Genomic DNA, 56,037 nt, shown 5'->3' with positions numbered 1-56,037 from the left:
AACGCGACGCTGCTCGGCTGGCTCGGCTACGCCCGCGACGAGGTCGTCGGCCGCCGCCGGTTCGCCGACCTGCTGACCGTCGGCGGCCGGATCTACCACGAGACGCACTTCGCGCCGCTGCTGCGCATGCAGGGCGAGCTGGGCGGAGTCGCCTTCGAACTCAAGGCCGCGGACGGGACGCGGCTGCCGGTGCTGGTCACCTCGACGGTCAAGACCGGCAGCGACGGCCAGGCGCAGCTGATCCGCACCACGATCTTCGACGCGAGCGACCGGCGCGCCTACGAGCAGGAGCTGCTGCGGGCGCGGGAAGAAGCCGAACGCGAGCGCGACCGGGTGCAGCGGCTGGCGCGGACGCTGCAGCGGACCCTGCTGCCGCCCGCCCTGCCCGAGGTGCCCGGCATGCGGGTCGCGGCGTACTACCACCCCGCGTCGGCCGACGAGGTCGGCGGCGACTTCTACGACCTGTTCCCGCTGACCGGTGGCACGTGGGGGTTCTTCCTCGGCGACGTGTCCGGGAAGGGCGCCGCCGCGGCCGTGGTGACGTCGCTGGCGCGCTACACGCTGCGCGCGGCCGCGGTGTACGAGGCGGACCCGGCGTCCGTGCTGGCGCACCTCAACACCGTGCTCCACCACGAGTACCGCGGCAGCGATCCGCGCTACTGCACCGTGATCCACGGGCACATCCGGCCCGAGGGCGACAGCGCCCGGGTCACCCTCGCGACCGGCGGGCACCCGCCGGCGCTGCTGATCCGCGCCGACGGCACGTCCGCGTTCCTGCCCGCCCCGGGCGGCCAGCTGGTCGGCGCGCTGCCCGGCGCGCGGTTCGTCGCCGACGACGTGGTCCTGCGGCCGGGCGACGCCTTGCTGCTCTACACCGACGGGCTGACCGAAGCCCGCACCCACGGCCGCACCCGCTACAGCGAAGAGCGGCTGCGGGCGGACCTGACCGGCTTGGCACCGGCCACCGCGCAGTCGGTGATCACGGCGGTGACCGGCCTGCTCGCCGGCTTCGGCGACGGCGTCGAGGACGACACCGCGCTGCTGGCGTTGAGCATCCCGCTGCCCGGAGGCGATCGACCGTGACCACCCCCTTCTCCGCCACCACCCGCGCCACCGGGGCCGGGCCGGTCGTCACCGTCAGCGGCGAGGTCGACGTGGCGACGGCACCCCGGCTGCGCGCCGAGTTCGGCGCCCTCACCCTGGAGCGGGGACAGCTGCTGGTGGTGGACCTCGCCGGGGTGACGTTCTGCGACTCCAGCGGCATTTCGGCGCTCATCGCCGCCCGCAACTTGGCCGAGGAGGCCGAAGCCGGCGTCGCGCTGGCGGCTGTGCCCGACCGGCTGAGCCGGACGTTCGCCCTGATCGGCCTCGGGGACTTCTTCCCCACCTATCCCAGCGCCGAAGAGGCCATCGCCTCGCAGACGTGACTGCGAGGCCCGCCTTACGTCCCGAACGCTCCCAGCTCGGCCAGCACCGCGCGGATCGCCGGACTGGTGTCGGCGCTTCGCCGCCACACCGCGTGGACCTCCCGCTTCGGCGGCCGGCGCAACGGCCGGGAGACCAGGTCCCCCAGCGGCGGCCGGGCGAGGCGCGGAATCAGCGCGACCACGTCCCCGGCGGCGACCAGCGCCAGCTGCGTGGCGAAGTCGTCGACCAGGTGGCGCACGTCCGGCTCGTCGGCGAACAGCCGCCGGAACCATTGGTGGCACACGGTTCCCGGCGGGCTGGTCACCCAGGCGTGACCGGCGAGGTCACCGCCGCCGAGGGGCCCGTCGAGCCGCGCGAGCGGGTGGGTGCGGCTCATGACCAGATCCCCGATGTCGGTGTGCACCCGGCGCCGCACCAGTGACGGCGGCAGCGGCGCGGGCAGCAGCCCGTCGGCGTCGTGGACGAGGGCGAGGTCGGCCGCCCCCGCGCCGACGCTGTGCCACGCCTCGCCGGGGTCCTGCTCGGTGATCTCGACGCGCAAGTCCGGGCCTTGCTCCGCCAGCCGGGGTACCAAAGGCGCGAGCAAGCCGCGAATCGCCGTCGAGAAGGCCACCACCCGGAGCGTGCCGCGCGGCGCGCCTTCCGAGACCGACTGGGCGGCTTCGGCGCAGCGTTCCAGCGCCTGGAACACCTCGGCGGCCGAGTCGACGATCGCCTGCCCGGCCGGCGTCAGCACGACCCCGCGGCCCGCCGGGGCGAGCACCGGCACCCCGACCTGGCGTTCCAGCCGCTTGATCTGCTGCGACACCGCGGACGCCGTGAACCCGAGCTCTTCGGCCGCCCGCGCCAGCGTCCCGAGCGCGGCCACCGACCGCAACGCCCGCAGCGCACCGACCTCGATCATGAAGCCATGCTACGCAATATCGGCAAAAAAGCATCGCTGGACCGCGGCAATCGCGCCGGGCAGGGTCGGACCATGACCGAATTCGGCACCAACCTCGTCGCGATGGTGACCCCGATGCGGCCCGGCGGCGGGCTCAGCGAACCCGGCCTCGCCGGGCTCGTGGACCACCTGCTGGCCACCGGGTGCGACGGCCTCGTCGTGGGCGGGACCACCGGCGAGTCCCCCACCCTTTCCGACGCCGAGTCCGCCGGCCTCGTCCGGGCCGTGGCGGCCCGGGCCGGAAACCGCGCACGCGTGACCGCCGGCGTGGGCACCTACGACACGGCCACGAGCATCCGCCGCGCCCGCGAAGCCGAAGCGGCCGGCGCCGACGCGCTGCTGCTCGTCTGCCCCTACTACTCGCGGCCGACGCAGGCCGGGGTGATCGCGCACTGCGTGGCCGTGGCGGACGCGACCGAGCTGCCGGTGATGCTCTACGACGTCCCCGCGCGCACCGGCGTCGCGATGGCGCCGTCCACCCTGATCGAGCTGGCCGGCCACCCGCGGATCCGGGCGGTGAAGGACGCCAAGGGCGACCTGTTCGAAGCGATGACAGTCATGTCCCGGACGTCGCTGGCGTACTACTGCGGCATCGACGAACTCAACCTGCCGTACCTCGCGTGCGGCGCCGAGGGCCTGGTCAGCGTGGTGGGCAACGTCGCGGCCGACCGCACCGCGGACCTCATCCGCGCCGTCCGCGACGGTGACCTCGAGAAGGCGCGGGTGATCAACGACGACCTGATCCCGTTGACGGACTCGATCATGCGCACCGGCACGGGCGCGGCGAACGCCAAAGCCGCGCTCGCCGAGCGGGGGATCATCCCGCACGCCAGCGTCCGGCTCCCGTTGCTCGAGGCAGCGATGTAGTGTCCGACGAGGGAGAACTTGCCCGATTTCGGGCAAGAATTTGGGCTTGAGCCCCGCGCAAGGCATGATGTCCGGCGTGGAGGACACCGACATCGTCGAGCGCGTGGCCGCGTCCACCGGGCTGCCGCCCGGGGTCGCCGCCCGCGTCGTCGACGACGTCCTGGCCTTCTACCGGACTCCCACCGAGGACTACGTGCGCCGCCGGCACGCCGAGCTGCAGGCCCAGGGCCGGAAGAACCCCGAGATCTTCCCGCTGATCGCCGCCGAGCTCCGCGGGCGGCTGGTGGCCGCGCCCGTCCTCTCCGAGCGGCAGCTGCGCCGCATCGTCTACGGCTAGAGAGGTTCGCCCATGTGCGGAATCGTCGGCTACATCGGCGGCCAGAACGCCGCCCCCATCCTGCTCGAGGGCCTCACCCGGCTCGAGTACCGCGGCTACGACTCGGCGGGCATCGCCGTCCTCGGCGCCAAGAACACCGCCCAGGTCCACCGCGTCGTCGGCCGGGTGCGGAACCTCGCCGCCGCGCTGCCCAAGCGGCTCACCGGCAAGGTCGGCATCGGGCACACGCGCTGGGCCACGCACGGCCCCGCGTCGGAGGCCAACGCGCACCCGCACACGTCCGAGGACGGCCGGATCTCCGTCGTCCACAACGGCATCATCGACAACGCCGACACGCTGCGCGCCCAGCTCGCCGACGCCGGGGTGGCCCTGACGTCCGAGACCGACACCGAGGTCCTCGCCCACCTGATCGCCCGCGCGAAAGCCGAAACCCTCGAAGACGCCGTAGTCGAGGCGGTCTCGCGGATCACCGGCACGTACGCGATCGCCGTGACCGACACCGCGCACCCGGACCGCCTGGTCATCGCGCGCAACGGCTCACCGCTGATCATCGGCGTCGGCGAGCGGGAGATGTTCGTCGCCAGCGACCTGGCCGCGCTCGTCCGGCACACCTCGCAGGTCGCGCACCTCGACGACGGCGAGTTCGCGACGGTCTTCGCCACCGGCTACCGCACCTTCACCGTCGACGAGAGCGACACCACCAAGCCCGCCACCGAGATCGACATCGACGCCGAGGACCTCGACCTGGGCGGCTACCCGCACTACATGGCCAAGGAGATCCAGGAGCAGCCCGAATCGGTCGAGCGGATCATCCGCGGCCGGCTGGACGACCGGTTCGGCGTCGCCCGCCTCGACGGGCTCAACCTGACGCCCCGGGAGCTGCGCGGGTTCAGCCGCGTCAAGATCCTCGGCTGCGGTTCCGCCTACTACGTCGGCCAGATCGGCGCCACGATGATCGAAGAGCTGGCGAGGATCCCGGCCGACGCCGAAGCCGCGTCCGAGTTCCGCTACCGCAACCCGATCATCGAGGCCGACACGCTCTACATCGCGGTCAGCCAGTCCGGCGAGACGATCGACACCGCCTTCGCCGTCGAGGAGATCAAGCGCAAGGGCGGCCGGGTCGTCGGCCTGGTCAACGTCGTCGGCTCGACGATCGCCCGCGCCTGCGACGGCGGCGTCTACCTGCACGCCGGCCCGGAGATCGCGGTCGCGTCGACCAAGGCGCTCACCAACATGGCGGTCGGCTTCGCGCTGATCGCGCTGTCGCTCGGCCGGGTCCGCGATCTGTCCAATGCGGACGGTCAGCGCATCATCGACGCGATCCGCGCGCTGCCCGGCCAGATCAAGTCCATCTTGGACTTCGAACCCGAGATCGCCGAGCACGCGAAGACCGTCGCCGCCGCGAAGAGCCTGTTCTTCGTCGGCCGCGTCCGCGGCTACCCGGTGGCCAGGGAAGGCGCGCAGAAGTTCAAGGAGATCTCCTACCGGCACGCCGAGGCGTACCAGACCTCCGAGCTCAAGCACGGCCCGCTCGCGCTGATCGACGAGTCGCTCCCGACGGTCGCCGTCGTGCCGTCGGACGAGCTGACCGGGCGCAACCTGGCCGCGGTCCAGCAGATCAAGGCCCGCGGCGGCGCGGTACTGGCGGTGACCCACGCCGGTGTCGACTTCGGCGAACTGGACGTCCCGCGGATCGTGGTGCCCAAGACCGAGCCGGAGCTCGACCCGATCCTGCTCACCATCCCGCTGCAGCTGCTCGCCTACCACGCCGCGCTGACACTGGGCTACGACATCGACAAGCCGCGCAACCTGGCCAAGTCCGTCACCGTCGAGTGAGCCCTGGCCTGCTTGGGCATGTTCCAGCCGAGCACCCCGGTGACCTCGCCGCCCCGGCGGTACTGCGCGACGAACCGGCCCTCGCGAGGATCTCCTTCCACAATGGACACCTCGGCGTCCGCGGCCAACGTGCCGTGCACGTGGATGCGGGCGTCGAACTGGTGGGTCCAGAAGTACGGCACCGGCGTGTACGGGCGGTCTTCGCCGAGGATGTTCCCCGCGACGGCGACCGCTTGTTCGGTGGCGTTGGTCCGGTTTTCCAGCCGCAGCAGCGCGTCGAGCCCTTCGTGGTGCCAGCGGGCGACGTCGCCCGCGGCGAAGATCCCTTCGGCCGCCCGGCACCGGGAGTCGCACACGACGCCGTTGTCGCACAGCAGCCCGCTGCCCGCCAGCCAGTCCGTCGCCGGTGCGGCTCCGAACGCGACCACGACGACGTCGGCGGGCAGCACCTCGCCGGACGCCAGCCGCACTCCGGCGACCCGGCCGTCTCCGGCGGCCAGGCCGGTGACCGCGGCACCGAGCCGCAGCTCGACACCGCGAGCGGCGTGCAGGTCCGCGAGCAGGCCCGACGCGAGCGGACCGAACTGGTAGGCCAGCGGCGCGGGCTGCGGGCCGGCCAGGGTGACCGGAACGCCCATCGCGCACACGGTCGCCGCGATTTCGGCGCCGAGCACGCCGTCCCCGACGACCACCACCCGCCTGCCGGGCGTGAGGTCCGCGCGCAGGGCCAGCGCGTCGTCGAGAGTGCGCAGCACGTGGACACCCGCGAGGCCGTGCTGCCCGGGCAGGGTTCGCGGCCGCAGCCCGGTGGCGAGGACGACCACCTCCGCGGCCAGGGTGCGCCCGGCCGCCGTGTGGACGGTCCGCGCGCGGGCGTCCAGCCGCACCGCCGGGTCACCGAGCACGAACTCGGTGTCCAATGCGGACAGTGCGTCCGCCGTCCGCAACCGCGTCTGCTCGGGCTTCCAGCTCCCGCCGAGGACCTGCTTGGACAGCGGCGGCCGGTCGTAGGGCAGGTGCGCCTCGGCGCCGAGCACCGTCACGCGGCCCCCGTACCCCTTGCGGCGCAGGGCTTCCACGGTCGCAAGCCCGGCAGCCGAAGCGCCGACGACCAGGACGTCGTCGATCATCCCTCCTCGCTGACCGAGATCGCGACGCCCGGGCACACGCTCGCCGCCTCGCGGACTACTCCGTGCAGGGCTTCGCCAGGGCGCTCGTCGAGCAGGATGACGATGCCGTCGTCGTCGCGCTGGTCGAACACGTCCGGCGCGAGCATGACGCAGGTGCCGGCGCCGCAGCACTTGCCTTCGTCCACGGTGACCTTCATGGGGGGTTTCCTTTCGTCGACAGTTACTTCGTGACCGGCGCGAGCCACAGCCCGGCCAGTGCGTCGGTGAGGCCCGTGGCGGTGTCGCGCCAGCCGGCGGTGCCCGCGCCTTCGGCGATGGCGCGTTCCCGCTCGGCCATCGTGTGCATCAGCAGGAGGCGGGTGATGTCGTTCCGTTCGGCACGGACTTCGGCGGGCAGCCCGGGCAGGCACCGGTAGAGCCCTTCGAGGGTCCGCGCCAGCGACGGGGACGTCAGCGTCTCATCGACGATGACCGCGCGCAGGGACGGCTCGGTCATCGTCTGGGCGGCGAACCGGGCGAACCAGGTGGGTGTGCCCAGCTCGGCCAGGTGCTCGGTGGTCGGGTACACCAGGCAGCCGAGCCAGTCCCGCAGCTCCGTGGGGCCACTGTCCAGCCGCCGATGACGCAGCCGTTCGATCGATCCGCTGTGCTTGCGGACGATGGCCCGCACCAGGTCGGTCCGGGTGCCGAAGTGGTAGCCGACGGCGGTGTTGTTGCCCTGCCCGGCCGCCTCGCTGATCTGCCGGTTCGACACGGCGAGCACGCCGTGTTCGGCGTAGAGCCGTTCCGCCACCGTGAGGATCCGCTCCCGCGTCGCCTGCGCGCGGTCGCTCACCAGCGGACGGGCAGTTCCCGCAGCCCGCCGACGGCGAGCCCCTCGACGCGGCGCAGTTCGTCCGCCGGGACGGCCAGTTCGAGCGACGGCAGCTTGCGCAGCAGCACTTCCAGGACCACCTGCAGCTCGGTGCGGGCCAGCGGCTGGCCGAGGCAGGCGTGCGCGCCGGCGCCGAAGGCCAGGTGCGGGTTCGGGCTGCGGGTCAGGTCGATCTCGGCGGCGTTTTCGAACGCCCGCTCGTCCCGGTTCGCCGCCGCCATGCTGCACATCGCGGTGGTGCCGCCGGGCAGCACGGTGCCGCCGACCTCGAAGTCCTCGCTGAGGTAGCGCAGCATGCCGACGCCCGCGTTCGCGTCCGCCCGCAGCGCTTCCTCGACCGCCGTGCGCACCAGCGACGGGTCGGCGAGCAGCTGTTCCCACCGGCTCCGGTCGGCCAGCAGCATCGCCGTCATCTTGGCGATCATGTTCGCGGTGGTTTCGTGCCCGGCGATGAGCAGGCCGATGCCGGTGGCGGTCAGCGTCGCGTCGGACCAGTCGACGCCTTCGGCGATCAACGCGCTGAGGATGTCCTCGCCGGGCTCCGCGCGCTTGGCGGCGATGTGCGCGCCCATGTACCGGCCGAACTCCGCCTGCGCCGCGTCGAACTCGGCCTGGGTGTAGCGGGTCATGCTGAGCATGACGTCGGACCAGTGGGCGAACCGGTCCCGGTCGGCGTCCGGCACGCCGAGCATGTCGCAGATGACCCACACCGGCAGCGGGAAGGCGAGGCCGGCCTTGAGGTCCGCGGGCGCGCCCTTGGCGACCATCTCGTCGAGGAGCTGCTCGGCCATCGCCGCCATGCCCGGCCGCAGCGCGTTCATCCGCTTGGCGGTGAACCACTTCCCGAGCAGGCGGCGCCACTTCAGGTGCTCTTCGCCGTGCTGCGGGAGCACGGTCGCCATCTCGCTGTTGAACACCCCGCCCGACTCGGTGTCCGCGACGCGGGCCGCGTTGTCCGCCGGGGTCGGCCGGGTGAAGCGCGGGTCGGACAGCACGCTCTTGACGTCGTCGTAGCGGGTGATCAGCGTCGCTTCGTCCCCGCTGGCCAGCGCGACGCGCGCCACGGGGCACTTCTCCCGGAACTCCGCCCACTCGGCCGGCGGCTCCAGCGCGGTGGCGGCCTCGAACGGGAACCGCGGCAGCGGCTCGGTGTGACTTGGCGTCATGTCGGGCTCCTCGTCGGTGAATGTCCCCTGCCCCGAGCATGGCGACGATCGGCTATTAAGTCAAGCAGTTGACTTAATAGCCGGAGACAACTGCGCCGAATCCGCCCGAACAGGAGTTATTCGCGCTCGACCTTGCGCAGACCGCCCGAGGGCGTCCACCACTCGACGACCAGCAGCGTCGCGGCCGCGTTCAGGTGGGTGTGCACGACCTCGGCGACGTCCACCCGGAACCGCTCGCCGTCTTCGCTCAGCGCCCGGCCCGCGATCTTCGCCTCCCCCGACCACTGCGCCTCCGCGCCTTCGACCGGGTCGACCGTCGCGCTGTGCAGCGCGAACCGCGGGTCGCGCCGCAGGTCAGCGCCCTTGCGCGCGTTCGGCATCGAGCCGAAGGACAGTTCGCCGTCCTCGAAGACCGTCTCGATCCCGGAGATCCGCGGCGACCCGTCGGCCCGCAAGGTCGCGATGGTCTTGTGCTTGTGCGCGTCGAACAAGGCCCGGACCCGCCGCGCGAACTCCGGTTCCGCCGCTTCGAACTCCCGCCACGCCGTCATGCCCCCATGGTCTCGCACTTCAGCCCGGCGACCAGGATTCCGACCAGCCGGCGCGCGTCGTACTGCGGATCGCTGTCCGCGCCGACGCAGAGGTTGCCGACGCCTCGCATCAGTTCGAGCGGCCGCACCTCGGCCCGGACCTCGCCGGCCGCGGCCGCCGCGTCGAGCAGGTCGGCACACACCGGCACGAGGCGCTCGAGGAAGTACGCGTGCAGCGACTCGAAGCCGGCATTGTCGGACTGGAGCACACCCGCGAGCCCGTGCTTGGTCACCAGGAAGTCGGCGAAGAGGCCGATCCACTGGACCAGCGCCGCGTACGGGGAGTCGCTCGAGGCCAGCAGGGCCGGCCCCGCCTCCGCGCAGGCGCACACCTGGTGCCGGTAGACGGCGATGATGAGGTCGGCCCGGGTCGGGAAGTGGCGATAGATCGTGCCCATCCCCACCCCGGCCTTCGCCGCGATGTCGCGCACCGGCGCGTCCACGCCGGAGGCGACGAAAACCGCCGCCGCCGCGTCCAGCAAAGTCTTTTCGTTGCGCCGGGCATCCGCCCGCTTGAGCTTGCGCTCGCCCACGACACCTCCCGGGTTGCTAAGCGGAACAATGTTCCGTATTGTTAGCGGAGCAACGTTCCGTTTGCCTATCCTGCCACGGAGGCACCCCCCATGCAGTACCGCACCTTGGGCCGCACCGGCGTCCAGGTCAGCACCCTCGCGCTCGGCGCGATGAACTTCGGCACCATCGGGAACACGACCCAGGACGAAGCCACGGCCATCGTCGACGCCGCGCTCGAAGCCGGGATCAACCTGATCGACACCGCCGACATGTACAGCCAGGGCGGGTCGGAGGTGATGGTCGGCAAGGCGATCGCCGGCCGCCGCGACGACATCGTGCTGGCCACGAAGGCGACCCTGCCGATGGGCGAGGAGCGCAACCACCGCGGCAACTCCCGCCGCTGGCTGGTCACCGCGCTGGACGACAGCCTGCGCCGCCTCGGCGTCGACCACGTCGACCTCTACCAGATCCACCGCTGGGACCCCACGACGAGCGATGAGGAAGCGCTTTCCGCACTGACGGACCTGCAGCGCGCGGGCAAGATCCGCTACTTCGGCTCGTCGACCTTCCCCGCGTACCGCATCGTCCAGGCGCAGTGGGCCGCCCGCGAGCACCACCTCGGCCGGTACGTCACCGAACAGCCCAGCTACTCGATCCTGCAGCGCGGCATCGAAGCCCACGTCCTGCCGGTGACCGAGGAGTACGGCATGGGCGTGCTGGCGTGGAGCCCGTTGGCTTCGGGCTGGCTGTCGGGCGCGATCCGCGCGGGCCGGGAAATCGACACCAGCCGCGCGAAGGTCGTCCCGCAGCGCTTCGACCTCGACATCCCGGCCAACCGCGCCCGGCTCGACGCCGTCGAGCAACTGGCCAAGATCGCCGACCAGGCGGGGCTTTCCCTGATCCAGCTCGCTCTCGGCTTCGTCACCGCGCACCCGGCCGTGACCAGTGCGCTCATCGGCCCGCGGACGCTGGACCACCTGCGCTCGCAGCTCGAAGCCGCCGACACCGTGCTGCCCGCCGACGTGCTCGACGAGATCGACGCCGTCGTCGCCCCCGGCACCGACCTGGCCCCGGACGAGAAGTTCGACACCCCGCCGGCGCTGCTCGACCCGTCCCTGCGGCGGCGGCGATGACCCCGAGCTTCGGCATCATGACCCCGCCGCAGCAGGTCGGCTACGACGAGGTCCTGCGCGTCTGGCGGGAAGCCGACACCGTGCCGGAGATCGAGCACGCGTGGCTGTTCGACCACCTGATGCCGATCGGCGGCGACCCGGACGGCCCGATCTTCGAAGGCTGGACACTGCTTTCGGCGCTGGCGGCCCAGACCTCGCGGATGCGCGTCGGCCTGCTGGTCACCAGCAACCGCTTCCGGCCACCGGCGATGCTGGCGAAGATCGCCACGACCGTCGACATCGTCTCCGGCGGACGGCTCGACTTCGGCATCGGCGCCGGCTCGCGCCCGAGCCATCCCTTGGCGCGGCGTGAGTACGACGGTCACGGCCTGCCGTACCACGGCCAGGCGGACGCCGTCGCGGCACTGGCCGAAGCCTGCACGGTCATCCGTCGCTTGTGGACAGACGACGCGCCGTTCGGCTTCGAGGGTTCGCACGTCCGGCTGACCGGGGCGTTCGGCAACCCGAAGCCGGTGCAGCGCCCGCACCCGCCGATCATGATCGGCGGCCGGGCGAGCGCGACGCTGCGGGTGGTGGCCGAGCACGCGGACCTGTGGAACATCCCGGGTGGCGGCGACATCTCGGATCTGGCCGGCCGGAGCAGGCTGCTCGACAAGTACTGCCAGGAGATCGGCCGCGACCCGGCGCAGATCACCCGCTCGATCTTCCTGCCGGTGGACTACGAGCGGCCGGGGCTGACGCGGGGCAAGATCGCCGAGGCGGCCGACGCCGGGTTCGGGCACTTCGTGCTCGGCCTGACGAACCCCTACCCCGACGGGGTCGCGCAATGGGTGGCGGAGGAACTGATCCGCCGGTCGTGAGGTCGGGCAGGCCTCCGGCCCCCGGTTTCCAGCGTACCTGGCGGCACCGACAGTTTTGGCCGGCTGACTGGCTGACCGGCGGCGGCCGCCGCGGTCAGTCCGCGTTCGCGAGGTGGGCCAGGGCCGACCGCAGTGACCGCCGCGCTTCCGGCGTGAGGCCGGCGAGCTTGCGGTCCTCCACCTCGCGGATCTCGTCCCGGACCGCCGCGTGCCGCCGGGCGCCCTCGGGCGTCAGCCGCACGACGCGCGCGCGGCGGTCACCCGGGTCGGGCTCGCGGACCACCAGCCCCGCCGCTTCGAGGCCGTCGAGCAGGGCGATCAGGCGGGTCTTGTCGTAGTGGATCTGCTGGGCCAGCACCAGCTGGCTGGGCGCCGCCCCGCGGGCCAGCGCCGACAGCACGACGTACTGCCACATCGAGAAGCCGTGACGCTCCAGCACCGGCCGTTCGGCCTCGGCCATGCTGCGCCCCGCCCCGGCGCAGAGGGCTCCGAGATCGTCGTCCTCGTTCACCGGCGGGATATTACGCGTGGACGCATCGTACGCATGTGCGTATCGTTCTCCCTATGACATCATTCGCACCCGGGCGTGCCGAGACGCGCACCCTTTCCGTCGCCGCCCCGCCGGAGCGGGTCGTCGAATACCTGTCGGATCCCCGGCACCTGCCCGAATGGGCGCCGGGTTTCGCCACCGCCGTCGACCACGAACACGGCGACGTCTGGCGAGTCGACACCGGCGACGGCCCGCGGCGAGTCGCCGTGCGGGTCGCCGCGGCCCACGGCGTGGTCGACTTCGTCAGCGCCGACGCCCCGAACCTGGGCCTGTTCACCCGCGCGGTGCCGAACCTGGCGGGCGCCGAGCTGATCTTCAGCCTGTTCTTCCCCGAGGGCACCGAACCCGCGGCCGTCGACGCGCAGATGGCGGTCGTCGGCGAGGAGCTGCGGGCCGTGCGCGAGCGCGTCGAACGACGTGAATGACTCATTCACGTCGTCTGGCGACGTGAATGAGTCATTCACGTCACCGGCTCAGCCCGCCGCGCAGACGACGCCGTTGAGGCTGAACGCCGTCGGCAGGATGTTCGGCCCGCCGTAGTCGGCGGTGAACCCGACATCCACCCCCGAAGCCGGCGCAGCCGACGACGACACCGTCACCGTCGTCCCGTTCTGGGCCCAGGTGCCGTTCCAGCCACCGGTGAGCCGCTGCCGCGCGGTGGGCCAGCTGAACGTCAGCGTCCAGTCCCCCACGACCCCGGTGGCGGTGACGTGGATGCCGCCGACGAAGCCGCTCGCCCAGTCGGTCACGTCGGTCATCCGGACCGTACAGCTGCTCGCCGCCGGTGCGCCGGTGGTGAACGTCAGCGGTGGCGACGCCCAGGACACGTTCCCGGCCGTGTCCCGCGCCAGCACGTTGATCGTGTACCGGCTGCCCGGGACGAGGTTCCCGACGTCGAGCGACGTGCCGGTGGTCTCACCCCACTGTTCGCTGGTGGTGCCCACCTGGCGGTACACCTCGTACTTCGCGATCGGGTGCCCGCCGGGCGCGGCCGGGGCCCACGTGATCGTCGCGGTCCGGTCGGTCGCCGTCGCGCCGGGCTGCCCGGGCGTCCCGGGTCCGGCGGACGCGCTGGAAGCAGCAGTGTGCAGCACCAGGGTGGTCAGCGAATACGGCGGCAGGGTCTGGGACGTGCTCGTCCCGGTCGTGGCGCTGCTGATCGACGTCGCGCCGTTGGTGAAGGTGAACACCTGCGGCGCGGCCGCCGACGGCGTGTAGCCCGCGTAGTCCAGGGTCACCGCCCTGGCCTGGTCGGGATCCTTGTTGAGCAGCAGCACGGCGAGGTCGCCGTTCGCCCGGCGGACGGCGTGCGCGCCGACGAGCGGGTCGTCCGCGCCGGCGCGGACGAACTGGTCCCCGGGACGCGCGAACGTGCTCAGCATCTTCAAGCCGTAGTACGGCGCGAAGGGCGTGTTGAGCGCGGGCTCGCAGACTCCGCCCTCCAGGCACGTGGCGCTGGAAAGGATCCCGGAGTCGCCGTAGTCCGGATATCCGGCCACAGTGGACAGTTTGGCGCCGCCGTTGTGCGTGTCCCACCAGTCGATCGTGAACACGCCGTTCTCCAGCAGCGAGCTGTAGGTGTCGGCGGCGAACAGGGCGCCGGGCTGGGTGTCCATGCCGACCGGCGTGTTGGTCTCGGTCATCGCGATGCCGATCCGGCCGGAGTTCGCGCCCGCGTACCGGCTGATCTGCTCGCGCGCCGCGAACATCATGTCGTTCACCTGCTCCGGCTTGGCGAGCGCTTCCGCCGCCGTCGAGCCGCTGGGGTACCAGTGCAGGATGACGAAGTCGATGTGCGGGCCCGCGATCGACAGCACGGTCTGGTTCCAGGTCGCCGTGTCACCGGAGCCGACGAGGCCGTCCGGCCAGTTTCCCGGGGTCGTCAGCACGGCGCCGATCTTCACCCCCGGATCGGCCGCCTTCATCGCGTCGGCGTAGGCGACGACGCCGTTGGCGTAGGCCGCCGGGCTCTTGTCCGCGTGGTTGTCGGCTTCCCAGTTCGCCCCGTAGTGCCCGTTTCCGTAGAGCTCGTTGCCGATTTCCCAGTACTTGACGCCGTAACCCTTGGTCACGTTGGCGTACCGCACCCAGTCCGCGGCTTCCTCCGGCGTGCCGGTGCCGTAGTTGGCGATGATGATCGGCTGGGCGCCGGCTCTGCGCACACCGCCCATGAAAGTGTCGAAATCGGTGTTCGGCGCCACGTAACCACCCGGCGCGGTGTTGTCCTTCCAGTGGTAGATGTCGCCGTAGGAACCGCCGGGGTACCGCATGGTGCGGACACCGGCCGCGCCGAAGAGGTCGGCCACCTCGTCGGTCCCCAGCTGGCTGTCCCACACCGCGTGGTTGATGCCGATCCCGGTGTCCGGCATGGTGGCCAGCCCGGCTTTGGCGTTGACGGTGACCGTCGCCGCGGGGGCGGTCGCCGCCCCGGCGGTGGCCCCCATTCCCCAGACCGCCGCGGCGAGCACGGCGATCACCGGCCACGCTGCCCAGCGCAGACGTCGAGCTGTCATGAAGATCCATCCTCACTTCGTCGGGACGAACGGATGACTGGGAGCGCTCTCAGCGAGAGAACCACCGAGGCGGCCCGAAGTCAACGGAAGTCGCGCGAAGGCCCGGTCCGCAGCGAAAGATCGAGGCTTTCGATGCGGTCGGCGACGAGCGTGACGACCCCTTCGGCCGCCTGGACCTGCCCGCGGACGAGCAGCGCGGCACTGGTGCGGGCGACGAGCCGCTGCCGGCGCCAGAGCCCGGGCGAGACGAGGACGTTGGCCATGCCGGTCTCGTCTTCGAGGTTGAGGAAGGTGATCCCGCCGGCGGTCGCGGGCCGCTGCCGGTGGGTGACCGCGCCGCCGACCCACACCCGCGTCCCGTCCGGCACCCGCGCGAGTTCGGCGGTGGTGATCGCGCCGCGCTTTTCGAGGACTTCGCGCAAATACTCCACCGGATGGCTGTCCGGCGAGACGCCGGTGGCCCACAGGTCCGCCGCGGTGACCTCCAGCCGCGTCATCCCGGGCAGCGCCGGGGCGTCGAGTCCCGGCGCCAGGCCCGGCAGGTGCCCGGGCCGGGTGGCCGCCGCGGCCCCGGCGGCCCAGAGGTCCTGGCGCCGGTCGCCGCCGAACCCGCTGAACGCTCCCGCCGTGGCCAGTGCTTCGGCGGCGTTCTTCTTCAGCGGCACCCGGCGGGTCAGGTCGCCGATGCTCGCGTACGAGCCGTGGGCTTCGCGTTCGGCGACAATCGCCTTCGCGACGTCTTCGCCGAGGTGGCGGACGCCGGCGAGGCCGAGCCGGAGCGCGACGCCGCCGGTGCTGCCGGGGTCGGGTTCGAGGGTGGCGTCGGCGAGGCTGGTGTTGATGTCGGGCTCGCGGATGTGGACGCCGTGGCGGCGGGCGTCGGCGACCAGGGACTGCGGGCTGTAGAAGCCCATCGGCTGGGCACGCAGCAGCCCGGCGCAGAACGCGGCCGGGTAGTAGCGCTTGAACCACGCCGACGCGTACACCAGCAGCGCGAACGACATCGAGTGCGCTTCCGGGAAGCCGTAGCCGGAAAAGGCGTGGATCTGCTCGAAGATCCGGGTGGCGAGTTCGCGGCCGATCCCGTTGGCTTCGCAGCCGGCGAAGAACCGCGCCATCAGCGCCTTCATCTTCGCGCTGGACCGCTTGGCGCCCATCGCGCGGCGCAGCTGGTCGGCCTCGGCCGGGGTGAAGCTCGCGACGTCGACCGCCATCTGCATCACCTGCTCCTGGAACAACGGCACCCCGAGCGTCCGGTCCAAACTGGACGCCAGCAGCGGGTGCGCGTGCGCCCACTTCTCGTCGCCGCGGCGGCGCCGGATGTAGGGGTGCACCGAGCCGCCCTGGATCGGGCCGGGCCGGATCAGGGCCACTTCGACGACGAGGTCGTAGAACTCCCGCGGCCGCAGTCTCGGGAGCGTGGCCAGCTGGGCGCGGGATTCCACCTGGAACACGCCGACCGCGTCGGCTTCGCAGAGCATGTCGTAGACCGCCGGGTCGGCCAGGTCGAGCTTCCCGATGTCCACAGTGGATTCGTGGTGGTCGGCGACGAGGTCGATCATGTGGTGCAGCGCCGAAAGCATGCCGAGGCCGAGCAGGTCGAACTTGACCAGCCCGACGGTGGCGCAGTCGTCCTTGTCCCACTGCAGGACACTGCGGTCTTTCATGGTGGCCCATTCCACCGGGACCACTTCGGACACCGGCTGCTTGGAGATCACCATGCCGCCGGAATGGATGCCGAGGTGGCGCGGGAAGTCCTCGATCCGCGCCGCCAGCTCGAGGACGTCGTCCGGGATCGCCCCGGCCGCCTGTGCTTCTCGAGTGCGGCGGACTTTCGTGGCGACCACCCCGCCCCAGCGGTCCACGAGCTTGCCGTAGGCGTCCTGCTGCCCGGGGCTGTGGCCGAGCGCCTTGGCGGCGTCGCGGATCGCCGAGGGCGCCCGGTAGGTGATGACGTTGGCGACCTGGGCGGCGTGGAACCGGCCGTGTTTTTCGTAGACGTACTGGATGGCTTCCTCGCGGCGCCCGGACTCGATGTCGATGTCGATGTCCGGCGGCCCGTCGCGCTCCGGCGCGAGGAACCGTTCGAACAGCAGGTTCCACTTGACCGGGTCGGCGTGGCAGATGCCCAGGGCGTAGCAGACCGCGGAGTTCGCCGCGGATCCCCGGCCCTGGCAGAGGATGTCCGCCTCCTTGCAGAACCGGACGATGTCCCACACGACCAGGAAGTAGCCGGGGAAGTTCAGCTTCTCGATGATGTCCAGCTCGTGTTCCAGCTGCGCGTACGCCTTCGGGTTGTCTTCCCGCGTCCCGTAGCGCTTCGCCGCGCCTCGCCAGGTCAGCTCGATCAGGAACGACATCTCGTCGTGCCCGGCGGGGACGGGGAACGGCGGCAGGTCGGGGGCGACCAGCCGCAGGTCGAACGCCACTTCGACGCCGAGCACGGCGGCGCGTCCGACCGCGCCCGGGTAGCGGCGCTCGAACCGGCGCCGCTGTTCCATCCCGGACCGCAGGAACGCCTGCCCCGACGGCGGCCGCCACCCTTCGAGGTCTTCGGCCGCCCGCCGCGCCCGGACGGCGGCGACCACGTCCGCCACGACGGCGTCGTCCGGGCGGGCGTAGTGCACGTTGTTGGACACGACCGTCGGCAGCCGGAGTTCCCTGGCCATCGCGGCGAGGAGGTCGTTGGCCGTGTCGTCCGGTGGCTGCCGGTGATCGATCAGTTCCACGGCGACGTGCGACCGCCCGAACCGGTCGACGAGCCGGCCCAGCTCGGCACGCGCGGCGGCCGGGCCGTTCCGGGCGAGCGCCTGCCGGACGGCACCCTTGCGGCAGCCGGTGAGCACGACGACGTGCCCGGCCAGCTCGTCGGTGAGTTCGTCGAAGTCGTAGACCGGGCGGCCTTTCTCCCCGCCGGCGAGCTGGGCGCGCGAAATGACGCGGCACAGCCGGTGGTAACCGGTTTGCTGCCGCGCGATCACGAGCAGGTGCGACCCCCGGGGGTCCGGCTCGCCGGCCTGCGGAGCGGGCAGGCCGAGGGAAAGCTCGGCCCCGAACCCGACGCGCACGCCGAGCTCCCGTGCGGCGTCGTTGAACCGCACGGCGCCGTACATGCCGACGTGATCAGTCAGCACGAGCGCGTCCAACTCCAGCCGCGCCGCCTCCTCCACCAGCGCCTCGGGATGGCTGGCACCGTCGAGGAAGCTGAAGTTGGAGTGGACGTGCAGCTCGGCGTAGGGGGCGCGGATCCGGTCCCCGCCGTCGTCCCGCCGCCGCCGGTTCCGCAGGTCTTCGGGTGCCCCGGCATAGCCTTCGCGTTTGCGCGACCACGCGGGGGCGTCGTTGCCGTCCCCGGGCACGGGAGCGCGCCCGGAGGCGATTCGCTCCACTTCGGACCACGGCACGCTCGGATTGTTGAACGCCAACACCAGCTCCCACCGATTTCGCTGTGGGGAAGCCAGCGACTACTGTTCGAACACACGATCGACCACTGTGGTCCGATCCTGCGCCGAGCACGCTTCCGGTGTCAACCGTGACCGGCCACAAGCGACAGTCGTCACCCCAGCCGCGCGGCGCGGGTCAGGAGGTGGCGCCGCTCGGGTTCGCTGGTGGTGCGCCGGGCCGCCTCCTGGTAGCCGGTGCGTGCCGCGTCGTGGTCGCCCGCCATCTCCAGCAGGTGGGCCCGCACGGACACCAGGTGGTGGGAGGCGGAGAGGCGCTCGTCGGCCGAGAGGGCGTCGAGCAGGGCCAGCCCCGCGGCGGGTCCGTGGACCTCGGCCACCGCCACCGCCCGGTTCAGCGTCACCGCCGGGTTGGGTGCCACGCGTTCCAGAACCGTGTAGAGGGCCAGGATCTGCGGCCAGTCGGTGACTTCCGCGGTGGGTGCCTCGTCGTGGACGGCGGCGATGGCGGCCTGCAGCTGGTACGGGCCGATCGGGCCGCTCGACAGGGCACCGGTCACGAGGGCCACGCCCTCGGCGATGGCTTCGGGGTCCCAGAGCGTCCGGTCCTGCTCGCTCAGCGGCACCAGCGACCCGTCCGGGGCCGTGCGGGCCGGACGGCGGGCGTCGGTGAGCAGCAGCAGGGCCAGCAGCCCGGTCACCTCGCCGTCGCCGGGGACCAGCCGGTGCAGCTCGCGGGCCAGCCGGATGGCCTCGGCCGTCAGCTCGGCCCGCACCAGCCGCGCCCCCGACGTGGCCGTGTAGCCCTCGTTGAAGACGAGGTAGACGACCTGGAGAACGACGCCGAGCCGCTCCGCCCGCTCGGCAGGGGGTGGCAGTTCGAAGGCGGCTCCGGCCGCCTTGATGCGGTGCTTGGCCCGGCTGATGCGCTGGGCCATGGTCGCCTCGGGCACGAAGAAGGCCCGGGCGATCTCGGCGGTCGACAGGCCACCGACGGCCCGCAGCGTCAGCGCGATCTGCGACGGCGGCGTCAGCGCCGGGTGGCAGCAGAGGAACAGCAGCGTGAGGGTGTCGTCGCCGGCTTCGACGTCACCGGCGGGAGGAGGCGCGAGAAGCGCATCGGCCTCCTCCCGCCGCCGGCGTGCGGCGTCGCTGCGCACCTGGTCGGCGAGGCGGCGCGACGCCACCGTCACCAGCCACGCCCGCGGGTTCTCCGGCCACCCGTCCACCGGCCACTGGGCGGCAGCGGCCACCAGCGCTTCCTGGACGGCGTCCTCGCAGGCGTCGAACTGGCCGTAGCGGCGCACCAGCACGCCGAGCACCTCCGGAACCAGCCGCCGGACGGCCTGCCAGCCGGTCACGGCTCGACGTCGGCCTCGTGCATCAGCGGCCGGACCTCGACACCCCAGTAGCGCGCCGACGGGGCGCGAGCCGCGATCTCGAGTGCCCGGTCCATGCTGTCGCAGTCGACGATCATGAAGCTGCCCAGGAACTCCTTGGCCTCGGCGTAGGGACCGTCGGTCACCACCGGCGTCCCGTCGGTGACCCGCACCATCTTGGTGTTCACCTCGTCGGCGACGCCGTAGGCGCCGACCAGCTCACCCGACTCGAACAGCTCCTGGTTGAGCGCGTCGGTCTCGCGGATGACCTCGGCGAGGGCATCCGCGCCGATCGAGTTGAACGCTTCTTCGTTGCCGTAGATCAGCAGCATGTACTTCACGGGTCGTTCCTCTCTCACTGTCCGGTCGCGGCCGGTCCGACCAGGTCGCCGCTCGCACCGCGATCGTCCAGCACCAGCTTCGACCGCCCGGTGACGGTATAGCGGATGTGGGTGACCCCGGGCGCGTCGACGACCCGGGCGGGGACCAGCTCGATGCCGTCGTCCGCGCCGAGACCGAGGCCGGGGCCGAGCAGGCGCTGGCCGTCGCCCAGCAGCACCGGGGCGATGTGCAGCTCGAGCTGGTCGAGCAACCCGGCGGCCAGCACCTGGCGCAGGAGCTCCCCGCCGCCGGCCACCGCCACGTCCTTGTCGCCGGCGGCGGCCCGGGCCAGCTCGACGGCCCGCTCGGGTCCTTCGGTGACGAAGGTGAAGGACGTGCCGCCCTGGCGTTCGAGCACCTCACGGGGACGGTGGGTGACGACGAACACCGGGGCGCGGAACGGCGGTTCCTCGCCCCAGGGGACCTCGCCGGCGTCGAACATGCGCCGGCCCATGACGTAGGCCCCGGCCGCGGCGAACGTCTCCTCGACGATCTGCGAGTCGACCGACTGCTCGCCGCCGGCGAAGCCCTGCCGTTCGCGCCAGGCCATGGCGTCGACGGCCCAGCGGGTGACCCGGAAGAAACCGGGCGCTTCGGGCCCCCGCATCCAGCCACTCATGTCCTGGTTGCCCCGCGTGTCCCGCGGCCCGGTGTAGAAGCCGTCGAGGGACACCGACATCTGGGCGGTCACCTTGGTCATCGTTCGCGCTCCACTCCTGGTGGCGGCCCCTTCGGCCGCCGGTGTGCCCATGAGTCGGAGCCGGCCGGCCGTTCTCGACACGCACCGGCGAGCGATTTGAAAAGATCACGGGACGCGGAGGCAGGTGATCCAGTAGTCGCCGTCGGTGCCCCTCGTGACACCGTGGGTTTCGCTGGGGAAGCCCGGGAAGTGCCGGTCGAAGTCCTCCAGCGCCCGCAGGTACCGCAGCGTCGGCTCGTCGTGGCCGCCGGCGTTCTCGCCCGGCATGAGGACCGGGATGCCCGGCGGCGTGGTGACGACCTGGGTGGCGACCGTGCGGTGGGCGAGCTCGGCGAGGCGGACCGGCTCGGTGCCGCCGCGCAGCAGGCGCTGGTAGGTCTGCGCCGGGGTGAGCTCCGGGCGCGGCGGGTGGGTGAACGCCGCGTCGAGCAGCGGGATGAGGTCGCTCTTGCGCAGGTGGGCGTGCATCTGGTCGCACAGGTCCCGCAGGGTCAGGTCGCCGTAGCGGGCGGGGTGCGCCTCGACCAGGGCGGGCAGGACGTCGGCGAGGCACGCGCCGGTGTCGTAGAGCGCCTTGAAGTCGAGGAGCCCGTCGATGAGCGTCCCCCACTTGCCTTTGGTGATGCCCATCGAGAAGAGGATCAGGCAGGTGTACGCGTCGGTCTTCTCGACGACGATGCGCCGGGTCTCGAGGTAGGCGGTGAGGATCCGCGCCGGGATGCCCTGCTCGGCCACGGTGCCCGCGGCGTCGGTGCCCGGGCAGGTGACGCTGACCTTGACCGGGTCGAGCAGGCAGTAGCCCGCCTCCAGGCCGGGGAAGCCGTGCCAGGCCGCCCCCGGTTCGAGGCTCCAGCAGGCGGGCTCGGTGCGCAGCAGGTCCAGCGGGGCGTCCGCGAACGGGTAGCGCTGTCCCGTGCGCGGATCGCCGACCTCGTCCGGCTGCCACGTGCCGAAGAACCACGCGGGCCGGTCCCCGGCGGCGGCGATGCGGCGGCCGATGCGGGCGACCGCCTGCCGGAACCGGATGGCTTCGGTGACAGCCTCGTCGACCAGCCACCGGCCACCGGGCCCGTCCATCATGCCGGCGGCGACGTCGAGCCCGGCGATCATCGGGTACAGCGGTGAGGTGGTCGCGTGCATCATGAACGTCTCGTTGAACTGCCGGTGCTCGACCGGCGACCGGGGCGAGTTCTTGACGTGCAGCATCGCGCTCTGCGACATCGCGGCGAGCAGCTTGTGGGTGGACTGGGTGCTGAACACGGTGGGCCGGACGGCGTCGGGCACCGCGTCGCCGTCGACGGCCATGCCGTAGCGGCGGGCGTAGAGCGGGTGGAACCGGGCGTAGGCGAACCACGCCTCGTCCAGGTGCAGCCGCGGCACGCTGGCCCCCAGCAGCTCGGCGACGCGGACGGCGTCGTAGCACAGGCCGTCGTAGGTCGAGTTGGTGATGACGGCGTACACCGGTTCCGGCGCGGCGGCCGCGGCCGCGAGCGGGCTGCGCGGCACGAGGTCGCCAACCGCTTCCCGGCCCAGCGCGGCGGGCGGGATCGGACCCATCAGCCCGTAGCCGTTGCGCGTGGGCACGAGGTAGACCGGGCGGCCGCCGGTCAGCGTCAGGCCGTGGTAGATCGCCTTGTGGCAGTTGCGGTCGACGAGCACCAGCTCGTCGGTGGCGATGCTGGCGTGCAGGGCGATGCGGTCGCCGGTGGAATCGCCGTGCAGCACGAAGTACGTCAGGTCGGCACCGAAGATCCGGGCGGCATTGCGCTCGGCGTCCCCGATCGGCCCGGTGTGTTCGAACAGCGAGCCCAGCTCCGCCACGGAAATCGAGAGGTCGGTGCGGAAAAGCCGTTCACCGTAGTAGTCGAACAGCGCCCGCCCGACCGGCGATTTCAGGAAAGCGACCCCGCCCGCGTGGGCGGGTGTGTGCCAGGAGTATTCGTGGGTGTCGTCGAACCGCCGGAGTTCCCGGAAGAACGGCGGCAGTATTTCATCCCGGTAGCGCCGCGCGGCGACACCGATCCGGCCGGCGATGAACCCCGGCGTGTCCTCCAGCAGCCACACGTATCCGCAGATGACTTCGGAAACCCACAGCGGCAGATCGTCCACCGACGTCGAAGTGGTCACCAGGAAGACGGGAAGCCGGGTGAACCGGCCGACCAGGGCCTTCAACACGGCTTCGGCAGGTGATTCCCGGTCGCCATCGGGGGCCTGCAGGTCCCAGCTCACCAGCGCGGCGGTGAGATCGGCCCGGCTTTGCACGAGGGCGAGCGCGTCGTCATCGGTGCCGGCGCGGACGACATCGTGCCCGTCCGCGGCGAGGTGTTCGCAGATCCGCACCAGTTGCGCATCGAGCACCGAACCGGGCGCGATGCCGTCCAACGCCAGCAGAACCGTCGAACCACCCACGGCGACTTCCTTTCCGGACAGCGAATTCCCAGGTATAGATGGTGGTCGGGGGCAGCGTCGATCGGCCGGAAGTCTGATGGCCGCCTCTCGTTCGGGGAATTCACGGCACAATGGGTGTTCATGGGGCGCGGCCTTCTCACACTTTCGGGTGGCTGCGAGGGTTGGTGACCACGGTCGTCACCGCCGGGAAGATCTCGCGGGTACAGCCGAATTCCTGGTCATCGCCTTCCACGTCACCGACGGTGAGCGGTGTTGGAGTCTCTTCGCCGGTGGCAGTGCGGATCCTTGGGTGAGTCGGTCCGGCGTTGGCGCGTGTGGGTGTGGGCCCGTAGCCGTGTGGCTGCGGGCCTGTCCCATGCTGTGGTTATGCCGCGAAGGGCAAGGGTTGGTGCAGGTTGTTGCGCCTCGGTTTTCGCTGTTTGTCCAGGAAGGCTGGTGGGAGGAATTCGGGGAGGCCGTCGGTGGGGATACGGACTTGCCATCCTGAGCGGTGCAGCAGCCGGTGGTGGTGGGCGCACATCCCGACCGGGCCACCACCCCCGTGGCGGCCGCCAGGGCCGGAATCGGAGTGCCATCCAGGCTCAGGCCGGGGTTGACCGCCCGCGCCCGCTTCACCATCCGCTCAGCCGAAGACTTCGGGACATCCGCGAGATGCTCCAGCAACCGGGGCACAGACCGGTAGCCGAACAGCTCCAGCACACCCCGCTGCTCGATCTCGACCAGCAGCGCGCCCAGTTCGGCTTCGGCGGACCGGATGCACGCGAACAGCGCACCGATACGGTCGGCCAGGGCCACCGCATCAGACTGCCAGAGCGCGTGTTCGGTCATAACTCAAGATTACCGGCAATCGAACACCTGTCATCACACGAACAGGTAGCGATAAACCCAACTGTCACAGCGGCGGAACACCCCACGAGAAAGGCGGCACGGCGAAGCCGTATCTTGAAAGTCTCAATCATAACTGCCCTCAACAGTCCACTGTGGATCATCACCGACAAAAGCCTTGAGCAACAACGCGATACCCCCGTCCAAGACAACCTGGATCCGAACAAGAAGCGGCTCACGACGCGAAGGAAGAGCCGGACGCAAGACCCAAGGACCAGCCGAGCCGAGAACACGCAGCGACGGACCACCGTCAACGGCAACGAAAGCAGGCGGATAACCGAGTTCACCACGCGCGCTGCAGCGGACAACGTCGCCGACCGCGTCGAGCACGACGGCCGGCCGCGGGGACAACACCGTCGGCGACGGCGCGGGCAGCCGTCCGGGCCACGGCCGGTCCGCGGTGACGGGACGACGCGGCTCGCCCCACGGGATGAGCCGGACGCGCTCGGCGGGTCCACGGCCACCGTCCAGCAGCGGGGTGACGACCGCGTCCGGGCCCAGCAGGCCCTGGATCCGCACCAGGGCACGGCCGGCGCGCTCGGCGGCGTCGGCGTCGCGGCCCATCGACCCGAGCTGCAGCTGCAGAGCCTGCCCGCCAACGACTTCTTCGGGGTCGAGGCGCAGCCGGACGATGCCGGCGGTGGGCCGGTCGCGGGCGGTGAGCCAGCCTTCGCACTGCCAGCGGACGCGGTCGGCCGTCGAGCGGGCGGTGAGGGGCTCGGCGCAGCGCCAGACGCGTACGCGTTCTTCGCCGGCTTCGGTGACGGCGACGATGGCCAGGCGGGTGCAGGCGAGGCCGTGGTTCGCGAGCCCGGCGAAGAAGCGTTCGCCGAGGGTCTTCGCGACGAACGCGGCTTCGTCGACGCGGTGCAGCGGGTGGTCGAACTCCTCGGTGACCGTCAGGTCCGGCGGGAGGGCGCGGCGGAGCGGGGGCCGTTCCGCCAGGCCGCGCGCCTGCCGGTGGGCCACGATGGCGTCGCGGGGGAACCGGCCCGCGACGTCGCGCTCGGCCAGTGCGGCGAACGCGCCGAGGGTGCGCAGGCCCAGGCGGTGCAGGAGGCCGACGAGCTCGCCACGGTCATCGCCCGGCTGGTTCAGTTCGGTGACCGGCAGGGGCGCGAGGAACTTCGCCGCTTCGCCGGCGGGCACGAGGGCGGCGCGGCGGGCGGCGAGGGTCGCAGCGAAGAGCCCGTCGGCGATCCCGACCTGGCATTCGACTCCGGCTCGGGCGGCGACTTCGTCGATGAGCAGTTCGGCGAGGGCGGCTTCCCCGCCGAAGTACCCGGCGGCCCCGCCGACCGGCACGGCGACGACGCCGGGCCGAACGACCTCGACCCCGACGGCCTGCCGCTCGACGGCGGCGGCGACGGGTTCGAACAGCCGGGCATCGCGGTCCGGATCGTGTTGGTGCACAACGAGTTCCGGGCACCGCGCCTGCGCATCCCGCCGCCGCATCCCCCGCCCGACCCCGCCGCGGCGCGCGGAGGCGGAGCAGGCAACAACGCGGTTGCCGGAGAAAACGGCGGCCGGCGCGGCGGGCGGAGTCCCAGCGGCGGCGCCCGCGGCGACGACGGGCCAGTCCGGGCACCACAGCACGAGCAACCGTGGAGCGCCGCTCATCTCACGGCCCAGGCCGGTCGGCACCAACGACCTCGTGTTGCGCATTGAAAATCGGTCGACGTTCGGGGGGATGGGTCCCGGTCGACGAACCTCGGGCGCGCAGCACCTGCCGCACTCACCGCGGGCAGCACCCCGCTCACCCAGCCACCCCGGCCAGCCACCGCTCCGAAGGCCCGCCCGCCACCACGACAGCACCACCCGGACCCGGCAGCCGAAGCCGCACTGACAGTGGCCGCGCGGCCGCGCCGCGGCCCCGGCTCGTCGCCACCACGTCGCGTGCCTTCAAGTGCCCGTAGCCGTCCTGGGTGAGGCCGTGCCAGCGGCGGTCCGACACCGTCAGCTCCAGGTCTGCGCCCGGCCAGGGGCCGACCGTCAGCACCACCGTGCCGCGGTTGCGGGCCCGGCCGGCCAGCCTGCGGGCGAGCTGCGGCTGCGCGCCGCCCGCGAGGGACGGGCCCAGCACCACCAGGTCGAAGCCGTCCACCAGGGCCGACAGCACCGCCACCAGCTCCGCGCCCGGGTGGGGCACCAGGGCGATCCGCTCCAGGTCGACGCCGAGCTCCGCCGCCGCCGCGAGGCCCAGCTCGGGCAGTCCCGTCACCGCCGCCCAGGAGCCTTCGCGGGTCGGTGCCGCGAGGAGCGCCAGCACCAGCGACGTCGCCCCGCGCACCGCCACCGTGGTGCCGCGCCGCAGCCCGCCGTCGGGCAGGAGCCCCGCCAGCTCGGGCAGCACCGCCAGCAACCCGTCCGGGCCCGGATCAGGGCCCGAACCCCAGTCCGGGGCGCGCAGCTGCGACGCCGTGCGGACGCCGGGGATCGCCGTCAGCCCGGCCAGCGCCTCCGGCACCGCCACGACCGCTCACCTCCAGCACCACGTACTCGTACCGGAGACACCCGCGAACCACAGGCGAACCCAGGACAATCATCGAACACTTGTTCGCATAGTGCGAGACGGAAGGCCGCGCTGTCAAGCCGGGGGTCACCCCACCGGGTGGCCCGGAACCACCCGGCTCACGATCCACGCGTGCCCGCCGACCTGGCGCCCGCGGGCGAAGCCGAGCTCCTCGAACAGCTCCACCGTGGCGCTGAACAGGAACCTGGCCGGCGCGTCGCGGCCGGCCGTCACCTCGGAGACGGCCTCGACGAGCCCGCCGCCGGCCCCGGCGATCTGGTCGAGGGCCCCTTCCAGCGCCGCGCGGGCGATGCCGTGACCCCGGTGCTTCTTGTCGACGAAGACGCAGGTGATCCGCCAGTCCGGCCGGGGCGGCGGGTCCTTGTCGTACTCGCGCCGGTGCTTGATGCCGGGCAGCTCGCCGGGGTCGCCGTACTGGCACCACCCCTGCGCGGCGCCGTGCTCGTCCAGCACGAGGGCGGCGTGCGCGCCGCCCGTCCGGACCCGCTCCTCCTTGATCGCGCGGCGGACCGGGCCCCGCTGACCGCGTTCGGGGTGGAACCCGAGGCACCAGCAGCCGCCGAAGATCCCGTTGTTGCGCTCCACGAGTTCCGCGAACGCGTCCCACGTCGAGGCGTCCAAGGGCCGGACAGTGTGCGCCATCCGCGGAATTCTGCCGTGAACCCGGCCACTGCGGCCAGGCCCGGCTGTGACGCGCATCGCGGTCACACCTTCCTCCGCCGGCTCGTCCAGGGGGTGAAGCGAGAAAAGGGGACGAGATGCGCCGGATCCTGATCGTCGGTGGTGGTTACGCGGGTTTCTACACCGCCTGGAAGCTGGAGAAGAAGCTGCGTCGCGGCGAGGCCGAAGTCACCCTCGTCGACCCGCGGCCCTACCTGACCTACCAGCCGTTCCTGCCCGAAGTCGTGGCCGGTTCGGTCGAGGCGCGGCACGCCGCCGTGTCGCTGCGGCGGCACCTGCGCCGCACGCACATCGTCGCCGGGAAGGTCACCGCCATCGACCACGCCCACCGTGTCGTCACCGTGCAGCCTCCCGACGGGAAGGCTTTCGAAAGAAGCTACGACCTGATCGCCGTCACCGCCGGCGCCGTCACCCGCACGCTGCCCGTGCCCGGCATCGCCGAGCAGGCCATCGGCCTCAAGCACGTCGAAGAGGCCGTCGCGATCCGGGACCGGCTGCTCACCGCCTTCGACCGCGCCGCCGCGCTGCCCGCAGGCCCGAAACGACGGAAGCTGCTCACCGTCGCCTTCGTCGGCGGCGGCTTCTCGGGTGTCGAGGGCTTCGGCGAACTGCTGTCGCTGGCGACGGCGTTGCTCGAGCGCTACCCGGAGCTGCACCGCGACGAACTGCGGTTCCACCTCGTCGAGGCGTCGGACCGCATCCTGCCCGAGGTCACCGACCGGCCGGGCCGCTGGGTGGTGCGGGAACTGGAGCGGCGAGGCGCCCACGTCCACCTGAACACCCTGGTGACGTCGGCGAAGAACGGTCACGTGACGCTCTCGACCGGCGAAGAGTTCGACGCGGAGCTGATCGTCTGGACCGCCGGCAACGGTGCCAACCCCGTCGTCGGCCGGCACACCGACCTCCCCGTCGACGAGCGCGGCTACCTCGTCGTGCGGCCGGATCTGCGGGTCGAGGGCGTGGCCGACGCCTGGGCGGCCGGGGACGACGCCGCGGTGCCCGACCTCGCCTCGCCGGTCCCGGGCGCGCGCACCGTGCCCAACGCCCAGCACGCCTACCGGCAGGGAAAGCTGCTGGCCCGCAACATAATCGCGACGCTGCGCGGCCGGGAGCCGAAGAACTACGTCCACCACAGCCTGGGCGCCATCGCGACCCTCGGCCTGGGGCGCGGGATCTTCCAGTACCGGAAGCTCGTCGTCAAGGGACTCCCGGCGTGGCTCATGCACCGCGGTTACCACGTGCTGGCCGTGCCGACCTGGGAACGCAAGGCCCGGGTCCTCGCGGTGTGGCTGACGCAGGCGCTGTTCGGCCGCGACATCCTCAGCCTGGCTTCGGTGCAGCACCCGCGGGACGCAGTGTCATCCGAGGCTTCGCCTCGGGCCGGGGGCTCCGCCACCCGGACCCCCGAAGAGCCAGCCGTCGTGGCGGCGGGCCTCACCGTCGCCGGTGAGGCCCGCCCCGGCGATCAGCCCGCGAACGGGCTGGCGTCGATCCCGCAGGTCTGGCCCGCGGCCGGGAAAGTACCCGAGATCAGGTAGTCCCGCTTGACCTTCTCGGTGCACGTGCTCGGCACGTACATCGAGGAGTGCCCGTAGCCCTCGGTGACGAACACCCGCGCCCGGGCCAGCTCCGCGGCGCCGTCACGGGCGCCGTGCAGCGGGGTGGACGGGTCGTAGCGGTTGTTCAGCACGAGGATCTCCGCCGACGTCGGGCGGTTCCACGGGCCCGTGTAGCGGTCGGTGTCCTTCGCCTTCCAGTACGCGCAGCTCATCATGTCCAGCACCGCGATCCGCCCGAAGTACGGGACGCGCTGGTCTTCCGACTCGGCGTAGCGGCTGTAGATCGCCGGGTCGGTGGGCACGTCGCTGTCGCTGCACTGGATGGCGTTGAACGCCTCGGTGCGGTTCGAGGTGTACTGCTCACCGGCGACGGCAGCCGCGGTACGCAGGCCCGCGGCGGGAGGAGCGTCGTAGAGGCGCTGCAGCAGCGCGGCGATGTCCGGCCAGCCCCGCGAGTCGGACAGGTCGGCCGCCGCGTTGATGATGCCCGAGTACGTCCACGTCTCGCCGTCGCTGACGATCGGGGCCTGCTTGGCGCGCGCCGTGAGCGCCGCCCACTTCGCCTTCGGGTCACCGGAAGAGAACGCGCACTTCGGGCCCGCTTCCGTGCACAGCCGCAGGAACTGCTCGAAGGTCTGCGCGATGCCGGTCGCGACGTCCTGCCGGGTGTCCAGCGGGACGCTCTTGCCGTTGCCGTTCTGGCCGGTCGAGTTGCCGGCGAAGTCCATGGTGCCGTCGAACACCATCGCCCGGATCCGGTTCGGGAACAGGTTCGCGTACGTCGCCCCGAGCTGGGTTCCGTAGGAAATGCCGTGGTAGTTCAGCTTCGAGTCGCCGACCGCGCGGCGCAGCATCTCCAGGTCACGGGCCGTGTTGGCCGTCGAGACGTGCTCCAAGATGGGGCCCGCCTTCGCCGAGCAGCGGTCGGCGAGCTCCTTCGACTTGGCGTAGAAGGCCGCGTTGCCGCTCGGGTCGCCCGGCATCTCCGGGAACGAGCCGAAGAACGCCTGCTGCTCGTCCACGGTGTCGAAGCAGCGGACCGCGGCGCTGTTGGCGATCCCGCGCGGGTCCCACGAGACCAGGTCGAACCGCGCGCGCAGCTCGTCGGAGAACAGCCACGGCCACTTGCCGCGTTCCCGCAGCCGCTGCAGGCCGGACGCGCCGGGGCCGCCGAAGTTGACGAACAGCGAGCCGATCCGGTGCGCAGGATCGGTGGCGGGCAGCTTGATCAGCGCGAGGTCGATCTTCGCGCCGGACGGCCGGTCGTAGTCCAGCGGCACCGAAGCCTTGGCGCACTGGAAGCCGTCCTGACAGTCGGTCCAGCTCAGCTGCGGCGTCGGCACCTTGTCGATGGAATCGGGTGCCGCGGACGCGACCGCCGGTCCCGCCGCGACGGCCATCGAGACACCGAGCGCGACGACCACGCCGCGCACGATGCCTCCCCCAGAAAAACGAGGCACGAAAAGTCCCTTCGGAGAGGAAAACGATCACTTCGCCTCCACAGACGCCGCAGCCGCGGCGAGGTTGGCTCCGGCGGCCGAAAAAGATCACTGGCCTGAACAGTGCTGCTTAGCTATAGTGCTAGGTAACTAGATAAATGGAGTTGCCGATGATCGAGTTCCACCTGGACACGAGGTCCGGCCTGTCGCCGTACCAGCAGCTGGTCCAGCAGGTGCGGCACGCGCTGCGCCTCGGCCTGCTGTCCGAGGGAGACCAGCTCCCGAAGGTCAAGGACGTGGTCGCGAGCCTCGCGATCAACCCGAACACCGTGCTGAAGGCCTACCGCGAACTGGAGCACGACGGCCTGGTCTCGGCCCGGCCCGGCGTCGGCACGTTCGTGACGGCGACGTTGAACGGCGGAGCGTCGTTCGCCGTGCTCGGACCGCTGCGGCGCGACCTGCGCCGCTGGCTTTCCCAGGCCCGCAAGGCGGGTCTCGACGAGGAGAGCATCGAAGCCTTGTTGATGTCCACGTTTCGCGACTCCGCCAGAGAGGACATAGCGTGACTGTCCTGAAAGCCCAGGGACTGGGCAAGAAGTACGGGCGCAAGCAAGCGCTGACCGGCTGCACGCTGGAGATCGAAGCGGGCCACGTCACCGGGCTCGTCGGCCCCAACGGCGCGGGCAAGTCGACGCTGCTCAACATCGCGGCCGGCATGCTGGAGCCGACGACCGGCACGATCGAGGTGTGCGGCGGGGTGCCGGGCAGCGGCCCGGAGCAGCTGGCCAAGGTCGGCTACGTCGCCCAGAACACACCGGTCTACAGTGGACTGTCCATCGAAGAGCACCTGCGGCTCGGCGCCCACCTCAACCCGGGCTGGGACGCTTCGCTCGCCGAAAAGCGCATCGAACGGCTCGGGCTGGACCCGAAGCAGCACGCCGGCAAGCTCTCCGGCGGCCAGCGCGCCCAGCTGGCGCTCACGATCGGCATCGCCAAACGCCCCGAACTGCTGCTGCTCGACGAGCCGGTCGCGGCGCTCGACCCGTTGGCCCGCCGCGAGTTCCTGCAGGACCTGATGGAAGCTGTCGCCGAGCACGGGCTGTCCGTCGTGATGTCCTCGCACCTGGTCAACGACCTCGAGCGGGTCTGTGACCACCTCGTCGTGCTGGTGGCCTCCCAGGTCCGGGTGATCGGGGAGGTGGAGACGCTGCTCGCCACGCACCACCGGCTCTCCGGGCCGCGCCGCGACGTCGAGACGCTGCCGTCGGACCAGCACGTCGTCTCGGCGAAGCACACCGACCGCCAGACCACCGTCCTCGTCCGCACCGAGGCGCCGATCCTCGATCCCGCGTGGACGGTCGGGCAGATCGGCCTGGAAGACCTCGTCCTCGAGTACATGAGCAACCCTGCCGCCGCTCGCCCCGCTCTGGAGGTCCTCCGATGACCTGGCTCACCTGGCGCCAGTTCCGCATTCCCGCGTTGTCCGTGTTCGCCGGGCTGCTCGCGGTCGCCGTCGTGCTGGCGATCACGGGGCCGAGCCTGGTCGGGCGCACGAACTTCTCCGACCAGGACACCCTCTTCTACGGCACGATCCTGGTGCTGTACCTGCTGCCCGCGGTGATCGGCGTCTTCTGGGGCGTGCCGATGATCACCCGTGAGCTGGAAAGCGGCACGCACAGCCTGGTGTGGAACCAGACCGTCACGCGCAAGCAGTGGCTCACCACCAAGCTCGGGGTCGGCCTGCTGGCCGCGATGGTCGCGGCCGGGCTGCTCGGCTGGGCGGTGTCGTGGTGGGCGAGCCCGATCGACGCGCTCGCGGCGACGCAGACCGACCGCGGGATGCTCTCGCGCATCATGCCGGTGGTGTTCGGCGCCCGCGGCATCGTCCCGATCGGCTACGCGGCCTTCGCCCTCGCTCTCGGCGTCGCGGTCGGGATGCTGCTGAAGCGGACAGTGGCCGCCATGGCCGTCACCCTCGCCACGCTCGCCGCCGTACTGATCCTCGTCCCGGCGTTCGTGCGCCCGTACCTGCTGCCGCCGCAAACGGAAACGGTCGCGATCGTCGGCAAGGACATCACGAACATCACCGGCAACGACAACCAGGGAATCACGGAGATCGGGATGCGGCAGCCGGCCGGTGCGTGGGTGCTGGCGAACGAAACCGTGGACCCGGCCGGGAACGTGGCCGCTCCGCTCCCGGACTTCATCCAGACGTGCGCCCCGCGGCCGGGCCAGGGGCCGCCGGAACACGGCTCCATGGAACAGTGCATGGCCCAGCTGGGCGCGCACGGCTACCAGCAGCGCCTGACCTTCCAGCCCGGTTCCCGGTTCTGGCCGCTGCAGTGGCTCGAACTGGCGCTCTACCTCGCGATGACCGCCCTGCTCACCTGGTTCTGCTTCCGCCGTCTCCGCCACCTGTCCTGACGATTCCGACTGGGGGAATCATGCGCACTCTCGCGGTAGTCACCGCACTCACACTCACGTTGACCGCGTCGCCCGCTTCGGCGGCCACGACGCCCTACCTGCCCGCCCCGACCGGTCACCAGCCGGTCGGTGTCACCACACTGTCCTTCAAGGACACTTCGCGCGCCGACCCGTGGGTGCCGTCGGTGCCCTACCGGGAGCTGATGGTCTCCGTCTTCTACCCGGCGACCTCGGCGAACGGGCCGAAGAAGCAGTACATGACCCCGCTCGAGTCGGAACGCAACCTCGAGCGGCAGAACATCCCGGGCCTCCCGCTGGACGTCTTCAGCACGGTCCGGACGAACGCCGTCGTCGACGCGCACCCGGCCGGGCGGTGGCACAGCCTGCCGCTGGTCGTGCTGTCCCCGGGCTGGACCCAGCCTCGCGCGACGCTCACCGCGCTGGCCGAGGACCTCGCCAGCCGCGGGTACGCCGTCGCGGCGATCGACCACACCTACGAGAACCGGGCCACGACCTTCCCCGACGGGCACGTCACGGGCTGCGCCGCCTGCGAAGTCGACGACCAGCCCGGGTTCTGGGAGAAGTTCGCGCAGGTCCGGTCGAAGGACACGTCGTTCGTGCTCGATTCCCTCTTGTCTTCGAAGTGGGGCGCGCTGATCGACCCGCAGCGGATCGGCATGACCGGCCACTCCGCGGGCGGCGCGATCACCACCCAGGCGATGCTGGCCGACCCGCGCATCCGCGCCGGCGCCGATCTGGACGGCAGCGTCCACGTCCCGATCCCGGCTTCGAGGCTCTCGCGGCCCTTCATGTTCTTCGGCAGCAAGGACAACTACACCCCGGGCGAGCCTGGTCCGTACGACGACTGGGAAACCGACTGGACGCACCTGACCGGGTGGAAGCGCTGGCTCATGGTCTCGGGCACGGTGCACCAGTCGTTCACCGACCTCGGCGTGCTCGCCGCGCAGCTGGGCGTCGACCTCGGCGACTCGATCGACCCCTACCGCGCGCTGGCCGTCACGCGGACGTACGTAGGCGCTTTCTTCGACCTGAACCTGCGCTGCCGTCCGCAGCCACTGCTGAGCACACCCTCGCCCGCTTACCCGGAAGTGACCTTCATCGGATGAGAATCAAGAGCCTCATGGTCATCACCGCACTCACCCTGGCCTTGGCGTCGCCGCCCGCGTCGGCGGACCCGGCGCTCACGCTGGCGAAACCGACCGGCGACCGGCCCGTCGGCACGACCGCCCTGTACCTCAAGGACACTTCGCGCCCCGACCCGTGGGTGCCGTCGGTGCCCTACCGGGAGCTGATGGTTTCCCTCTTCTACCCGGCGGTTCCCTCGGCAGGGCCGAAGAAGCAGTTCATGTCAGAAGCCGAGGCGAAGGCCGTCTTCGACGAAGCGGGCATCACCGGTATCCCGCCGTCGGTGATGACCACGGTCCGCACCGACGCCGTCGTCGACGCGCCGCCCGCCGGGCGCGGCCTGCCCGCCGTCGTCCTGTCCCCCGGCTTCAAGCGGCCGCGGGCCGAGCTGACCTCGCTGTCGGAAGACCTGGCGAGCCACGGCTACCTGGTCGTCCTGGTCGACCACACCTACGAGAACGTGGCCACCACCTTCCCGGACGGCCGGGTCACCGGCTGCGCGGCCTGCGGCGACCACGACATCGAGTTCTGGCAGAAGCTGCAGCGCGGCCGGGCGAAGGACGTGTCGTTCGTCCTGGACTCGCTGGCGCACTCGAAGTGGGCTTCGCTGATCGACAGTTCCCGGATCGGCATGGCCGGGCACTCCGTCGGCGGCACGAGCACGGTGAACGCGATGGTGACCGACCCCCGGATCAAGGCCGGGATCGACATGGACGGCACGCAGAGCGATCCCCTGCTCGCCCCGGGCCTCGACCGGCCGTTCCTGTTCTTCGGCAGGCAGAGCCTGTACGCCCCTGGCACCGGGGTCGAGTCCGCCACCTGGGACGCCGACTGGAAGCAGCTGAAGGGCTGGAAGCGCTGGCTCACCGTGGCCGGGATGCAGCACCCGTCGTTCACCGACATCGGCCTGGTCGGTGAGCAGCTGGGCCTCGACTTCGGGGCGACCACCCCGGCCGCGCGTGGCCAGGCGATCACCGCGGCGTACGTCCGGGCGTTCTTCGACCAGCACTTGCGCGGCAAGCCGCAACCGCTGCTGGACCAGCCGTCCACGCGGTACCCGGAGGTCGCCTTCGCCCGGACGTCGACGCCGTACCTGCCCGCCCCGACCGGTGACCGGCCGGTGGGCAGCGCGGCGGTGTACCTGAAGGACACTTCGCGTCCCGACCCGTGGGTGCCGTCGGTCCCCTACCGGGAGCTGATGGTCTCCCTCTTCTACCCGGCTGCTTCGGCGAAGGGGCCGAAGACGCAGTACCTGACCCCCGCGGAGTCTGCGGCGTTGCTGAAGGACAGCGGCCTGAACGTGGCGCCGGACCTGCTCACCGGGATGGTGACCAATTCCGTCGCCGATGCGCGGCCGGCCGGGCACGGGCTGCCGCTGATCGTGCTTTCGCCCGGTTACACGAAACCCCGTGCCACGCTGACCGCCCTGGCCGAGGACCTGGCCGGCCACGGGTACGTCGTCGCGGTGGTCGGCCACACCTACGAGAACGCCGGGCAGAGCTTCCCGGACGGGCGGTTCGCCGGGTGCGCCTCCTGCGAAGTCCCGCACGACGACGCTTTTTGGGAGAAGCTGGAACTCGGCCGGGCCGCCGACGTGTCGTTCGTGCTGAACTCGCTGACGCACTCGAAGTGGGCTCCGCTGATCGACAGTTCCCGGATCGGCATGGCCGGGCACTCCATCGGTGGCGCGAGCACCATCCCGGCGATGGTCGCCGACAGCCGGATCAAAGCCGGGATGGACATCGACGGCACGACCCACGTCGCGCTGACCCCGCCCGGGCTGTCGCGGCCGTTCATGTTCCTCGGTCACCAGCTCGGGGAAACCGCCTGCGTGCCGGGCGACCCGACGTGGGAACGGGACTGGGCGCAGCTGACCGGCTGGCGGCGCTGGGCCGACGTGAAGGGCGCCCAGCACGCGTCGTTCACCGACGTGGGCCTGGTCGGTGACGAACTGGGCGTCGACTACGGCGCGAAGACCACCGCGCTGCGGACCCAGGAGATCACGCGGACGTACGTCAACGCGTTCTTCGACCAGCACCTGCGCGGCGAGTCACGGCCGGTGCTCGACCGGCCGGGGTATCCGGAAGTCTCGTTCTGCCACTGATACAGCGGAAGCGGCGCACTGGGGAGTGCGCCGCTTCCGCCGTTTTCTCAGTGGTCGAGGCCGAGGAACGAAATCGCGTACGCCAGCTGGCCGGTCATCGGCAGCTGGTGCCCCACGCCGGCGATGCTGACGCCCTCCACCGTGGCCTGGGTGCTGGTGTTGCCGTACCGGGTCCGCGTCCACGACGACTGCGGGTGGTCGGTGAACGCCGGTGTCTGGCTCAACCCGTTCAGGTTGGTCCACTGCTTGATCTCTTCACCGAAGTTCGGGTACGACAACGTCGTGTCGGTGGTGCCGTGCCACAGCTGCATCCGCGGGTAGCGGCCGGTGTAGCCCGGGTACATCGACCGGGCCAGGTCGCCCCACTGCTGCGCGGTCTTGATCGACTGCCCGCTGGAGCAGGTGCTGTTCCACAGCGAACCGTTCGTGGTGGCGAAGCACCCGGCGGGTACGCCGGAGTACGCCGAACCCGCCGCGAACACGTCGGGGTACTCGGCGGCCAGCACGTTGGTCATCATCGCCCCGGACGAGAAGCCGCTGACGACGACCCGCGCCGGGTCGACGTTGTAGCGGGACTTGGCGTAGGCGACCATGGACATGATCCCGGTCGAGTCCCCGCCGCCATTGCGCTTCAGCGCCTTCGGCGTCGAGACGTCGAAGCACTTCTCGCTGCGGGTCGCCTCCGGCAGCACCATGATGTAGCCGTAGCGGTCGGCCGCGGTGACGTAGTCCTTGCCGTTCCAGCCGAAGACGGAGCTCGCCGAGCCGCCGCAGTAGTGCACCAGCACCAGCAGCGCCGGCTTGGCCGCGACCCGGTCGGGGACGTAGACGTACATGTTCAGGTTCGTCGGGTTGTTCCCGAAGTTCGTCACCCTGGTCAGTGCCGCCGCGTGGGCGGGCGAGACGAGGCCGAGGGCCATGACCACCATGGCCAGGACAGCGGTGAGCAGACGTTTCATCACGGTTCTCCTTACGCTGCGCCGAACGTCGCCGCCGCGAGCGCCTCGGTGGCGACGGCGGAACGCGGGTTGCCGATGCTGCCCGGAACCGACCGCAGGGCGTTGTACCAGACGGCCGCCATCTTGTCGTAGCCGGCGGCGTTCGGGTGGACGCCGTCCGGGAGGTCGGCGGCGGACACCGCGCTGTGCATGTTCACCAGGTGCACGTGCTTGCCGGCGTTCACCTTGCTCTGCACGATCCCGGGCACCGCGTTGTTGAACGTCCGCACGGCGGCGTCCCCGCTTTCCCACCCGAGCGGGATGAGCTGCGCGACGAAGACGTCGGCGTTGGGTGCCGCCGAGGTGATGTGGTCGATCAGCGTGGACAGCCGGCCGGGCGCGCTCGCGACGTTGTAGTTCTGCAGCACGTCGTTGGTGCCGATGTGCAGCAGCACCGAGCGCGGGTTGTAGGTTCGCATCCAGCCGGTGACGTTCGCGTCGATCTGGTCGATGCGCCAGCCGGGATGCCCTTCGTGGTCGTGGTCCCACAGGCTGCTGGGCCCGTTGAACTGCGAACCGACGAAGTCGTTGGTGTAGCGGCCCGCGGCCAGGCGCTGCCACAGGCCGATGCGGTACCCGCCGGGCACGCCCGTGCCGTAAGTGATCGAGTCGCCCAGCGGCATGATCCGCACGCCGCCGTTCGACTCCGCGCGGGCGACGCCGGTCAGGCCGGCGAACGCGATCGCCAAGGCCGCCGCGGCGGCCAGGAACCTCTTCATCGTCCTCCTCCTCAGCAGGTCGAGTTGGTCTGGGTGAGCAGGCCGAGCCGCCAGGGCAGGCTGTTGTAGTCGCCGCCCGCGTTGGGGTTCTTGCCCTGGTAGAGGTACTGCAGGCGGCACGGGTTGATCGGCAGCGTCTGATCGTTGCCGGAGCGGATCATTTCGCCGTGGCTGATGTCCTTCGACCACTGCCCGCCGGGGAAGGTCACGGTGTTCGCCCGGGCGAAGGGGTTGCTCTCACTGGCCGCGAGCGGACTCCAGCTGCCGGCGAGGCTCGACGACGTCCAGGAGCGGAAGTAGCGGCGCCCGTCGGAGCCGATCGCCTCCACCAGCAGCAGGTACTGGTTCTGGCCGGCCACCTTGTAGACGTTGCCGGCTTCGAACAGGTTGTTCTTGTTGGAGTCGCGCATCGCGATCACCGTGTTGCCGAAGCCGTTGGGGAAGTTCGCCACGGTGGTCTGCGACCGGTACAGGTGCCCGTTGTCGTCGGAGGAGAACAGGGAGCAGTTGGCCGAGTCGCAGATGACCCACATGTCGACCCAGTAGCCGTTGCCGATGTTCTGCTTGATGATGTCCGGCATCGCGCCGAAGAAGTTCTTCGGCGCACTCCAGCCGTTGGGATTGGCGATGTCACTGTTGGTGGAGTAGGCGGCGTTGCCGTTCTGGTAGACGAGGTACCACTTTCCCTGCGGTGCGAAGTAGAAGACCTGCGGCGCCGCCCTGTAGCCCGAGCCGATCGCGGTCCGGTCCAGGTAGTACTGCGGGGCCGAAGCAGCTTGCGACCAATCGGAGAAATTGAGGTACACGAGGTTGTAGCCCGCCGCGTTCGCGGTGCTGGCGAACACGTGGTACTTGCCGCCCGAGTAGACGACCGTCGGGTCCTTGATGCCGGCGATGTTGTGTGTGGCGTCGGACTTCGGGCTGATCAGCACACCGCTGGAGCTCCACCGGAAACTGCCCGGGAGCGCGGCGGCGTTCGCCGCGGGGACGTTCAGCAGCGCGGTCAGCAGAACCGCGGCGATGGCCGTCAGGTACCGGATCCGGGATTTCACATGACCTCCTGGGGGCAGGGAGAAGTGCGCCGGTGGCGACCGAAACTTTCGCCATCGGATCCGAAATTCGACGAATTCTCGAAACTTTCGCTATCCTGTTAGCGATAACATTCGTTTGTTGGCCACAGCTTAAACCCGCATGCCGCTCGCTGACAACGGTCGGCTACGCAGCGCAATCCCGCCGCCGGAGAATCAGTCGTCGTCGGAGTCGTGGACCGGCTTCTCGTAGCCGCCGCGTTCCAACGCCTCCCAGTCCTTCGGCGTCGGGTCGCGGTAGGTACGCAGGTGGATGTCCTCGAGTTCTTCCTCGTACGACTGGTGATCCGGGAACCGCCCGGTGCGCGCGGCGTCGCGCGCCGCGTGGAGCTCCCGCGCGTCGTGCGTGCTCAGCGGCGGGGTGGTTTCGTTGACGCCCTTGCCCGTCGCGTACGTGACGCCCTTGCCCACCGACTTGTCGACCATGTGGTGGAACGAGTTGTCCGCGATGTCCCCCTCGAGCGTGCCCGTCTTGCCGTGGAACGTCGGCTGGTGGGCGTAGTCGAGCTGGTTGAGCTGCAGGGCCGTGTTCGGGTCGCCCGCTTCCAGGGCGTTGCGCTGCGAGTCGCGGTAGGACTGGGCGGTGAACCCGGACGGCGCCGTGCGGGAACTGGTGCCCGTGCCGATGTGCTCCCGGTGCGACCGCAGTTCCTCCTGGTACGCCGGGGCGTGGTTCTCCAGCAGTTTCTGCTGCTCCCCCGCCCCGCGCTTGGCGTCGCTGCCGCGGCCGAGCACCTCGTAGCCGATCGGGTGCTCCGACTGGTGGGTGTCGCCGCTGACCTTGCCCTTCGCCGGTCCGCCCGGCGCCTTCAGCCGGTTGTCGAACAGGTCCGTGAGCCGCTTCTGCTCGCGGCCCTTCGCGCCGTGGGTGCCGTCGTCGTAGCTGGTCTTGGCCCGCTTCGGCGGCTGTGGCCCCGACGAACCCGGCAGCAGCCCCGGATTGCTGCCCGGCGGCCGTTTGCCGCCCCCGCTTCCGCTCGCCTGGCACGGCGTGACGCCGGTGAGGCCGAGGGGGTCGATCCGGTGGGTCGGGTTGGCCACGTAGGCCAGCGAGTCCGGCGCCGGGCCGAGGCCGAGCGGGTCGTGGCTCAGGTAGCGGCCGGTTTCCGGGTCGTAGTAGCGGTGGAAGTTGTAGTGCAGCCCGGTTTCCCGGTCGTGGTACTGGCCGGGGAACCGCAGCGGCGTCCAGGCCCGCGCCGGCTCGTCGGCGACCTGGCCCCACAGCGTGGCGCGCGGGTGCCAGGCGACGTCGCCCGCCTCGTCGACGAGCTCGGACGGCGTGCCGACCAGGTCGGTGACGACCGCGTGGAACCGCTCGCCGGTGCGCCGGCGCTCGGTCTGCGCGATCGGCCGTCCGGCACCCGGTTCGGTGTCCCACCCGACGGTCAGCCCGGCGTGGTTTTCCTCGGCCAGGTCGGTGCCGTCCCAGGTGAACCCGATCCGCTCGGCGAGCCGACCGCCGCGGTCGAACCGCAGCTTCGCGATCCGGCGCCCGAGCGCGTCGTAGTGGTAGACCCACCGGTCGCCGTCCGGGGTGCCGACCGTGGTGAGCCGGTCGTCGGAGTTCCAGTGGTAGCGCCAGGTCCGGCCGTGCCGCTGCCGCTCGACCGTGCGGCCGAGGGCGTCGTGCCGGTAAACCGTGTCGCCGGCGGCGGTCAGCAGCGTGCCCTCGTACCGGCGCGGCCCGCCATTCGCGTGCGTGATGGCGCCGGACGCGCTGTAGGCGTACTCCTCCTGCCACGCGGGCCCGGTCACCGAGGACACCCGCCCGGCGGCGTCGACGGACAGGGTCCGCGGGCCGGACAGCGCGTCCGAGACCGCGGCGAGGTGCCCGTCGGGCAGGTAGGCGTACTCGCGCCGCTGGGTGGTCCGCTCGCCGGCGACGACCGCCTGCCCGATCAGCCGGTCCTGGGGATCCCACCACTGCCGCAGCTTCGCGTGCCCGAGGCGCCGGGACACTTCCCGCCCGCCCCGGTCGTAGCCGAAGCGCAGCTCCCGGGAGCCGGTGCGCAGCGCCACCGGCCGCCCCGCCGCGTCGTAGGTGAAGACGGCGTGCCCGCCCGCGGGTGTCCGCCGGACGGTCCGGCGTCCGAGGGCGTCGTACTCCGAGTGCACCACGCGGCCGTTGACGGACTCCGCCACCACCCGGCCGAGCGGGTCGTGGTCGAAGCGGACCTCGGCGACGTCGTTGCGTGCGGAGATCATCCGGTCCGCGCTGTCGTAGGCGAAGACGGCCACGTCGGGGCCCGCGCGGCGGGTGACGATCCGGCCGAGGACGTCGCGTTCGAGCAGGATGGTCCCGCCGTCGGCCCGGTCGATCCGGACGAGCTGCCCCGCGGCGTCGTAGCCGTAGCGCGTGGTGCGGCCGTTGAAGTCGGTCTCCTCGATCGCGTTCCCGGCGGCGTCGTAGGTGTAGCGCCACACGAGCCCTTGCTCGTCGGTCACCGCGACGAGCCGCAGTTCGGTGTCGTAGGCGTACTCGAGCCGGTGCCCGTCCGGTCCCGTCTCGGCGACCGGCAGGTCGAACGGGCCGAACTCGGTCCGGCTGACCAGGCCCCGCGCGTCGACGGCGTCCTCGGCGGTGCCCGAAGCGGCGTCGGACCAGCGCCAGGTGGCGCCGTCCGGGTCGATCCGCTCCCGCAGGTCCCCGCCGGGCGCCCAGCGCAGCCTGGTCACGGCGCCGAGCGGGGTGACCACCGTGGTGACGCGGCCGAAGGCGTCGTACTCGTAGCGGGTGACGGCGCCGAGCGGGTCGGTGACCGCGACCGGCAGCCCCGCCGCGTTGTTCTCGAACCGGGTGACCCCGCCGAGCGCGTCGGTGACGGTGGCGATGCCGCCCGCGTCGTCGTACCCGTACTCGGTGACCGCGCCCAGCGGGTCGATGGTGCGCACGAGCTTGCCGCGCGGGTCGTACTCCCGCCGCCAGACCTCGCCGTCGGGCCCCATCCGCAGCACCGGACGGCCGCGCTCGTCGTACTCGGCGACCGCGACACCGCCGTCCGGCCTGGTCACGCGCACGACGTTGCCCGCGTCGTCGAGTTCGTACGTCGTGGTGCGGCCGAGCGGATCGGTGCGGCCCCGGACCCGGCCGTGCTCGTCGAGGTCCACTGTGGACGTATGGCCGAGCGGACCGGTTTCGGCGATCACGCGCAGGCGTTCGTCGAGCCGGTAGGTCGTGGTCGCGCCGAGGGAGTTCGTGAGCCGGGTGACGCGGTTTTCGTATTCCAGGGCGCAGTCGAGGTGGCCGCCGTCGCTTTCGGTGCGGACGCACCGGCCTTCGGCGTCGAAGCCGTAGCGGTACCAGCGGCCGGCGCAGTCCTCCCAGCGGACGATCCGGCCGTCGGTGTCGTAGGTGAACGTCGTCGGGACGCCGCGATCGTCGACGACCTCGGTGAGCCGCCGCCGCGCGTCGTAGGCGTAGCGGGCCAGCGGGGTGTCCGCGCCGGGCAGGCGGAGGGCGGTCACCAGGCCGTCCCCGGTCTCGACGAGCAGCCGGTAGCCACCGGAGTGCCGCAGTTCGGCGGGCAGGCCGGCGTCGTCGTAGCCGATCACGACGTGGTTGCCGTCCCCGTCGCCGAGCGCGCGCAACCGGCCGTCTTCTGCGAAGAACAGCAGCCGTTCGGTGTCCGGATCGCCGACGGCGTACCCGGTGCCGTCCCGCCACAGCCGCAGCCGCGGGCCGGTATCCGGGACCACGAGGGCGTCGCCTGACGGCACCGGGAAGGTCAGCAGCGTGCCGTCGGCCAGGGCCAGGTGCAGTCCGCCGGGCCCGGCTTCCAGGCGCTGGTCGAGCGTCGAAGCCCAGGACGGCCCGAAGAGGCGGCCGTAGCGGTACGACGAGATGTGGGTGCGTGACACGACGAGCGGCAGGGCACCGGCGAAGTGGGCGTCGTCCTGGGTCAGGACGACCCAGCCGGTGGCGACGTCGATCGGGTCGGCGCAGAGGGTGCGGTCCTTCACCGGGACGTCGTGTTCGGCGGGGTTGCCGCGGTCGCTCAACGGCCGCGTTCCCGACGGCGTGGTGGCTGGAGTGTCCGGAGTGGACGGTTTCGGTGTGGTGGCGGGAGTGTCCGGCAGAGCTTCGCCGGTGTGGGACGGCGTGGTCGAGCCGCCGTCTCCGGGCAGCGTCTCGGCGGCCCGTGGCCTCGGCGGCAGGTCCCCGGCCGCGTGCGCGGGTGTGACCGATCCGGCGTCGACGTGCCGCAGGGCCGTGGAAGCGTCGCCGAAGACGTCGCCCGCCCGCTTCAGCAGCGGGATCAGCTTGCCCAGCGCGTCGACCACCCGGCCGGTGACGCTCGCGATCTTCGCGCCGGTCGAGGCGACGGCGCGGACCACCTGCGGCACCACCCAGGTCAGCCCGATGCCCAGGGTGGCGAGGGCCTGCAGCGCCCAGCTGACCAGCCGGCCGACCAGCTCGGCGATGATGTCGCGGACCAGCCCCCGGACCGCCGCCACCAGTTCGCCCGCGGCCCGCACCCCGCCCGCCGCCCCCTCGGCGGCGTTCTGCGAAGCCAGGAGCAGCTTCGCGGTGTCCGCGGTCCGTTCGTGGTAGGCGTCGGCCGCCGGCCCGGTCCAGTTCGGCGTGTCGGCGGCGGCCATCGCGGTCAGGTCGGTCCCGATCTCCGCCAGCTGGGCGCCGACGGCCTGCCACGTCTCGGCGTGCGCGGAGATCTGGCCCGGGTCGCCGGCGAGCGCGTCCAGAGCCTCCTTCAGCGGGCCGACGTGCTCCATCAGCCAGCCGACCCCTTGGGCGAGGATCGTGCCGAAGGGGTCCATCACCGCGCCGAGCGCGTCGAGGCCGGCGCTGGTGGCGGCGAGGGCGCCGGCGGCCCAGTCTCCGCTGTCGATGGCGGACTTCAGGTCGTCGGCGGATTCCAGCAGCGAGGCGCCGGTGAACGCGGGGTCGGTCACGTCCGGATCACCACGGCTCGTCGTCTTGGGCGGCGGCTTCGTCGCCGCTTTCGGGCTCCGGCGGTTCGTCGCCGGGATCGGGGAACCGGCCGCGCAGGTCGGCCAGCATCAGCTCGCGGGTTTGCGGGTCGTCGTCGCCGAGTTCGGCGGCCAGCACCTCGCCGACCCGCCCGGCGATCCCGGCCTGCGCCCGGCGCATGGTGCCGAGGATCAGCGCGGCCAGCTCGGGCATCGGGACGGTGCGCGCCTTGGGCCCGAACTCGAGGTCGGTGACGCTGCCGTCGGCCCGGACGGTCACCCGCACGAAGTCCGACACGCTGGTCGCGCTCAGGCGCAGGTCCCCGGTCCGCCGGGCCACCGATTCGTACTTCTCGGCCTTCGCGCTGAGGCCGGCCGCCCACTGGTCGAGGTGCGCCCGCGCTTCGTCGGGGCTCCCGCTCATCGCCATCACGCCGGTCATGGTGGTTCCTCTCAGGCGAGGTAGTCGTCGAAGGGCTGGGCGGAGGCGTCTTCGCGCTGCTCGTAGTTCCCGGCCGCGGTGCGCACGTTGGCCGCCGTGGTGCGCACGGCCGAGGCCGTCGCCGCCAAGGCGTCCTTTCCCTTTTCCTCCACCGGGTTCACGATCGGCGGGAGGAACGCGCAGAGCAAGCCGTAGGCGTTGCCCGGCATCGACGAAGCGGCGGCCATGGCGGTCAGCGCGGCGATCCGCGCGTCGAGCGCGTCGAGGTGTCCGGCGTGGACGGTGAGCTCGTCCGCGGCGACTCCGAATCCCGTCACGGCTTCTTCCTCCAGTTCTTGTTCTTCTTCCAGTCGCCGAGGGTGGGCGGGACGACCGGCTGTTCGGCGGCGAAGAGCTCCGGATCCGCTTCGAGGTAGTCCGCGACGCGGTGTTCTTCGTCCTCGGCCGGCTTGCCGCCCGCCCGCGGGACACCGGCCGGCGCGCCTGGCGTGCCCGGGGTGCCCTGCTGACCGGCCGGGGGCCGCGGCACGTCGGGGGCGGGGCCGCTGTTCAGGGCTGCCCCGGACCGCTCCGGTGTCCCGGCACCGGGCGGCAAGACATCGTCGCGGCGCGGACTGCTCGGCCCCGGCGCATCGTCGCGGTGCGCCGCCTCGGGCAGTTCGGGAACTCGCGGTCCCCCGGAACGCACGATGTCGTCGCGGCGCCGGCCACCGCGGACGCCACCCGGAGGCACCGGCCCGGGACCGGCGGTCCCGCTCACCGCGGCCGGATCCGGCGGCGGGAGCGGGGGAACTCCGCCCGCGCCGACCGGATCCGTCGGGAACGGCGGAACCCAGCGGGCCCCGCTCACGGCCGTCGAGTCCGGCTGCGGGAAAGGCGGAACCCCACCCACCACGGGCAAATCCGACCGTGCCGCACCCGCCACCGGCGACCCCGGCCGAGCCCCGCCCACCACGGGCGAATCCGGCTGCGGCAACGGCGGAACCCCACCGGCCACCGGCGATTCCGGCGCCACCCCAGCCGCCACCACCCGCTCCGGCGGACGGCCACGCGGAACTCCGCCCACCACCGGCGAATCCGGCTGCGGGAAAGGCGGAACCCCGCGGGCGGCCTCCGAATCCGGCGACCGGAAACCCGAAACCCCACCCACCACCGGCGAGCCCGGCACCACCCCAGCCGCCACCACCTGCTCCGGCGGGCGGGCAGGCGGCACCCCACCGGCACCACCCACCCCCACCGAATCCACCCCGCTCGCCACCGGCGAATCCACCCGCGAACCGGGCGGCACCCGGCCGGGAACCTCCGCGGCCACCACGGAATCCGACGGCACCGCACCGGGAAGACCCATCGTCTGTCCACTTGAGACCGAAACGCCGGGCAGGTCCGGCGGCGCGGCGAAGAACGGCGTCGCCACGGCCTGGGCCAGCGTCCGGTCGTACTCCGTCATGATCCGCACCGCCTCGGCGTGCGCGGCTTCCTGCGCTTGGCGGGCCCGCGTGTCCTCGCCCAGCCGGCGGGCGTACTCGACCGGGTCGGTGATGCCCTGCAGCCGCGCGTTCGCCGCTTCCGCCGAGAACTCGACCGGCGGGTTGGCCGCCATGCGCTTGCGCGCTTCCTCCAGCGCCTGCGCGTGGAGCTGCTGCTGCCGCCCGGCGAACAGCGCGCCGCGGCCGGTGGTGGCGAGCCAGTGCCCGACCGCCGTCAGGTGACGGCGGACGGCGTCGCCGCCCGCACCCCGCCAGTCACCGCGGCTGTCCTCGACCGCGCGGGCCAGCGCCCGCTCGTGCAGCAGCAGCTCGTCGCCGATGCGGAGCCACTCCTGCGCCGACTCGGCGACCGCGGCCGGGTTCGCGTCCGTCGAGATCTCGGTCATCATCTGTTCGTGGGAGACGTTCTCCCACACCGTCGCCGGCACCCCGGCGGACGGCCGCAGCTCCAGGTCCCCGCCCGCCGAAGCGGTTTCGGGAACCTGCCGGAGGGCGCGCTGGAACCCGGCGTACCAGGTGTCCGGTTCTCTCGACACGTGCGCTCCTCGACGCTCAGGCCCCGGGGTGGAGGCGGCCGATCGTGTCGCGCGTCGCGGCCTCCCGGCCGGCGTAGTTCTTCGCCGCCGTCTCGATCGCCTCGACGTACTGGGGGAACGCGGTCCGGGCCCGCTCGAGCCGGGTGAGCAGGCCGCGGTCGTCCGTCGCGGTCGCGGCCATCCGGGCGGCGACGAACCGGCCGGCCGGGGTCGCCCCGAGGCGCGGCGGCCCGCCGAGCACCGCCCACCGGCCCGCTTCCGCGTCCAGGGTCGCGGCGACGGCGTCGAGCGCCGCCACCAGCTGGGCGCCGACCTGGGGGCCGACCGCGAAACCGCCGTCAGTAGACATGGGACACCGCCCGTCCGATCGCGCCGGCCACGACGTCGCGGCCGGCGGGCTCGTAGCGTGCCGACACGGCACCGTTCGGCCCGGCGGCCGCGTGCACCAGGTACCGGCCCGCCGCCGTGTCCACCCAACCCAGCGTGGGGGCGGCCACCCGGCGCCCGGTGCGGTCCCGGCCGGTCACCACGATCTGCCCGCCGCCGAACCGGGGACCCGCCAGCACCTCGGCGAGTTCGTCGGGCGCTTCCGGTTCCGGACCGCCGGGACCGAGCCGGGGTCCCACGTCGAGGGTGTCGAAGGCGCGGGTTTCCTCGTGGTCGTGCTCGGCTTCAGCGAGGCGACGCCGCCGCATCGCCGACATCTCGGCGTCGGCGGGCCGCTCGACGGACACGGCCGGGCCGCCCGCGCCGTCCACCGCGGGCAGCACCCCGGCCAGCACCTCGACGAACTCCTCGTCCGAGAAGAGCGAAAATTCCAGCCGGTCGTCCGCCGCGAGCTGCGTGATGCCGAGGGCCTGGGCGCCGTCGGTCAGCCCGGCCACCGCGATGGTTTCGCCGAGCCCGTCGATCCCGGCGATGGCGACCAGCACCCGGTGCCCGCCGAACAGGGCGAACGCCGTGCGCAGGCCGCGGTTGAGCCGGCCACGTACGGACAGCCGCCGTCCGGCGAGCGCCGCCTCGACGTCGTCCGCCAGCGCGGACAGCCGCCGGGGATCCCCCGGCACCGGCCGGAACCGGAACGGGAAGATCCGCGCGGGCACGCCGAGGGCTTGGCCGAGGACGTCCGCTTCGACCGGGTCGAGGGTGAAGTCGAACCGCTCCGCCATCGCTGCCACCTTCCGCCGGCCCCGTCGCCGGCGAGGGCTCCACCGTTACGCCGAACGGCCGTATCGCGCTAGGCTCAGCGGCCCAGGACCGGCCACCGACGGCAAATGGTTGCACGTCCGAAACCCGGCCGAAGCCGGCTCGCGACCGGACCACCCGATCTCGCGGCAAGACCGCGCGAACAGGTGAAGCACCGATCAATTGACAAGATCAAGTGGCCGGGCGCGCCGCCCGGCCACTGTCAGAGCTTGCCGCCCGCGACCGCCGGCATGTCCGGGGCGTCCTCGACCGCCGTGGCCGACTCGCGGAACAGGTGGTTCTCGACCTCGAACAGGTTGCCGCCGGCGCGCTCGACCACGGTGAGCAGCGTGGACATCTGCGCCACCTCTTCGACCTGCTCCTTGAGGAACCAGGCCACGAACTGCTCACCGAGGTAGTCCTCCTCGGCCCGCGCGGCCTTCGCCATCGCCTCGATGTCGGCGGTGACCGCCCGCTCCTGCGCCAAGGCCAGCTCGATCGCTTCGTGCACGCTCGAAAAGTCGTTCCGGACGTCGCCGGTGCCCGGGATGGCCACCGGCTGGTCGCGGTCGAGCAGGTAGCGCACCATCGCGAGCGCGTGGTTCCGTTCCTCGATCGCCTGCCGGTAGAAGCGCTTGGCCAGCCGTGGCAGGTCACGGGCGTCGAACCAGACGGCCAGCGCGATGTACTGCTGGGCGGCGGTGAACTCGTGGCGGATCTGGGTCTGCAGCAGTCCGGCGAACTTCCGGGTTTCGGCCATGCCCCACAAGGTACGACGGACCGGGGGTGCGGATCTACGATCGGCCGGTGACCTCCGCCCCCGGCCTGCCCGACCTGTCCGGCACGATCACCTGCGTGACCGGCGCTTCCGGCGGTATCGGCCGGGGGATCGCGCTCCGGTTCGCCGAAGCGGGCAGCGCGGTGGCCGTGCACCACCGCCGCCCGGGCGCCGCCGACGACGTCGTGGCGGCGATCGAAGCCGCGGGCGGCCGGGCCCGCGCGTTCGCCGCCGAACTCACCGACGAGCGGGCCTGCCACGCCCTGCTCGACGCCGTCGCGGACTGGGGCGGCCGGCTCGACGCGCTGGTGAACAACGCCGGCGTCCAGCCGGTCGAAGCCCTCGCGGACCTGACGGCCCAGCGCTGGCAGTCGATGTTGGACGCGACGCTGACCAGCGCGTTCTCCTGCACTCAGGCCGCGGCCCGGCGCATGCGCGACGGCGGCAGCGTCACGCACATCGCGTCGATCGAGGCCCGGCAGCCCGCGCCGGGGCACGTCCACTACAGCGCGGCCAAGGCGGCGCTGGTGATGCACGCGCGCGGCGCGGCGCTGGAGTACGGGCCGCGCGGCATCCGCGTCAACACGGTGTCCCCCGGGCTGGTTTCGCGCGCGGGCCTGGAGCAGGAGTGGCCCGACGGCGTCGCGCGCTGGCACCGCGCCGCACCGCTGGGCCGGCTGGGGACGCCCGCCGACATCGGCAACGCGTGCGTCTTCCTGGCCTCCCCGCTGGCGTCCTGGATCACCGGCCACGACCTGGTCGTCGACGGCGGCGTCAGCGCCCGTCCGACCTGGTGACACTGCTAGAGTGAAACGTGTTCTAGTTCCGGCTCCAGGGAGCGCGATGCCCGAAAATCCGTTTCCCGTCGTCGACGGCGTGCCGGAAGGCCGCGCGCTGCTCGGCTCCCGGATCCGCGAGCTGATCGAGGCTTCCGTGTGCGTGCGCGACGACGAGGCCGACCTCGCCGCCGCGGCACGCCGGGTCGAGGCCGTCACCGCCGCCCTGCGCGCGGCCGGTGGCGCGAACCCCTTGCTGCTCGCAGCCCTCGAAGGCGGGGGCCACCTGAGCATCAACAACCCGCTCGAAGGGCCCGGGAACCCGCTGGCGCCACCGTTGTCGTGGGTGGACGTCGGGCCGGACTCGGTGTGCGCCGAAGTCCTCCTCGGCGCCGCGCACGAAGGACCGCCCGGCCGCGTGCACGGCGGCTGGGTGGCCGCGGTCCTCGACCACGTCCTGGGCCGCGCGACCGCGGCGGCCGGCTTTCCCGGCATGACGGCGTCCCTGACGGTCGACTACCACCAGGGGACGCCGTACGCCGTGCCGCTCACCGCGGAAGGGTGGCTCGTGCGCCGGGACGGCCGCAAGCTCCACGCCGCCGGGACGTTGAAAGCGGGCGACGTCGTCTGCGCGAGCGCGACGGCGATCCTCGTGCACTTCAGCGCCGACCGGTTCCCCGTGTCCACAAAGGACTAGGGGGCGACCGTCGTGTGCCGGGGCGCCTCCGAACTGGACGTGGCCATCAGGACCGCGCAGATCGGCACCGCCATCGCCAGTGCCGCCAGCACGAACACCGGGAACAGGAACGAGAACACCTCGGTGCCGGACGGGTCCGGCGCCGCCGGGTCCAGGTGCAGGCGCACCGCCGCCATGCCCGTGTAGTGCATGCCCGACACCGCCGCCCCCATCACCAGGCCCGCCGCCAGCCGCGGCAGGAGCTTGTCCAGCCCGACCGTGAACCACAGCGCCGCCGTCGCCGCGACGACGGCGATGACCACCGAAAGCGCCACCAGCGTCGGGTCGTACCCGATCGTGCCCTTGACCTGCACCGCCCACATCCCGGTGTAGTGCATGACGTTCACCGCGAGCCCGGTGAGCAGCCCGCCGAGCAGCAGCCGCTTCCAGGCGAACCGGTTGCGGACGCCGAACACCAGCAGCCCGCAGAACACCGCCACCACCGACAGGATCGCCGACAGCGTCGTGCGCAGGATGTCGTACCGCACCGGCATCCCGGGCGTCGAAAAGCCGAGCATCGCGATGAAGTGCATGACCCAGATGCCGACGCCGCCGATCGACACGGCCGCGAGCACCAGCCAGGTCAGCCGGGCCCGCGGGCTGTCGGTGGAGCGCGCCTGCAGCGTGCAGGCGAGCCCGAGGGCGCACCCCACCACCGAGGTGAGGTAGGCGAGCACGACGAGCCAGTTGCCCATCGCGAAGTCTTCGTGGTCCATGGGCATTTTCTCCGGCTCCTGTCAGGCTTTCCGTTGCTGGGGCGCGTGCAGCTCGGCGAGCGCGTGCTCGGCCGCGGCGATGAGGGTCTGCTTCGTCGAGTCCGGCGACCGCGCGTCGCAGGTGATGATCTGCACCGCCGCCGGGATCTTGAGGGCTTCGCGCACCTGGTCGGGTGCGTGCTGGTGGGTGTCCTGGAACTGGTTGATGGCCACGAGGAACGGCAGGCCGCGCGACTCGAAGAAGTCGATCGGCGCGAAGCAGTCCGCCAGGCGGCGCGTGTCGACCAGGACGATCGCCGCCACCGCGCCGCAGACCAGGTCGTCCCACATGAACCAGAACCGGTGCTGGCCGGGCGTGCCGAACACGTAGAGCACCAGGTCGTCGGCGAGGGTGAGCCTGCCGAAGTCCATCGCGACCGTGGTGGAGAACTTCCCCGGCACCGCCTCGGTCCGGTCCACGCCGACGGCCGCCGTCGTCATCAGGGCTTCGGTCCGCAGCGGGTTGATCTCCGAGACGGCACCGACGAAGGTCGTCTTGCCTGCCCCGAATCCGCCGGCCACGACGATCTTCGCCGAGGTGATCCTTTTGTCAGAGCGCACGTAGTCCACTGAGGACCCTTTCGAGCAGGTCGTTCCGTTCGTCCCAGGAGGCGTCCGCGGTGAGCGTGTCGCGGATCGACACCTGGCCGGCGAAGAGCAGGTCGCCGATGAGCACCCTGGCCACGCCCAGCGGCACGCCCAGGTGGGCCGCGACCTCGGCCACCGACCGCTGGTGCAGGCACAGCTGGGTGACCACGGCCAGGGGGTTGGTCGGGCTGTAGGGCGCGGTGCGGCCCTCCGCCGTCGTCTCCACGAGGGCTTCCACCGCCAGGTCGACCGTCGGCCGGGTGCGACCGGCGGTCCACGCGTACGGGCGGGCCAGCGACGCCGCGTGCCGCCCGCCCTCGCGTCGCCGGCCTTCCGTCACCGGGCCGCCCCCGGCGTGGCCGCGGGCCTGGCCGGGGTCTCGACCATCTTCCCGACCCGGTCGACGAGCAACGTCATCTCGTACCCCACCAGCCCGATGTCGCAGCCCGGGTTGGCCAGCACCACCAGGTTCGAGCCGTCGCCGACGTTCATCAGCATGAGGAAGCCCTGCTCCATCTCGATCACCGACTGCACGACCCGGCCCGCGGTGAACAGGTCCGCCGTGCCGAGCGCGAGGCTCGCGAGGCCGGACGCGATCGCCGAGAGCTGGTCGGCCCGGTCGCGCGGCAGGGTTTCGTTCGCCGCCACGAGCAGCCCGTCCGCCGAGACGAGCGCCGCGTGCGCGACGCCGGGTACCTCCTGCGTGAACGCCGACACCAGCCAGTTCCGGGACTGGTCGACCACTTCCGTTCCTTCCTGCCGGGTGCTCATCACTGCTCCGCCTTCGGATCGGCCGCGACCCGGTGCCGGGCCGCGCGCATGCCGCTGTAGTGCCGGGAAAGGTTGTTCCGCACGGCGGCGGGATCGCGGAAGGACGGGTCGGCCGGCTTCGGCTGCCGCGGGGTCACCGAGCCCGGCGCGAGCTGCGCGCCCGGCTGCCGGGTCGGCAGCCCCGAGTCGGTGAACTCGACGTCGTCCAGGGTGCCGATCGCGGCTTCCGCGGCCTGCCGGACCGGGTCGGCGGGAGTCGCCCAGGCCCCGGGCTGCGCCACCTGGGCGGGGGTGTCGGCGAACCAGTGCGACAGCATCTGGTCGAAGATCGGCGTCGGCATCGGCGTGTGCTCCGTGACAGCGGACGGCGCGGGACCGGGTTCTTCGGCGGGCCACCGCGGTTCGAGCTCGTGGCGGGCGGTGCCGTTGACCGCCGGGGTCATCGGGGGCAGCCCGGGCCGCGGCGGCAGGTCGACCAGGATCAGCACGCCGGGGACGTGCACGCTGGCGGTGATGCCGGCGCTGGCGGTCCGCGTGGTCGTGGGCCGCAGCCGGACGGTGATCCCGTGGGAGGCGGCCAGCCTGCTCACCACGAACAGGCCCATCCGGCGGGTGGTTTCCGGGCTCACCGCCGCCCCGGCGGCCAGCCGGGCGTTCGCCGCTTCGAGGTCTTCGCGGCTCATGCCGAGCCCGACGTCGACGACTTCGATCAGCAGGCCGCCGTCGAAGCCGCGGTCGGCGGTGAGCACGACCTGCTCGTCCGGCGGGGACGAGCGGATGGCGTTCTCCAGCAGCTCGGCGAGGATGTGCACGACGTCGGCCGCGGCCTCGGACTGCACCGACCCCCGCGGCGCGTTGCCGAGGGTGACGCGCTGGTAGTCCTTGACCTCCGACGTCGCGGCCCGCAGCAGCTCGACCGTCGCGACCGGCCCGACGTCGCGGCGCACCGGCCGCCCGCCCGCCAGGACCTGCAGGTTCTCGCCGTTGCGCCGCAGCCGGGTGGCGATGTGGTCGATCTGGAACAGCTCGGCCAGCCGCTGCGGGTCCTGCTCGTCGGCTTCGAGGTCCTCGATCACCGACAGCTGCAGCTCAACCAGCGACTGGCTGCGCCGCGACAGCGTCATGAACATCTCGCTGACCTGGATCCGCATCTCGGCCTGCTCGCCGACGGCCAGGCGCACCGCCTGCCGGTGCATGTCGTCGAAGGCGCGCGCGAGCTGCCCGATCTCCTCCTCGGAGTCGACCGGGAGCGCCGCGGTCGCCCGCCAGTCGACGTCGTCGCCTTCCCGGATGCGTTCGATCGTGGCGGGCAGCCGCCGTCGCGCGGTGTCGAGCGCGGCCGCGTGCAGCCGCCGGATCGGGGCGACCACCGACCGGGCCACGGCGAGGGCGATGGCAAGGGCGCCGAGCAGGGAAGCGAGTACCAGCGCGGCGTCGCGCAGCGCGTCGGAACGGGCGAGGTTGGTCTGCACGCCGACCGCGTCCGAAAGCGTCTTCACCTGCTCGGCGAGGATGGTGCCGAGCACGGCGCGCTTCGCCGCGGGTCCGCCGGCGCCGGGGCTGGTCGCCGCGGCGAACCGGGCCGCCGCCGCGCCGGCGGGCAGCGCCCGCCGGATCTGGCCGGTCAGCACGGTTTCTTCGGCGACCGCGGTCGCCAGTTCGTCCGCCGGATTCCCGGCGAGCGCTTCCTGCCCGGCAAGGCCGGTGCGCAGCTGTACCAATGCTTCGGCGACGGCGGCCGCGGCGTCGAGATCGGTATTCCCGGCCTGCCGGACGACACCGGCGATCAGTTCGCTGAGCGCCACGGTGAAGTCGTGGTAAGCGGCGCTTTTCGCCGCTTGCGAACCGGTCTGCTGGCGCAGGCCGGCCAATTTACCGAGCTGATCTTCCAATGTCCGCGACAGCGGGAGGTTGAGCTGGGAAAATGCGGCGTCGTGGCGGACCGAAGCGGCTTTCGCGTCGACCGCGGCGGTCTGGGCGGCTCCGCCGTCGTGGATCATCTCGTCGTCGACGAGACCGGCGAGTTCGGAAATCCCTTGCACGACCGGCATTTGGTCGCGCACGGCGCTCAAGCCGCCCGCCTGGGCGAGCTCGGCCTGCACGCGTCCGCCTGCCAGCAGCAGTGCGACCAGTACGGGCAGCAACAGCACCACGGAGATCTTGGTGCGCAACCGCCAGCTACCCGGATTCCAGGACACGGCGGAACGACGGGATGGAGGTTCGTCTTCTTTCATCGGTGGCGTGGCTCGATTCGTACCGGTGGCCCGAGAACGATTTCTGGTTCGTTTTCCGCGGAATTCAGCCGGAGACGTAACTCCGGCGACCGCGGTGTTGTCAAGGAACACCGGCCGTTTCCCCCGTACGCACCAGCTACGCAGGGTGAACTGCCACGGCACGGCTTTTTACCCTTGCGGAGGGTGAAGAAGGCGCGCAAATCGAACTGAATTCCCGGCCGGGTCCGTGAATTTCCGGCACCGGCGCGTCGGGGCGCCCGGACGGCCGGGCTACGCTCAAGGGTGATGTTGAACGTGCACTTCACGGAAGCCGACCTGGCGAAGGTGACCATCGCCGAGGACGCCGACCCGATGTGGGAACTGCTGATGAGCAGCTACCGGATCCGGCGGCCGGAGGGCGAGCCGCTCTTCGGCCGGTGGCGCCGGGGATCACGCTCCGCGGTCCCGGAGTCGGGCCGGCTGCTCATGTCGGCCGTCCCGCCGTACGGCTACTGCCCCGACTTCCTCACCCCGGCCGGGGCCCGCACGATCGGCGAAGGGGTTTCGGCGGTGCTCGAAACCCCGGAGCCGACGCTGGCCGCCGACGTCGCCGAGCTCACGGCGCAGGGCACCCGCGTCCAGCCGTGGCTGCGCCGCCTCGCCGACGGCGAGCCCCGCGAACTGCGGCGGCTCGGCACGGCCCTGCAGGACTACTACCGCCAGTGCGTCGCCCCCGACTGGGCGGCGGTCCGCCACGCGGTCGCCCGCGACCGCCGCCGGCTGCGGACGAACCTCGACCGCGGCGGCCCCCAGCTGCTGCTTTCGACGCTGCACCCGGACATCACGTGGACGCCGCCGGTGCTGCGGGTGCGCTTCCCGATCGAGCAGGAACTGCACCTGAACGGCCGCGGCCTCCAGCTGATCCCGGCGTTCTTCGCGCACGGCATGCCGACGACGTACAAGGACCCGGCCCTGCCCCCGGCGCTGGTCTATTCGATCAGCCACGCCCGCTTCGACAGCGACGCGGAGCCGGGCCCGTCACTGGCGGCCCTGCTCGGCCACACGCGCGCCAGGGTGCTCATGACGACGGCGATCACGCGCTGCAACACGAGCGAGCTGGCCGAGCTGACGGGCATCTCCCCGGCGACGGCGAGCCAGCACGCGTCGGTCCTGCGGGCGAGCGGGCTGATCACCAGCTCCCGCTCGGGCAAGTCGCAGATCCACGAGATCACCCCGCTCGGCCTGGCGATCATCCGGGCAAGCTGACCGGCCGGCGGCGTGTTAGCCTGTCGCCGTGCAGCGCCTGATGTCCTCGCGACTCGTAACCCGGCGCGCCGGCTGAACCAGGTCGCCGGCGCGCAGCGTCGGCGACCGCGGATTTCGCGGTGTTTCTCGGCGGGACCTGGCCCCGATCCCCTCCCGCACCGAAACCGTGGAGATCACGCCATGTCTACTTCGTTCGCCGTTCCCGCTCCCCGTTCCACGCTGCTGCTGCGACGCCGGATCGCCACCTACTTCGTCGGCGGTGTCGAGGAGGTCCCCGGTCTCGTCGGCGCGCTGGCCCAGGGCGGCCGTCTCGTGCACGAGCTTTCCGTCGACATCCGGGACGGCGTCCGCGAAAGCAGCATGGTCTGCGCCGTCCTGCTGGCCGGCGACGAGATCGAGCCGCTGCTCGGCCGGCTGCGCGCGCTGCCGTCGGTCGTCTCCTCCGAGCTCGCCTGATACCGGTTGGCGGCGCCAACGATGTAGGCTGCCTCCGTGGACGAAGCCCCCGCCCGCCTGACCGCGAAACCGAGCTGGCTGATCACCCAGCTGGCCGTGCACGCCCACCGGCTGGCCTCGGAGGGCTTCGCCGCCGCGGACGCGCGCGGGTACCACTTCCGCATCCTCGCCGCGCTGGCCGAGTTCGGGCCGGCCAGCCAGGCCGCGCTCGGCCGCCGGTGCAACATGGACCGCAGCGACGTCGTCGCGGCGATCAACGAACTGGCCGAGCGGGGGTTCGTCGAGCGGACACCGGATCCGGACGACCGCAGGCGCAACATCGTCAGCCTCACCAAGGCGGGCGACCGGCAGCTGCGCCGGCTGGACGAGGCCCTCGACCAGGCCCAGGACGACCTCCTCGGACCGCTCACGGCCGAGGACCGGCAGACCCTGACCACCCTGCTCACCCGCCTGCTGCACCACCACCAGCGAGCCTGACGGGGGCTGCCGAGGTCATGAACGACCCTTTCCTGTCGTCCGAGGTCATGAACGAG

The 56,037-nt window shown here is 71.9% G+C and carries 53 protein-coding genes (1 of these 53 only partly in view); 19 read left to right on the top strand and 34 right to left on the bottom strand.

Annotation, left to right across the window (positions count from 1 at the left end):
• A protein-coding gene (locus CF165_RS45605; protein WP_240522113.1) for a PP2C family protein-serine/threonine phosphatase crosses the window boundary here: on the top strand, nt 1-1,083 show its 3' portion. The gene continues 156 nt to the left of window position 1, outside the view; the window shows 1,083 of its 1,239 coding nt (coding positions 157-1,239); the start codon falls outside the window, past its left edge; it ends in the stop codon at nt 1,081-1,083.
• Nucleotides 1,080-1,427: an STAS domain-containing protein gene (locus tag CF165_RS45600; RefSeq protein WP_093953859.1), complete on the top strand. Its 348-nt coding sequence runs from the start codon at nt 1,080-1,082 to the stop codon at nt 1,425-1,427. Before CF165_RS45605 ends, CF165_RS45600 begins: the two co-directional genes overlap by 4 nt.
• 14 nt (nt 1,428-1,441) lie before the next feature.
• Here the strand turns inward: CF165_RS45600 and CF165_RS45595 are convergent, their stop codons facing one another.
• Entirely contained in the window at nt 1,442-2,332 is an 891-nt protein-coding gene (locus CF165_RS45595; RefSeq protein WP_093953858.1) for a LysR family transcriptional regulator, read from the bottom strand.
• A gap of 72 nt (nt 2,333-2,404) precedes the next feature.
• Here CF165_RS45595 and dapA point away from each other — a divergent pair, with 72 nt between their 5' ends.
• From dapA to glmS, 3 genes are all read left to right on the top strand, one after another.
• Nucleotides 2,405-3,238, top strand: coding sequence for a 4-hydroxy-tetrahydrodipicolinate synthase (dapA, locus tag CF165_RS45590; protein WP_093953857.1), 834 nt, complete (start codon nt 2,405-2,407; stop codon nt 3,236-3,238).
• Nucleotides 3,239-3,302: 64 nt separating this feature from the next.
• Nucleotides 3,303-3,575 (top strand): hypothetical protein, encoded by a 273-nt coding sequence (locus tag CF165_RS45585; RefSeq protein WP_093953856.1) that lies wholly within the window; start codon nt 3,303-3,305, stop codon nt 3,573-3,575.
• Nucleotides 3,576-3,587: 12 nt separating this feature from the next.
• The gene (gene glmS, locus CF165_RS45580; protein WP_093953855.1) at nt 3,588-5,411 is read left to right on the top strand and encodes a glutamine--fructose-6-phosphate transaminase (isomerizing); all 1,824 of its coding nucleotides are present in this window, start codon (nt 3,588-3,590) and stop codon (nt 5,409-5,411) included.
• Here the strand turns inward: glmS and CF165_RS45575 are convergent.
• From CF165_RS45575 to CF165_RS45550, 6 genes are all read right to left on the bottom strand, one after another.
• A complete protein-coding gene (locus CF165_RS45575) occupies nt 5,360-6,541 on the bottom strand; it encodes an NAD(P)/FAD-dependent oxidoreductase (protein WP_093953854.1) in 1,182 nt (393 codons plus the stop codon). The two genes, glmS and CF165_RS45575, sit on opposite strands and share 52 nt — an antisense overlap.
• On the bottom strand, nt 6,538-6,738 hold the full coding sequence (locus CF165_RS45570; RefSeq protein WP_093953853.1) for a ferredoxin: 201 nt from the start codon (nt 6,736-6,738) through the stop codon (nt 6,538-6,540). The genes CF165_RS45575 and CF165_RS45570 overlap by 4 nt, the downstream gene beginning before the upstream one ends.
• 23 nt (nt 6,739-6,761) lie before the next feature.
• Nucleotides 6,762-7,376, bottom strand: a complete 615-nt coding sequence (locus tag CF165_RS45565; protein ID WP_093953852.1) for a TetR/AcrR family transcriptional regulator — start codon at nt 7,374-7,376, stop codon at nt 6,762-6,764.
• Nucleotides 7,373-8,581, bottom strand: a complete 1,209-nt coding sequence (locus CF165_RS45560; protein ID WP_093953851.1) for a cytochrome P450 — start codon at nt 8,579-8,581, stop codon at nt 7,373-7,375. The genes CF165_RS45565 and CF165_RS45560 overlap by 4 nt, the downstream gene beginning before the upstream one ends.
• A gap of 116 nt (nt 8,582-8,697) precedes the next feature.
• Nucleotides 8,698-9,132, bottom strand: coding sequence for a pyridoxamine 5'-phosphate oxidase family protein (locus CF165_RS45555; protein ID WP_093953850.1), 435 nt, complete (start codon nt 9,130-9,132; stop codon nt 8,698-8,700).
• The gene (locus CF165_RS45550) at nt 9,129-9,704 is read right to left on the bottom strand and encodes a TetR/AcrR family transcriptional regulator (RefSeq protein WP_093953849.1); all 576 of its coding nucleotides are present in this window, start codon (nt 9,702-9,704) and stop codon (nt 9,129-9,131) included. Before CF165_RS45550 ends, CF165_RS45555 begins: the two co-directional genes overlap by 4 nt.
• Nucleotides 9,705-9,794: 90 nt before the next feature.
• Between CF165_RS45550 and CF165_RS45545 the strand changes: the two genes are divergently transcribed.
• Both CF165_RS45545 and CF165_RS45540 read left to right on the top strand, forming a co-directional pair.
• Nucleotides 9,795-10,817, top strand: coding sequence for an aldo/keto reductase (locus CF165_RS45545; RefSeq protein ID WP_093953848.1), 1,023 nt, complete (start codon nt 9,795-9,797; stop codon nt 10,815-10,817).
• Entirely contained in the window at nt 10,814-11,677 is an 864-nt protein-coding gene (locus tag CF165_RS45540; protein ID WP_093953847.1) for an LLM class flavin-dependent oxidoreductase, read from the top strand. Before CF165_RS45545 ends, CF165_RS45540 begins: the two co-directional genes overlap by 4 nt.
• A 94-nt stretch (nt 11,678-11,771) precedes the next feature.
• On the opposite strand, the gene CF165_RS45535 is transcribed toward CF165_RS45540, so the two are convergent.
• Nucleotides 11,772-12,188 carry a MarR family winged helix-turn-helix transcriptional regulator gene (locus CF165_RS45535; RefSeq protein ID WP_093953846.1) on the bottom strand — a complete coding sequence of 139 codons (417 nt, stop codon included), beginning with the start codon at nt 12,186-12,188 and terminating at the stop codon, nt 11,772-11,774.
• Nucleotides 12,189-12,241: 53 nt separating this feature from the next.
• On the opposite strand from CF165_RS45535, the gene CF165_RS45530 reads away from it, so the two are divergent.
• Nucleotides 12,242-12,652 (top strand): SRPBCC family protein, encoded by a 411-nt coding sequence (locus CF165_RS45530; protein ID WP_093953845.1) that lies wholly within the window; start codon nt 12,242-12,244, stop codon nt 12,650-12,652.
• 48 nt (nt 12,653-12,700) lie between these two features.
• Here the strand turns inward: CF165_RS45530 and CF165_RS45525 are convergent, their stop codons facing one another.
• The 10 genes from CF165_RS45525 to CF165_RS45480 all read right to left on the bottom strand — a co-directional run bounded on the left by CF165_RS45525 (nt 12,701) and on the right by CF165_RS45480 (nt 27,070).
• Nucleotides 12,701-14,740: a cellulose binding domain-containing protein gene (locus CF165_RS45525; protein ID WP_240522112.1), complete on the bottom strand. Its 2,040-nt coding sequence runs from the start codon at nt 14,738-14,740 to the stop codon at nt 12,701-12,703.
• Nucleotides 14,741-14,820: 80 nt separating this feature from the next.
• Nucleotides 14,821-18,165, bottom strand: a complete 3,345-nt coding sequence (locus tag CF165_RS45520) for an error-prone DNA polymerase (RefSeq protein ID WP_167441768.1) — start codon at nt 18,163-18,165, stop codon at nt 14,821-14,823.
• 131 nt (nt 18,166-18,296) lie between these two features.
• Complete coding sequence (locus CF165_RS45515; RefSeq protein ID WP_093953842.1) at nt 18,297-19,502, bottom strand: RNA polymerase sigma factor; 1,206 nt, start codon at nt 19,500-19,502, stop codon at nt 18,297-18,299.
• Nucleotides 19,499-19,852, bottom strand: a complete 354-nt coding sequence (locus tag CF165_RS45510) for a YciI family protein (RefSeq protein WP_240522119.1) — start codon at nt 19,850-19,852, stop codon at nt 19,499-19,501. The genes CF165_RS45515 and CF165_RS45510 overlap by 4 nt, the downstream gene beginning before the upstream one ends.
• A gap of 23 nt (nt 19,853-19,875) precedes the next feature.
• On the bottom strand, nt 19,876-20,601 hold the full coding sequence (locus CF165_RS45505; RefSeq protein WP_093953840.1) for a dihydrofolate reductase family protein: 726 nt from the start codon (nt 20,599-20,601) through the stop codon (nt 19,876-19,878).
• Nucleotides 20,602-20,706: 105 nt separating this feature from the next.
• A complete protein-coding gene (locus tag CF165_RS45500) occupies nt 20,707-23,010 on the bottom strand; it encodes an Orn/Lys/Arg family decarboxylase (RefSeq protein ID WP_093953839.1) in 2,304 nt (767 codons plus the stop codon).
• Nucleotides 23,011-23,187: 177 nt separating this feature from the next.
• On the bottom strand, nt 23,188-23,838 hold the full coding sequence (locus CF165_RS45495; protein ID WP_240522111.1) for a beta/alpha barrel domain-containing protein: 651 nt from the start codon (nt 23,836-23,838) through the stop codon (nt 23,188-23,190).
• A 123-nt stretch (nt 23,839-23,961) separates the two neighbouring features.
• Nucleotides 23,962-25,560, bottom strand: a complete 1,599-nt coding sequence (locus CF165_RS45490; protein WP_439098554.1) for a DNA polymerase Y family protein — start codon at nt 25,558-25,560, stop codon at nt 23,962-23,964.
• Between the two features lie 91 nt (nt 25,561-25,651).
• Nucleotides 25,652-26,368, bottom strand: a complete 717-nt coding sequence (imuA', locus tag CF165_RS45485) for a DnaE2-dependent mutagenesis accessory factor ImuA' (protein WP_093953838.1) — start codon at nt 26,366-26,368, stop codon at nt 25,652-25,654.
• A gap of 126 nt (nt 26,369-26,494) precedes the next feature.
• Entirely contained in the window at nt 26,495-27,070 is a 576-nt protein-coding gene (locus CF165_RS45480; RefSeq protein WP_093953837.1) for a GNAT family N-acetyltransferase, read from the bottom strand.
• 116 nt (nt 27,071-27,186) lie between these two features.
• On the opposite strand from CF165_RS45480, the gene CF165_RS45475 reads away from it, so the two are divergent.
• Complete coding sequence (locus tag CF165_RS45475) at nt 27,187-28,647, top strand: NAD(P)/FAD-dependent oxidoreductase (protein WP_093953836.1); 1,461 nt, start codon at nt 27,187-27,189, stop codon at nt 28,645-28,647.
• Here CF165_RS45475 and CF165_RS45470 read toward each other — a convergent pair.
• Nucleotides 28,575-30,101, bottom strand: coding sequence for an alpha/beta hydrolase (locus CF165_RS45470; RefSeq protein ID WP_093953835.1), 1,527 nt, complete (start codon nt 30,099-30,101; stop codon nt 28,575-28,577). The genes CF165_RS45475 and CF165_RS45470 overlap by 73 nt on opposite strands.
• 176 nt (nt 30,102-30,277) lie before the next feature.
• Between CF165_RS45470 and CF165_RS45465 the strand changes: the two genes are divergently transcribed.
• From CF165_RS45465 to CF165_RS53730, 5 genes are read left to right on the top strand one after another with little or no spacing between them, the layout of a single operon-like run.
• Entirely contained in the window at nt 30,278-30,673 is a 396-nt protein-coding gene (locus CF165_RS45465; RefSeq protein ID WP_167441767.1) for a GntR family transcriptional regulator, read from the top strand.
• A complete protein-coding gene (locus tag CF165_RS45460) occupies nt 30,670-31,551 on the top strand; it encodes an ABC transporter ATP-binding protein (RefSeq protein ID WP_093953833.1) in 882 nt (293 codons plus the stop codon). Before CF165_RS45465 ends, CF165_RS45460 begins: the two co-directional genes overlap by 4 nt.
• A complete protein-coding gene (locus tag CF165_RS45455) occupies nt 31,548-32,531 on the top strand; it encodes an ABC-2 membrane transporter-related protein (protein WP_093953832.1) in 984 nt (327 codons plus the stop codon). Before CF165_RS45460 ends, CF165_RS45455 begins: the two co-directional genes overlap by 4 nt.
• A 20-nt stretch (nt 32,532-32,551) precedes the next feature.
• Nucleotides 32,552-33,658 (top strand): alpha/beta hydrolase family protein, encoded by a 1,107-nt coding sequence (locus tag CF165_RS45450; RefSeq protein ID WP_093953831.1) that lies wholly within the window; start codon nt 32,552-32,554, stop codon nt 33,656-33,658.
• A complete protein-coding gene (locus tag CF165_RS53730) occupies nt 33,655-35,781 on the top strand; it encodes an alpha/beta hydrolase family protein (RefSeq protein WP_093953830.1) in 2,127 nt (708 codons plus the stop codon). The genes CF165_RS45450 and CF165_RS53730 overlap by 4 nt, the downstream gene beginning before the upstream one ends.
• A 47-nt stretch (nt 35,782-35,828) precedes the next feature.
• Here CF165_RS53730 and CF165_RS45440 read toward each other — a convergent pair whose 3' ends face one another.
• The 10 genes from CF165_RS45440 to CF165_RS45395 form a co-directional block, all read right to left on the bottom strand.
• The gene (locus CF165_RS45440) at nt 35,829-36,740 is read right to left on the bottom strand and encodes an extracellular catalytic domain type 1 short-chain-length polyhydroxyalkanoate depolymerase (RefSeq protein ID WP_167441766.1); all 912 of its coding nucleotides are present in this window, start codon (nt 36,738-36,740) and stop codon (nt 35,829-35,831) included.
• A gap of 11 nt (nt 36,741-36,751) precedes the next feature.
• The gene (locus CF165_RS45435; protein WP_093953828.1) at nt 36,752-37,498 is read right to left on the bottom strand and encodes an SGNH/GDSL hydrolase family protein; all 747 of its coding nucleotides are present in this window, start codon (nt 37,496-37,498) and stop codon (nt 36,752-36,754) included.
• Nucleotides 37,499-37,509: 11 nt separating this feature from the next.
• Nucleotides 37,510-38,550: a glycoside hydrolase family 62 protein gene (locus tag CF165_RS45430; protein WP_093953827.1), complete on the bottom strand. Its 1,041-nt coding sequence runs from the start codon at nt 38,548-38,550 to the stop codon at nt 37,510-37,512.
• Between the two features lie 192 nt (nt 38,551-38,742).
• A complete protein-coding gene (locus CF165_RS45425) occupies nt 38,743-43,497 on the bottom strand; it encodes an RHS repeat-associated core domain-containing protein (RefSeq protein WP_093953826.1) in 4,755 nt (1,584 codons plus the stop codon).
• A 7-nt stretch (nt 43,498-43,504) separates the two neighbouring features.
• Complete coding sequence (locus tag CF165_RS45420; protein WP_093953825.1) at nt 43,505-43,957, bottom strand: YbaB/EbfC family nucleoid-associated protein; 453 nt, start codon at nt 43,955-43,957, stop codon at nt 43,505-43,507.
• An 11-nt stretch (nt 43,958-43,968) separates the two neighbouring features.
• On the bottom strand, nt 43,969-44,274 hold the full coding sequence (locus CF165_RS45415; RefSeq protein WP_093953824.1) for a type VII secretion target: 306 nt from the start codon (nt 44,272-44,274) through the stop codon (nt 43,969-43,971).
• Nucleotides 44,271-45,980: a hypothetical protein gene (locus tag CF165_RS53590; protein WP_093953823.1), complete on the bottom strand. Its 1,710-nt coding sequence runs from the start codon at nt 45,978-45,980 to the stop codon at nt 44,271-44,273. Before CF165_RS53590 ends, CF165_RS45415 begins: the two co-directional genes overlap by 4 nt.
• 16 nt (nt 45,981-45,996) lie before the next feature.
• A complete protein-coding gene (locus tag CF165_RS45405) occupies nt 45,997-46,329 on the bottom strand; it encodes a hypothetical protein (protein ID WP_093953822.1) in 333 nt (110 codons plus the stop codon).
• Nucleotides 46,319-47,149 (bottom strand): ESX secretion-associated protein EspG, encoded by an 831-nt coding sequence (locus tag CF165_RS45400; RefSeq protein WP_093953821.1) that lies wholly within the window; start codon nt 47,147-47,149, stop codon nt 46,319-46,321. The genes CF165_RS45405 and CF165_RS45400 overlap by 11 nt, the downstream gene beginning before the upstream one ends.
• A gap of 239 nt (nt 47,150-47,388) precedes the next feature.
• Nucleotides 47,389-47,925 carry a ferritin gene (locus CF165_RS45395; RefSeq protein WP_093953820.1) on the bottom strand — a complete coding sequence of 179 codons (537 nt, stop codon included), beginning with the start codon at nt 47,923-47,925 and terminating at the stop codon, nt 47,389-47,391.
• 47 nt (nt 47,926-47,972) lie between these two features.
• Between CF165_RS45395 and CF165_RS45390 the strand changes: the two genes are divergently transcribed.
• Both CF165_RS45390 and CF165_RS45385 read left to right on the top strand, forming a co-directional pair.
• A complete protein-coding gene (locus CF165_RS45390) occupies nt 47,973-48,740 on the top strand; it encodes an SDR family NAD(P)-dependent oxidoreductase (RefSeq protein WP_093953882.1) in 768 nt (255 codons plus the stop codon).
• A gap of 46 nt (nt 48,741-48,786) precedes the next feature.
• Nucleotides 48,787-49,416, top strand: coding sequence for a PaaI family thioesterase (locus CF165_RS45385; protein ID WP_093953819.1), 630 nt, complete (start codon nt 48,787-48,789; stop codon nt 49,414-49,416).
• On the opposite strand, the gene CF165_RS45380 is transcribed toward CF165_RS45385, so the two are convergent.
• From CF165_RS45380 to CF165_RS45360, 5 genes are read right to left on the bottom strand one after another with little or no spacing between them, the layout of a single operon-like run.
• Nucleotides 49,413-50,171 carry an MHYT domain-containing protein gene (locus tag CF165_RS45380; RefSeq protein ID WP_167441765.1) on the bottom strand — a complete coding sequence of 253 codons (759 nt, stop codon included), beginning with the start codon at nt 50,169-50,171 and terminating at the stop codon, nt 49,413-49,415. The two genes, CF165_RS45385 and CF165_RS45380, sit on opposite strands and share 4 nt — an antisense overlap.
• A gap of 21 nt (nt 50,172-50,192) precedes the next feature.
• Nucleotides 50,193-50,780 carry a GTP-binding protein gene (locus CF165_RS45375; RefSeq protein ID WP_167441764.1) on the bottom strand — a complete coding sequence of 196 codons (588 nt, stop codon included), beginning with the start codon at nt 50,778-50,780 and terminating at the stop codon, nt 50,193-50,195.
• Entirely contained in the window at nt 50,761-51,138 is a 378-nt protein-coding gene (locus CF165_RS45370) for a DUF742 domain-containing protein (RefSeq protein WP_093953817.1), read from the bottom strand. The genes CF165_RS45375 and CF165_RS45370 overlap by 20 nt, the downstream gene beginning before the upstream one ends.
• Nucleotides 51,135-51,569, bottom strand: coding sequence for a roadblock/LC7 domain-containing protein (locus CF165_RS45365; protein ID WP_020640722.1), 435 nt, complete (start codon nt 51,567-51,569; stop codon nt 51,135-51,137). The genes CF165_RS45370 and CF165_RS45365 overlap by 4 nt, the downstream gene beginning before the upstream one ends.
• Nucleotides 51,569-53,740, bottom strand: a complete 2,172-nt coding sequence (locus CF165_RS45360) for a HAMP domain-containing sensor histidine kinase (protein WP_093953816.1) — start codon at nt 53,738-53,740, stop codon at nt 51,569-51,571. The genes CF165_RS45365 and CF165_RS45360 overlap by 1 nt, the downstream gene beginning before the upstream one ends.
• 348 nt (nt 53,741-54,088) lie before the next feature.
• Between CF165_RS45360 and CF165_RS45355 the strand changes: the two genes are divergently transcribed.
• The 3 genes from CF165_RS45355 to CF165_RS45345 all read left to right on the top strand — a co-directional run bounded on the left by CF165_RS45355 (nt 54,089) and on the right by CF165_RS45345 (nt 55,981).
• Nucleotides 54,089-55,048 carry an ArsR/SmtB family transcription factor gene (locus CF165_RS45355; RefSeq protein ID WP_093953815.1) on the top strand — a complete coding sequence of 320 codons (960 nt, stop codon included), beginning with the start codon at nt 54,089-54,091 and terminating at the stop codon, nt 55,046-55,048.
• A 180-nt stretch (nt 55,049-55,228) separates the two neighbouring features.
• Nucleotides 55,229-55,504, top strand: a complete 276-nt coding sequence (locus CF165_RS45350; RefSeq protein ID WP_093953814.1) for a hypothetical protein — start codon at nt 55,229-55,231, stop codon at nt 55,502-55,504.
• A 36-nt stretch (nt 55,505-55,540) separates the two neighbouring features.
• Entirely contained in the window at nt 55,541-55,981 is a 441-nt protein-coding gene (locus CF165_RS45345) for a MarR family winged helix-turn-helix transcriptional regulator (RefSeq protein WP_093953813.1), read from the top strand.
• Nucleotides 55,982-56,037 lie beyond the last annotated feature (56 nt).

Origin of the sequence: Amycolatopsis vastitatis, from assembly GCF_002234595.1 — a bacterium.
In the GTDB taxonomy this organism is placed as follows: domain Bacteria; phylum Actinomycetota; class Actinomycetes; order Mycobacteriales; family Pseudonocardiaceae; genus Amycolatopsis; species Amycolatopsis vastitatis.
The sequence above is the reverse complement of the archived record's forward strand: the minus strand, read 5'-3'. Positions and strand labels throughout refer to the sequence as shown.

Excerpts from the sequence above, each read along its gene's own strand:
- CF165_RS45595 (WP_093953858.1), bottom strand. The coding sequence starts at position 2,332 with ATGATCGAGGTCGGTGCGCTGCGGGCGTTGCGGTCGGTGGCCGCGCTC.
- dapA (WP_093953857.1), top strand. The coding sequence starts at position 2,405 with ATGACCGAATTCGGCACCAACCTCGTCGCGATGGTGACCCCGATGCGG.
- CF165_RS45585 (WP_093953856.1), top strand. The coding sequence starts at position 3,303 with ATGATGTCCGGCGTGGAGGACACCGACATCGTCGAGCGCGTGGCCGCG.
- glmS (WP_093953855.1), top strand. The coding sequence starts at position 3,588 with ATGTGCGGAATCGTCGGCTACATCGGCGGCCAGAACGCCGCCCCCATC.
- CF165_RS45575 (WP_093953854.1), bottom strand. The coding sequence starts at position 6,541 with ATGATCGACGACGTCCTGGTCGTCGGCGCTTCGGCTGCCGGGCTTGCG.
- CF165_RS45570 (WP_093953853.1), bottom strand. The coding sequence starts at position 6,738 with ATGAAGGTCACCGTGGACGAAGGCAAGTGCTGCGGCGCCGGCACCTGC.
- CF165_RS45560 (WP_093953851.1), bottom strand. The coding sequence starts at position 8,581 with ATGACGCCAAGTCACACCGAGCCGCTGCCGCGGTTCCCGTTCGAGGCC.
- CF165_RS45555 (WP_093953850.1), bottom strand. The coding sequence starts at position 9,132 with ATGACGGCGTGGCGGGAGTTCGAAGCGGCGGAACCGGAGTTCGCGCGG.
- CF165_RS45545 (WP_093953848.1), top strand. The coding sequence starts at position 9,795 with ATGCAGTACCGCACCTTGGGCCGCACCGGCGTCCAGGTCAGCACCCTC.
- CF165_RS45540 (WP_093953847.1), top strand. The coding sequence starts at position 10,814 with ATGACCCCGAGCTTCGGCATCATGACCCCGCCGCAGCAGGTCGGCTAC.
- CF165_RS45530 (WP_093953845.1), top strand. The coding sequence starts at position 12,242 with ATGACATCATTCGCACCCGGGCGTGCCGAGACGCGCACCCTTTCCGTC.
- CF165_RS45525 (WP_240522112.1), bottom strand. The coding sequence starts at position 14,740 with ATGACAGCTCGACGTCTGCGCTGGGCAGCGTGGCCGGTGATCGCCGTG.
- CF165_RS45510 (WP_240522119.1), bottom strand. The coding sequence starts at position 19,852 with ATGCTGCTGATCTACGGCAACGAAGAAGCGTTCAACTCGATCGGCGCG.
- CF165_RS45505 (WP_093953840.1), bottom strand. The coding sequence starts at position 20,601 with ATGACCAAGGTGACCGCCCAGATGTCGGTGTCCCTCGACGGCTTCTAC.
- CF165_RS45495 (WP_240522111.1), bottom strand. The coding sequence starts at position 23,838 with ATGACCGAACACGCGCTCTGGCAGTCTGATGCGGTGGCCCTGGCCGAC.
- CF165_RS45490 (WP_439098554.1), bottom strand. The coding sequence starts at position 25,560 with ATGCGCAACACGAGGTCGTTGGTGCCGACCGGCCTGGGCCGTGAGATG.
- CF165_RS45480 (WP_093953837.1), bottom strand. The coding sequence starts at position 27,070 with ATGGCGCACACTGTCCGGCCCTTGGACGCCTCGACGTGGGACGCGTTC.
- CF165_RS45475 (WP_093953836.1), top strand. The coding sequence starts at position 27,187 with ATGCGCCGGATCCTGATCGTCGGTGGTGGTTACGCGGGTTTCTACACC.
- CF165_RS45465 (WP_167441767.1), top strand. The coding sequence starts at position 30,278 with ATGATCGAGTTCCACCTGGACACGAGGTCCGGCCTGTCGCCGTACCAG.
- CF165_RS45455 (WP_093953832.1), top strand. The coding sequence starts at position 31,548 with ATGACCTGGCTCACCTGGCGCCAGTTCCGCATTCCCGCGTTGTCCGTG.
- CF165_RS45450 (WP_093953831.1), top strand. The coding sequence starts at position 32,552 with ATGCGCACTCTCGCGGTAGTCACCGCACTCACACTCACGTTGACCGCG.
- CF165_RS53730 (WP_093953830.1), top strand. The coding sequence starts at position 33,655 with ATGAGAATCAAGAGCCTCATGGTCATCACCGCACTCACCCTGGCCTTG.
- CF165_RS45440 (WP_167441766.1), bottom strand. The coding sequence starts at position 36,740 with ATGAAACGTCTGCTCACCGCTGTCCTGGCCATGGTGGTCATGGCCCTC.
- CF165_RS45435 (WP_093953828.1), bottom strand. The coding sequence starts at position 37,498 with ATGAAGAGGTTCCTGGCCGCCGCGGCGGCCTTGGCGATCGCGTTCGCC.
- CF165_RS45420 (WP_093953825.1), bottom strand. The coding sequence starts at position 43,957 with ATGACCGGCGTGATGGCGATGAGCGGGAGCCCCGACGAAGCGCGGGCG.
- CF165_RS45405 (WP_093953822.1), bottom strand. The coding sequence starts at position 46,329 with ATGTCTACTGACGGCGGTTTCGCGGTCGGCCCCCAGGTCGGCGCCCAG.
- CF165_RS45400 (WP_093953821.1), bottom strand. The coding sequence starts at position 47,149 with ATGGCGGAGCGGTTCGACTTCACCCTCGACCCGGTCGAAGCGGACGTC.
- CF165_RS45395 (WP_093953820.1), bottom strand. The coding sequence starts at position 47,925 with ATGGCCGAAACCCGGAAGTTCGCCGGACTGCTGCAGACCCAGATCCGC.
- CF165_RS45385 (WP_093953819.1), top strand. The coding sequence starts at position 48,787 with ATGCCCGAAAATCCGTTTCCCGTCGTCGACGGCGTGCCGGAAGGCCGC.
- CF165_RS45380 (WP_167441765.1), bottom strand. The coding sequence starts at position 50,171 with ATGGACCACGAAGACTTCGCGATGGGCAACTGGCTCGTCGTGCTCGCC.
- CF165_RS45365 (WP_020640722.1), bottom strand. The coding sequence starts at position 51,569 with ATGAGCACCCGGCAGGAAGGAACGGAAGTGGTCGACCAGTCCCGGAAC.
- CF165_RS45355 (WP_093953815.1), top strand. The coding sequence starts at position 54,089 with ATGTTGAACGTGCACTTCACGGAAGCCGACCTGGCGAAGGTGACCATC.
- CF165_RS45350 (WP_093953814.1), top strand. The coding sequence starts at position 55,229 with ATGTCTACTTCGTTCGCCGTTCCCGCTCCCCGTTCCACGCTGCTGCTG.